This window comes from Flavobacterium notoginsengisoli, from assembly GCF_014207905.1.
Classification (GTDB): Bacteria; Bacteroidota; Bacteroidia; order Flavobacteriales; family Flavobacteriaceae; genus Flavobacterium; species Flavobacterium notoginsengisoli_A.
The window spans coordinates 1-57,671 of the sequence record NZ_JACHLB010000012.1 but is presented as its reverse complement, the minus strand read 5'-3'; the positions used below and the strand labels follow the sequence as shown (position 1 = coordinate 57,671).

Genomic DNA, 57,671 nt, shown 5'->3' with positions numbered 1-57,671 from the left:
GCTGATTGTTATTGCTTCAAATTTAAATATTTGGGAATCGCTTCGTGCTTCTTTAGCATCTCTTTTAAGCCATCCCAACACAATTGGAAGTATTACATTTACGCTGGGCAATATCGTTTTATTCTTTATTATCATTTGGGCAGCCCATTTATTACAGAAATATGTGGCGTATTTCTTTGGTGAAATTGACGATGAAAACGAAGAAAACATCAACAAAAGACAGCATTCTAAATTACTTATTACGCGATTAGTTGTTTTAATTAGCGGTTATTTATTGGCTGTTGCGGCTTCTGGAATGCCTTTAGATAAATTAAGCATTCTTTTAGGAGCTTTAGGTGTCGGTGTCGGACTTGGACTTCAAAATGTGGTTAACAATTTTGTATCTGGAATTATTTTAATTTTTGATAAACCTATACAGATTGGTGATGTTGTCGAGATTAGTTCAGAATCTGGTCGTGTAAAATCGATGGGACTTCGAACTACCAAAATCAATGCGCCAAATGGTGCCGAAATTATTATCCCGAATGGTAATTTATTATCTCAAAATATCACCAACTGGACGTACACTGATAATTTTAAATTGGTCGAAATTACTTTTGAAATCAATGGAGAAACCATTCCGCAAGAAATAAATACTATTGTAAACGAAACACTGGCTAATCTTCCTTTGGTAAACAATGCAAAACCATCTCAGATTTATTACAGCTCTATTTCTGACGGAAAATATAAATTGCTTATTAAGTTCTGGTGTAGCATTTATAGAACCGAAGAAACAATAAGTTCAGCAAGACAAGAACTTTATGTAAGTTTTAAAAATAAAGGATTGAATTTCTCTAGTTAAGAAAATAAAAATCATTCAGATCGATAAAAGGCTTTAACTCTAAAAGAGTTAAAGCCTTTTTTTATTTCGCACACTTCTCAAATACTTTCTTCATCGCATAAAATATAAAAAAAAATATGTAACAGCATGATTTGAATCATGTTTTGAAAGAAATGATGATAATACATTTACCGTATTAAAATTACAAATACCATCAACTTTCAAAATGGACAATAACTTTTTAAGACAGGAAATCACTCGATTGAAAGCAGAAAAGAATGCTGTAATCCTAGCTCATTATTATCAAAATGAAGAGATTCAGGAAATAGCAGATTTTATTGGAGATAGTCTAGAATTGTCTAAAAAAGCGCAAAATACAAATGCTGATGTTATTGTTTTTGCTGGAGTGCATTTTATGGCAGAAACGGCTAAAATTTTAAATCCAAACAAAAAAGTATTGCTTCCAGATTGGGATGCGGGTTGTTCTCTTGCAGATGGTTGCGATCCGAAATATTTTAAATTGTTTAAAAAACAATATCCCAATCATATTGTGGTAACATACATTAATTGCTCTGCCGAAATAAAAGCCATGAGCGATTTGGTTTGTACTTCGGCGAATGCCAAAAAAATAATCGGGTCTATTCCCGAAACACAAAAAATCATATTTGCTCCGGATGAGAATTTAGGTAATTATCTCAAAAAAGAAACCAAACGTGACCTCGTCTTATGGAAAGGCTCTTGTGTTGTGCATGAAGCCTTTTCATTAGACAAACTAATTGAGATTTATAATAAGAATCCGAAAGCTAAAATAGCAGCGCATCCTGAATCTGAAAGCCATATTTTGAAAGTGGCGCATTATATCGGTTCTACTTCAGGCATTATTAATTTTATTAAAACGGATCCTGCTGCCGTTTTCATTGTGGCTACAGAAGCCGGTATCCTGCATGAGCTTTCTAAAGCGGTACCCGATAAAACGCTGATTCCGGCTCCTTCCACAGAAGACAACAGCTGTGCCTGTAGCGAATGTGCTTTTATGAAAATGAATACACTAGAAAAATTGTATTTGTGCCTTAAAAATGAAAGTCCAGAAATGAAGATTTCAGAAGAGCTTAGAATTGAAGCTTTAAAACCAATTGAAAGAATGCTTGAGTTATCATAAAAATGCAATAACGCTAAAATCAAAATAACATGCTTAAAACAGATATATTAATCATCGGTTCTGGTATTTCGGGATTATTTTTTGCAATGAAAACAGCAAAAAAACGTCCAGATTTATCTATTGTTATAATGACTAAAGAAACTGCAAAAAACACTAATACGCAGCTTGCACAAGGCGGCATTGCAGTTGTAACAGATCATTTAAAAGACAGTTTTAATAAGCATATACATGATACGCTTCGCTCTGGAGGCGGCCTTTGCGATAAAGAAATCGTTAATATGGTTATTAAGCAAGCTCCCGAAAGAATTCAGGAATTAATTGAAATTGGAACTTCTTTTGACAAAAATGAAAAAGGCCAATGGGATTTAGGACTGGAAGGCGGACATTCTCAAAACAGAATATTACATCATAAAGATAGCTCCGGATTGGAGATTGAGCAAAAACTGCTCAAGATCATCAAGAAAATGCCAAACATTGAACTTTTAGAAAACCATCTGGTCATTGACTTGAATACAGAAGTGAAGCGGAATAGAACGATCTGTACCGGAGCCTTTTTTTATGAAAAGAAATACAATCGAATAAAATACATTAGAACACGAACTGTTGTTTTAAGTACTGGAGGATGTGGTCAGCTATTTGAAAACACAACCAATCCGAAAATTGCAACTGGAGACGGAATTGCAATGGCTGCTCGCGCAGGAGCAGAAATTGTAGACATGCAATATATGCAGTTTCATCCGACAGCTTTGTTTACAGGAAAAGAAAATCCGTTGTTTTTAATTTCCGAAGCCGTTCGCGGTTTTGGCGCTCATATTGTAAACGACGATGGGAAAAGATTTTTGTTTAAATATGATATTCGAGGCGAATTGGCTACACGAGATATGGTTTCTGATGCTATTACTAAACAACTTCGTTTAAGCGGAAAAAATCATGTTTATTTAGACTGCAGACATTTGAACAAAGCTGAATTTTATGCTCATTTTCCAGTAATTGCAGCGCATTGCAATGAATTAGGTATAAAACCAGAAAAAGATTTAATTCCGGTTGTTCCGGCTGCCCATTATCAGTGTGGCGGAATTAAAGTTGATCAAAATGGTGCAACCGCAATAAAAAATCTTTACGCCGTTGGCGAATGCGCAAGAACTGGACTGCACGGAAAAAACCGTCTGGCTTCAAATTCGCTTTTAGAGGCTTTGGTTTTTGCGCATCAAGCTTCTGAAAATGTAGACAAAACTATTGCTGAATTTATTTTTTCATCCAAAATACTAATTCCAAAATTTCCAAAAGCACATAGAGTTGACGATTATATGGCTTTTGAAATATTAAAAAAAGAATTGCAAAAACTGGTCACTTCTTTTTACACCAGTGAAGAACGCGACGCCGAACAAGTTTTTATCAAAATAAAAGAGCTTCATAATTATGCTGTTTCACTTACAGAATCGCATGAAATTACAATTCCTTTTATAGAATTTTCAAATATGATTGCAACTGCGCTACTGATAATTAAGCAATGTAAAGAAGCGCCAAACAAACAAATGTGCTGAACCAAAAATTAATCTATACCTCCCATTATGAAACTAACAAATAAAAGTACCATTGGCGAAATCGTAGCAGATGATTTCAGAACGGCAGCCGTTTTTACAAAATACCATATTGATTTTTGCTGTAAAGGATATAGAACCATCGAAGAAGTTTGTAAAAAACGAGATATTGATGAAACCATTTTAATTGAATACATTCGAGATGCAAAAAGAAGTACCGTTAATCAATCATTCGATTATAAAACATGGCCAGTTGATATAATTGCAGATTATCTCACTAAGACACATCATCGATACATTAATGAAAAAGCGCCTATAATTCTTCAATATCTAAATAAATTATCTGGAGTTCATGGCCCTATTCATCCTGAATTACATGAAATACACACCATATTTTCTAAATCTTATCTAGATCTAAAGGCTCATATGAAAAGAGAAGAAATGGTTGTTTTTCCTTTCATTATAAAAATGAAAAATGCTCAGACTAAAGGAGACTACTTAGGCACGCCTCCATTTTTAAGTATTGAAAATCCGATTACGACTTTGAAAGAAGATCATGAAATAGAAAGCGGAAGATTTAAACGAATTGCAGCTTTAACCAACAACTACACGCCTCCAACAGAATCTTGCAATACGTACAAAGTTGCCTTTGCCATGTTGGAAGAATTTGAAAAAGATTTAAGAAAACATATTCATTTAGAAAATAATATCCTGTTTCCAAAAGTAATTGAACTCGAAAAAACTTTTGAAAAAGTACTGTAAATAAATATTAGGATGGAAAAATATGTAATAAAACGCAATGGAGATTATAAGCCTTTTGAAGCTTATAAAATTCTGGACGCTATTCAAAAAGCTTTTCAAAGTGTCAATAAACCTTTCGACAAAAAGATATACAAAATTGTTCTTTCTGGTCTGGAAGTCAAATATTCGTGGCCTGTCGAAGAGATTCAGGATATTATTGAAAGAGTTCTTTTTGAAAACGGCTATTTTCAAACCATGCGTTCGTTTATTATTTACCGTCATACCCGAAAATTACAGCGCGAACATATTAATGGTTTAAATGATGATACTACCTATATAGACAGCACGCAAACTGTCGAAGAATATATTAACCAGTCAGATTGGCGAATCAATGCCAATGCGAATATTTCGTATTCGAATGCGGGACTTGTCAGTAATACCGCAGGAAAAGTGATCGCCAATTATTGGCTGGATAAAATATACAATAAAGAAGAAGGTGCTGCTCATAGGAATGGCGACATACACATTCATGATTTGGATTGTCTTACCGGATACTGCGCTGGTTGGAGCCTCCGAGTGCTATTAAATGAAGGTTTTAATGGCGTTCGAGGACGTGTCGAGAGCAGACCTCCTTCTCATTTTAGAGAAGCATTGGGGCAAATGGCTAATTTTCTTGGAATTTTGCAAAGCGAATGGGCTGGCGCTCAGGCTTTCAGTTCTTTTGATACGTATTTGGCACCTTATGTTTTTAAAGATCAGCTTTCTTATGAAGAAGTTTTAAAAGCAATTAGAAGTTTTGTTTATAATTTGAATGTTCCAGCGCGTTGGGGACAATCGCCTTTTACGAATATTACATTGGATTGGAATGTTCCAGAAGATTTAAAAGAACAAATTCCGACACAAAATAACGAACATTTATTCGCTAAAATAAAAGATAAGATTTTAATTGATGAAGCTCAAAAAAGAGGCGTTGAAAAACTAATCCATTTAAAATATGCTGATTTTCAACAGGAAATGAACCTCATCAATAAAGCGTATTACACTGTTATGACTGAAGGCGACGCTAACGGACAACCGTTTACTTTTCCGATTCCGACCGTAAATATTACAGAAGATTTTGATTGGCAAGGAGAAAATGTTGATTTATTGTTTGAAAACACAGCTAAAATTGGTTCTTCTTATTTTCAGAATTTTATTGGAAGCCAATATATTTTGGATGAAAAAGGAAATCGAATTGAAAACCCAGAGGCTTACAAACCTAATGCTGTTCGAAGTATGTGCTGCAGATTACAACTCGATTTGAGAGAATTGCTAAAACGAGGAAATGGGCTTTTTGGAAGCGCAGAAATGACAGGAAGTATTGGTGTTGTAACCATCAATATGGCGCGTTTGGGCTATTTGCACAGAGGAAATATCATCAACTTATTTACTCATTTGGATGAATTATTACAGATTGCAAAATCGACTTTGGAGAAAAAAAGAACTTTTATCCAGAAAATGTACGACCGCGGACTTTATCCTTACACCAAACGTTATTTGGAACATTTTAGAAATCATTTCTCTACAATTGGCGTAAACGGAATGAACGAAATGGTGATTAATTTTTCTGAAGGAAAACAAAATATTACGTGCAGTTCTGGAATTCATTTTGCGACCGAAATTCTAGATCATATTCGGTTAAGAATGAAAGAATTTCAGGAAGAAACTGGAAATCTGTACAATCTGGAAGCGACTCCAGCAGAAGGAACAACGTATCGTTTTGCGAAAGAAGATAAAAAACGTTTTCCTGAAATTTTGCAAGCAGGGCAAAATGAAAATATCTATTATACAAACAGTTCGCAGATTCCGGTAGATTTTACAGACGATCCTTTTGAGGCTTTAATGCTTCAAGACGAATTACAATGCAAATATACTGGCGGTACAGTTTTACATCTTTATATGAGAGAAAAAATAAGCAGTCCAGAAGCTTGTAAAAACTTCGTAAAGAAAGTTTTAACCAACTTCAAATTGCCTTACATAACAGTAACACCAATTTTCAGCATTTGTCCAATTCATGGTTATCTAAACGGAGAACATGAATATTGTCCGAAATGCGATGAAATTTTACTTCAAAAAAACAATCAAAAACACTTGGCTTATGAAAACAAAAACGCATAAAGTTTTAGCAGAAAATAAAAAAGAAAGAAGCAAATGTTTGGTTTACACCCGCGTAATGGGATATCACAGACCTATAGAAAGTTTTAATATTGGAAAAAAAGGTGAACACCAACAACGTAAACATTTCGAAGAAACCATTATCTATTAAAGGAATATTTAGCCTCACGCCTTTTACTTTATTAGATTATCCGCATAAAACGGCCTGCATAGTGTGGTTTGCAGGCTGTAACATGCGGTGTTTATACTGCTACAATCCTGATATTGTTTTAGGAAAGGGAAAAATAGATTTTCAAACTGTTTTGAATTTTCTAAAAACCCGAATAGGATTATTGGACGGGGTAGTTTTAAGCGGCGGCGAATGTACTTTACACAAAAAAATAATTGATTTTATAAAAGAAATCAAAGCAATGGGATTTGAAGTCAAAATTGACACCAACGGCTCAAACCCAAAAATATTGAATAGCCTGATTCATGATCGATTAATTGATTATGTTGCGTTAGATTATAAAAGTCTTCCTCATACCTTTAAAAAACTAACGCAATCAGGCTTATTTTTTGAATTTGAAGAAAGTTTAAAGCTTTTAATTCAGTCAAATATTCCGTTTGAAGTTCGCACGACTTTTCATTCTGATTTAATTTCAGAATCTGATTTTACAAAAATGGTTGAATATTTAGAGAACCAAAATTTTGAAGGAAATTATTATGTCCAGCATTTTATGAATAACGTGTCAACGCTTTCAAAATTAGACAATTCGAATAAATCAATAAGTCTTAAAAACTTTTCAACTTCAAAAATCAAAGTTATTTTTAGAGAGTAATAATTTTTTCAGCAATTCTTCATCAACTTTCGCAAGAGTTTCAATATGCTTAACTTTTATTTAAATCGAAAAAAACTTGCGAAACAAAGAATATGGAAAAACAGAAATTATCGAAAGAGAAAGAAATAATATTCCAAGTCTTAGAGATCTTTTTATTGACCAAACTGAAAAAATTGAATTACTTTTTTTAGATAGATACAATTTAGGAAATTTTCCTTCCTCAATTAAATAGTATTCTGTACTGGTAATGGATATTGAATGTTTTTGTCTGTTATAAAAGAAGATCATATCATAACTTTCTCCTCTGCCTCCTTTATTTATTTTTTTTTCGATAAAAGAATATGATATCAATTTGTTATTTACGATTTCAGATTTAAAGTCAAAATAGTCTCTAAAGAAATAAATAGATAAGGATATAAATAGTAATCCAAATATAGTTTTTAAAATTGTTTCCTTAGTCATTAAAAAATTTAGTCTTAGTTTTCGACATATTTTCAAGAAAGCAAAAATCTCATTTTTACTAACTTATAATCAACACGCACAGCTGGCGCGAGCGTCTCGCTCGTGTTTTCTGTTGTGTTCACAAGCGAGACGCTCGCGCTAGCTGAAGGACTTTTGCTTATCTAAACAAATATAAACCAAAAAATCAACCAAAAGTCTTTCTATATTTATCCATTACCGTTTTAAATAAATCTTTGTTAGAAGGTGGCGACAGCACAATTGCTCTTGAACCAGAGTTTATAGATTCTTGAATACTTTCTAGACTTTTTCCGCCTGTTGCCATAACTGGAAAATTTGGAAATTTATCTGATATCTCTTTTACAATTTTACTGGTATTCGCACCGCCTGAAACGTGAAATACAGTTACACCTGCATCGATTTTTCCTTTTAGAAAATTATAATAGGAAGATGTAACGGTTGCTATAATCGGTAAGGAAATTTTTTCTCTTATTTTTTTAATGTCTTTATTTTCAAACGGAATATTGACAATAATTCCTGCGGCTCCAGCTTCTTCGGCATAGATTGCCATTTCTACTGATTTTTTGCCTTTTGTTTGTCCGCCACCAACGCCACAGACGATTGGTTTTCCCGCAAAATCAATCAGGGTTTTTATGATTTTTGGCGAAGGTGGAAAAGGATAAACGGCTAGAATCGCATCGGCATCATTATTTTCGATAAGCGCCATGTCTGTAGAAAACAGAAACGATTTTAAGTTTTGATTTTGCAATACTAAACCTTGACATTTTTTACCAATTATTTCTGGTGTAGTCAACGCTTTATTGATGGTTTTGTTTCTTCTAAATAATCGTTCCCAAAGCGAAACTTTCTTTTTACTTTCCCAAAATGAGTCTAAATTTAAATTGATTTGCATGGCCGTATTTTTTACAATTCGACCAAATTTAGAACATTGAAATTTGTTTTTTTTACAAAATAAAAAGAGAAAATTATATTTTGTAATGAGTTGGAAAAAATTTGTAGTGAAACTTAAAAAAGCAATTTTGAAAAGCTCTAGAATAAAAAAATCGCAAAGCCAAAGACATTTGCGATTAGTATATTCTTCTAAAAGTTTTTCACTCTTTCTTCTTTACTCTTTCTTCCTTACTTTTCCCTTTAGACTTCTTTCCTTTCTTCCACCAAATTATAAATCCAGTTATTGGTAGAGAAGCTCCAATCAAACTTACCAAACTCCAGATTATTTTTCCAATTAAACCAAAGAAAACGCCCGTATGCAAATCGTGATTACTGGCTTCATAAACATCCGCCGCGTTATTGTCTTTGTATAATTTTGTTCGGAGCATTTGTCCCGTTTTTCCATCAAAGAAAATAGTGTTTTGATTTCTTGCCCAATCGTTCGGATACGTCATTCTTAATCTAAGTTCGCCTGTTTTTCGAATTGAAAATGAAACTGAAGTTGCACCAGGATATTTTGCATTGGCACTTTCGTAAATATTATTGTAGCGAACAGGAATTGTAGTCGAATCTATTTTAGCATTAGAAACAATTTCATCTCCTTTTCTTAGTTTGCTTCCAGTGACAAAACTTACTCCTTTTTTTACGGCATCATATCTAAAATAAGTTCCAGAAAAAGCAATTAAAAGCAGAAAGATTGCAGCGTAAAATCCTAAAACTTGATGCAAATCAAAATTGACTCTTTTAAAAGAACCGCTCCATTTTATTTTTAGAGATTGTTTGAGTAAACGCCTTTGGTTTGGAAACCATAAAATTAATCCTGTAATCAGCATAATGATAAAAATCACAACCGACCAGCCTTGAATGAATTCGCCAACTTCTCCCAATAATAATGTTCGATGTATTTCTAAAACAGTATTCAACCAATCTGAACCTTGCTGATTGACTAAAGTTCCATCGTACGGATTAAAATAGTAAGTCTTTTTCTTTTTGGTAGAAATTTCGACCGTTGAATTCGGTTCTTCTTTATTTATTTTTAAAGCCGTAATTTTTTGTTTGGGTTCCAGACGTTCATAATTTTCAATAATCGTTTTTAAACCTATAAATGGCTTTTCCTGAACCGGAACATGCAGATATTCTTTCTGCGAAAAATCACGAATTTCTTCTTCGAAAACATAAAGAAATCCCGTGATGCTCACTATAAAAACAATGAGGCCCGATGCTAAACCGAGCCACAAATGTATTTGTCTAATGGTATTCTTAAAACCTTTTGTCATGATTTGCAATAAAATCCAAATGTAGATAATATCATTTAAACGAAAGATTTAAAATCTTAGAATTTAAACGTAATATTTCCAGTAACTCTAGTCGGATTTTGAGCTGCTAAACGATACGACCAGTATTTTTCATTCGTAAGATTATCAATTTTTAATCCTAATCTGAATTTCGGTCTGTCGTAGAATACAGAAGCATCCAGAACGGTGTAAGAAGGAATACTAAATTTAAAAGTTGCCGTGTTAGTTTGGTAATATTCGCTTCCGTAAATTCCTCCAAAACCAAATCCTAAACCTGCAGCTGGACCTTCAAACAAACGATAACTAGCCCAAAGATTGGCTGTTCTTGGAGAACCTGCCGTTGTCGGGCGTAATCCGTTTACACTCGGATTGGCTTTTGTGTATTCACTGTCATTATACGTATAACCCGCTACAATGTTTAATCCACGAATTGGATTTGCAATTAATTCTGCTTCAAAACCTTTGCTCAATTGAGTTCCGTCTTGAATTTGGAAATTTGCGTGATCTGGATCGTCACGAGTAATATTCGTTACTTTAATATCATAATAACTGAAAGTCGCGCTTATTTTATTAAAGTCAAATTTAACACCACCTTCTAACTGGTTTGCTTGATTTGGTTTGAAAGTATTTCCGTTAAAATCAGATCCACCAACATTATTGAATCCGTTCATGTAATTTCCGAATACCGAAACTTTCTCTTTAATAACTTGATAAACAGCTCCAAATCTTGGAGAAAAAGCAGTTTGGTTATAACTTCCTGCAATAGAATCTCGACTCGGGTAATACACTCCTTTATTGATATAACGGTCGGCTCTAATACCTCCCATTACCAATAATCTATCCGTAACATTCAATACATCAGAAACATATGCGCTATAAGTTCTTTCATTATTAGAAACAAAATTATTAAATTTTGCCGTTGCAAATAATGGCGCTATTCTGTCTTCTGTAAAGTTATTATAAGCATCGCCAGGTTTTTTATAGTTTATAGCTGGCATATTTATCGTCGCATCGTTACGTGTTGCTCGAAGACTGTAAAAATCTAGACCCGCTACTACTCTATTACGTAATTTACCGATTTTAAAATCACCATTAAAGTTTTGCTGAATGTCTGTACCGTAATATGGATAATCCTGACTTGTAACTTGCTGTCTTAAAGTTTCGTTGCTCAAAGCTGTTAAGGCCACTGTATATCCTTCAGAAGATGATCTTGTACGAGAAACAACAGTTTGCGATGTCCATTCTTCTGATATTTTATACTTTAACTGTGCAAATATATTATACTGCTGTCCAGTATAATTAATTGTATTATTAGCAAATGAAAGTTTATACGGAATTCCCATTTCTGTAATACTGTGCGCTGTTGCCGTAGCTCCCGTAAAAGGCGCTAATCTTGTTGGCGAAGTTCCTTTTGAAGCGCTAAACTCAGCGTCAATCAACAAAGTCAATCGGTCGTTTACTTGATACGAAAAACTTGGCGCGATAAAGAAACTTTTACTAAATCCAGCATCTTGAAAACTTCTTTCGCTATGTAAGGCTGTATTGATTCTAAAAAGTGCTGTTTTATCATCATTTAACGGCGTATTGATATCGGCTGTAAAACGATTCAAATCCCAATCGCCCGCAGAATAAGAAACTTCTCCTTTAAAGAAATCAAAAGGCTTTTTGGTAACTCTATTGAACAAACCTCCAAAAGAAGAAATTGTACTTCCGAATAAAGTTGCAGATGGTCCTTTAATAACCTCAATACGCTCTAAATTTGACGGATCGATTGAGTTGTAAGTAAAACTTCCCACACCGTTTCTTACTAGTTGAGGTGTTGCAAATCCTCTAGAAATACTTGTCGTTCTTCCTTGATTTCTAACCTCAGCAATACCTGCTCCAGGAACGTTTTTAAAAGCACTATTATAATCTGTAATTACCTGCTCTTTCATTAATTCCTTGCTTACAATGGTGTAAACTTGCGGATTTTCCATGTTTTTCAGTTTCATTTTAGAAACCTCTTCACTTTCTTTTCTCGCAAATCGGTTTCCTCCAGAACTAATAATTACTTCTTCTAATTTTTGAGAAGTATACGTTAATTCGAAATCAATTTTTGCATCCAAATTATTTTGATCGATAGAAATTGTTGCTGGCATCGAATCGTAACCATTTAAATCTATTTCTACCAAATAGGTTCCGAAAGGAATATTTTTTAATTGATAAAAACCTTCAGAATCGGTAATCGTTGTTTTATTTAATTCTGAAATTTTAACTTTGGCACCTTGTAAAGAATTTCCGTCTTTCAGTATTGCTTTACCTGAGATTGTACCTACGGTTGATTGAGAAAAAGCACTTTCTGACCCTAAAAAAATCGTCAGAATTGCAAGAAACACTTTTAATAACACATTGTTAGTAAGTGTCTTAAGATTTGTTTTCATATAAATATTTGTAATTTATTCTTATTTAGACTGATTACAAATATATAAACGAGAAATGAAATCTTAGAGAAAGATTAAAATTTTCTTAAAAAATAATTAAACAAATCTCTTAAGCTTGTTCTTAACAAAATTTAATTTCGAAAATTTCCTTCCCAATCTGTTTTACTTGGAATAAATTTTTCATGCCACCTTTTTACAAAACCATCAATATTTTCCATATCTTTTTGAATTAACTTTCTAAGCTTAAGGATTTCATTTAAATAGCCTTTGCGAGTATAAAATTTTCCTAATTTATGTTCCTGTAAAAATAGTATATACAATAAAGGTGGACCTTTATAATCGCCAATTCTCAGTCGCATTCTAGTTGAAATCTTACTTACAGTTTCAAACTCTAATCCTTCAGAATCTTTTAAAAGCGATAATGAGCTTAAAGAAGGACTAAGCTCATAAACATTCAAATAAATTTGAATCCATTTTGATTTTCCCAAAATATAAACTGAAATTTGCTCTAAATATTTTTCTGAAGATAATCTGCAAAAATTATAGATATAGCCGCGAGTACTTCGATCGTATTCACCATGCCAGGCTGTTTTAAACGGAGAAAGTTCAAATCTGTTTTTTAGTAAAGAAGGAATTCCAACTTCTTTAAAAATGTCATGTCTTACCTTTAAAATTTCTTTATCTGAAACTCTATAAATTAATCCCATATTAATGATTACTTAAATAGTCTGTGCAAAAATAAAATTTAACTTATTTCTATTATATAACTGGAACCGAAAAAGATCTTCTAAAAAAAATATCCTTAGAAGTAACTTCAATTATATTGAAAGAGAATATTCCATAAAAATAAATCTCTTTTTCAAAACTGATTTTAGCATCTGTACTAATAAGTTTAATTGTATTTTTTCCTAAAGAAAAATTTACACCTTGCGAAAACGGAGTCGGAATATTGACATTGAGCGTCTCACTTATTTTTTGATCATTCAATAGTAAAACAAAATCTTCCTTATAATGATTTAAAGGTCCGCCATAAACTGCTAGATAACTATTCGCTTTACAATTGATATAAAAATTGGCTTCATAAATCAAAATGAAGAGAACGAAACAGCTTGAAAAAATTTTAATCCATTTTATCATTTTTTAAAGATATTTCATTTTAAAAAAGATGTTTCCTAACAAATATATAGCGAAATTTCGGATATTTTTAAGTTAATAAATCTTTGTCTTTCTTGTCTTTTGGTTGCACAAACCGCTAATGTTTTTTATTTTTATCGAATTAAGAAAATTTTTATAAGCCCCAAATTTAAATTAAAAAGAAAATTAAATGAGTAAAAAACAACTTAAAGCTGTTGCCTTTGGCGAAGTATTGTATGACATTTTTGGTAACGAAAAACGAATTGGCGGAGCTCCGCTCAATGTAGCCTTACGCATGAAAGCTCTTGGCGCAGAATCTAATATGATTAGCTGTGTGGGAAATGATGAAGATGGCAAAAACATTATAAAAGAAGTAAAAAATTTAGGTTTAGAAACCGATACCATCCTTACATCTAACGATTTTCCGACTGGATTAGTGCATGTTACCTTAGATGAAAGCAAATCTGCGACTTACGAAATTCTTTATCCTTCTGCTTGGGATAAAATTGTTTTAACCGAAGAAGCCAGAGAATTAGTTGTTACTTCTGATGTTTTAATATACGGCAGTTTGGTTTGCCGAGATGAAGTTTCGAGAAAAGCTTTAGAAGAATTACTCAACACGCATACTTACAAAGTTTTTGATGTCAATTTAAGAAAACCGCATTATGACTACGAATTGCTTTTAGAACTAATGCAGTTTGCGAATTTCATTAAATTTAATGATGAAGAATTGGCAGAAATTAGTGCCGCTTTAGATTCTCCTTATACAACTTTAGAAGAAAATATAAACTTCATCTGTTCGCTTACCAATGCAACCGCAATTTGTGTTACAAGAGGAAAAGACGGCGCTGTTTTATTATGGGATAAACATTTATACAGCAATAATGGCTATACGGTAAAAGTCGAAGATACGGTTGGAGCTGGAGATTCTTTTTTAGGTGCTTTAGTTACATCACTTTTAAAGAATAAAGAACCGCAAAAGGCTTTAAATTTTGCTTGTGCAACAGGAGCTTTGGTCGCTGGATCGGCTGGGGCAAATCCTGAAATTTCTAAAATTGATATTGAAAATCTTATCAATAAAAATTAGAGATTAAGATAAAATTTTAATACACGGTATGTATATTTCTAACAAATAAAGTCGCGCTTCGGAGAAGCTAAATATGTATAGAAATCATATTATTGTAAATACAAAGCTCCGGAGGAGCGAAATATAAGACGGTTTATATTTCGCTCCTCCGGAGCTCTTTTTTTATTCCTCTATTTTAATTGCTATAAATATTTTACTCCGCTGGGGCTTTACAAAAAATCATTAATTTGTTTAAATAAACTGCACGAAAATTTCGAAAAACCTATTTATTTTATAGTTAAAACATCTGATTTTGCCCTCAAACATGGGAAATATGTAAATTTAAAATGTAATTATTTCTTCCTAATCAATACAAGCGCTGTAAATTGCATTTTCAAAATATTTACAGAAGAATGATGAAAAAATTACGAATTTCACTTATCAACATACACGGACTTTTGAAAGGTTCTGGTCTAGAAATTGGACGAGATGCCGACAATGGAGGCCAAACCAAATACATTTACGAATTAGCCGAATTTTTATCACAACATGAAGACGTAGAACATGTGCATCTTTTTACGAGATTGATAGACGATCCTGCTCTTTCTCGCGAATATGCTGTTCCTGTCGAGATTATTAATGATAAATTGGACATAAGGCGAATTCCCTTTCTAGGAAAAAGATACAAAGCTAAAGAACAGCTTTGGGAAGGTTTAGACACTTTCGTGAATGGCGCGATGCAGCACATTAAACAACACAACATTTTTCCCGATTGGATTCATTCTCATTACGCAGACGCTGGTTACGCAGCAGCCGAATTATCAGCCGTTTTAAATATTCCTTTTGCTCATACCGGACATTCTTTAGGATTTTATAAAAAGAAAAAATTACTGGAAGGTGGCGAAAACGAAGAAGATCTCGAAAAAAAATTCAAATTTAAAGCTAGAATTGCCGCCGAAGAAAAAACACTCGAACTCGCCGAATTTGTCGTCACGTCTACCGAACAAGAAATTGAAACTTACAAGGCTTATAAAAATTTCGAATTAGGAAAATATCACGCTATTTCTCCCGGAATTGACACCAGAAAATTTGTTCCTTATTATTTTCAAGAAAATGATTCTGATAAAAACAGGGAAGAACAACAACGAAAATATTGGGTTCAAGAAAGCATTTCTAAATTTCTTACCAATCCGCACAAACCTATTATTCTGGCACTTTCTCGGCCAGATCGCCATAAAAACCTCAACACTTTAATCGAAGTTTACGGAAAAGACAAAGAACTTCAGAGTCTTGCAAATCTTGTCATTTTTGCCGGAATTCGTAAAGACATTGCTAAAATGCCAGAATCTGAGAAAAATGTCTTAACCGATTTGCTTCTTTTAATGGACAAATACGATTTATACGGAAAAATGGCTATTCCGAAAAAGCATGATGTAGAAAATGAAGTTTCGATTATTTATCGTTATGCGGCAGAAAAAAGAGGTGTTTTTGTGAATTTAGCTTTGCATGAAAACTTCGGTCTGACGGTTATCGAATCTGCTAGTTCTGGACTTCCGGTTGTGGTAACCAAAAATGGCGGGCCTTCAGAAATTATTCCGGTTTGCCAAAATGGAGAATTGGTTAATCCGCAAGAGGAAAGTCAGATTAAAAAAGCGCTTCGTAATATTTTAACCGATGAAAGTCAATGGAAATATTATTCGAATAACGGCGCCATCAATATTGAAAAACATTATAGTTGGGTCAGTCATGTCAATCAATATGTTGATTTAATAAACGAAAATTTATCGGTTTCTGCTGCGGGAATTAAAAAACAGCATTATCCGAATATCAATGTTGATCGTTTGAAAAGAAAAATCGATCATTTGCTGGTTTCTGATATTGATGGAACGCTCATTGAACCTAAATTGGCAAATCCAGGTTTGAAAGAATTAAAAGCGCATCTTACCAACCGTACCGATAAAATGGCGTTTGCAATGGCTTCTGGACGAAATCTCGAACTCGTTAAAAAAGTAATTGATGAAGAAGAATTTTCGCTTCCAGATTTTATTATCTGTTCTGTCGGAACTGAGATTTATTACACCAACGGAAAAGATTACATTTTAGATAAAGGCTGGGCAAAATTTCTTTCGGGAAGATGGAAAAGAGATGAAATTGTTAATCGGTTAAAAGCCATAAAATGGATAAAACTGCAAGAAGAAGAAGCTCAAAATCCTTATAAAATCTCTTATTATTATGAGAAAGAACATTACGATCATGAGGAATTAATTCGCGTTTTAGGAAATGGCTGGTACAAAGTGAATATTATTCCGAGTCATGGACAGTTTTTGGATTTTATTCCCAAAAGGGCTTCAAAAGGCAATGCGATTAAATTTTTATGCAGAAAATGGTCTATTCCGCTAGGAAATGTAATTGCTGCAGGAGATTCAGGAAATGATGTAGATATGTTTAGAGGTCCCGTAAAAGGTATTATTGTCGGAAATAGAAGTGCAGAATTGGCAGATTATGAAACTACCAAAAGTATTTATGTGGCTAAAAATTCGGCTTCGGAGGGAATTTTAGAGGGATTAAAGCATTATAAAGTCATTAAATAAAAGATTTAAACACATAGAAACATAGGTTTTTCTTTCTTGGAAAAGGTGATTGAAAGAAACTAGTTTCTCACACATAGCTTTATGTAAACTTTGAGATCAACTTTGACAAAGTTTGAGACTCACGAAACTATGTTTGTTAATGCAAGTGAAACGTCTTTTTTAAAGTCAAAAAAATCTATGTTTCTATGTGTAAAAAATTAAAATATACTAACAGTTTAAAATAGATAATAAAATGTATTCAGGTTCAGGATTTAGCAATTGGGAAATTGGAGATGTTGATGTATTTATTGATGAAAAAGGAGTTCATCATTTGTTTCATTTAATCATTCCAAATCACGATTATATTGCACATGCCGTGTCAAAAGATGGTCTTTCGTGGAAAAGGGTTAAAAATGCGCTATTTGTAGGCGATCCAGGGGAATGGGACGATGATATGTTGTGGACGATGCACATTAGCAAAAAATCGGAAGGAGAAGGTTATGAAATGTATTATACAGGACTGAAACGTCAAGACAAAGGAATTGAACAAAAAGTAGGAAGAGCCGTTTCTACCGATTTAATCAATTGGAAAAAAGAAAACTTATACGGACTTCCGTTTAAAAGTGAAGCGCCTCATTATGAAGGAAAAAACAATAACCCAAGAGAATGGATTAGTTTTAGAGATCCGTTTAAGTATCAATATAAAAACGAAGATTATTTATTAATCTGCGCCAGAAGTGCTTCTGGACCAACGTATCGAAGAGGCTGTATTGGTGTTGCAAAAAGAGAACAGGAAAGTTATGTATTGCAAAAACCGCTTCATATTCCGTATGTGTATGACGATGTAGAATGTCCGTGCGTTTTTGAAATTAAAGGATCGCATTATTTATTGGGCTCGATTCGCGAAGATATTAAAGTCCGTTATTGGTCTTCTTCTGAATTTAAAGGAGAATATTCGGCTTTTCATAATAATGTTTTATTACCGCAAGGAAATTATGCCGCAAGAGTGGTAAAAGACGGAAAACATTTTCTGCTTTATAACTTTTATTTTGCCGACGGAAATGTCAATACACATCGCGTTATTCCGCCACCAAAAGAACTGGAAACAGATAAAAGCGGAAGACTGCTTTTAAAAAGTTATTATTATTGGGAAAAACTGTATCAGAAAACAATTCTCCAAAAAGATCTGCCTCTTCCCTTACCTATTCTCGGAAATCCCACTGCTGAATTTGTTCAAGAAAATGAAAATAAATGGCGTTTTGGATGCCGAAGTGGTTACGAAATTTATGGTTTCGAAAAGCCATCGAGCGATTTCGTTTGGGAAGGAACGCTTTCTGTTGAAGGAATGGGAAAAACAGGTTTTGTAATCGAATGCGATAAAGAAGGCACAGGATATTATATTTCTATTGATTTCATGAATGGTTTCGTTCAATTTAGAGCTTGGGGATTTAATGAAAAAGATGTTAAGAATAATTTTATCTTCGAAAATATTCAAACCAATCAGTTTGAAATTGGAGAAGAAAAACAGATTTCTTTTAAGATTATCCGCTACGGAAATTATTACGAACTTTCGATTAACGATATTGTAAAACTGACTTTGTTAGATTTTAAATACAACGAAGGAAAAATTGGAATTTATGTTTGTTCTGCCGTAATTTCGATTAGCGATTCTAAAATTCATGTTATTCCAGAACCAGAAAATGAATATGCGGCTTCTGATCCTGAAAAATATAATAATGAATTACAGCCTAATTCTGTAGTTTAATGTTTTACTAAATGCAAATAAATTAAACACATAGAAACATAGTTTTACTTTGTCTAAAAAGGCGTTTCACTATTTTAAACAAACATAGCTATGTGTTAGAAACTAGTTTCTTTTTGTTCTCTTTATTGATAATAAAAAAACTATGTTTCTATGTGTTTAATATCTTTCACTGTACATTCAATAAGCTAATTACTATTTTAATTTAAAAATCATGAAAATTCAAATCCATAAATTTTTTATTGCGTTCTTGCTGTTGCTGACTTTTAATTTTGCAAATGCACAACAGAACGATAAATGCCGTTATACCAAAACCAATTATGGTTATCTGATGGTTCTTCGCGAAGGCGATAATGTTTTGGCTTTAATTGAAAATCTAGCCAAAGAACAAAATATTCCTTCTGCTAATTTTACAGGAATTGGATTTGCGCAAGATGCTACTTTTGGTTTTTATGATTTTGGAGAAAAGAAATTTCACCCGAAAACTTTCAACAAAGTCGAAATGGGAAGCATTACAGGTTCTATTGCTTGGAGCGGAGATAAACCTTCTATACATATGCACGGTGTAGCAACAGATAATAAATTTGATGCTTACGGCGGACATATTCTGGGACTAAAAGTCGGAACGGGTTCTATGGAAATTTATATTACAGTAAATAGTGAAAAATTAGAAAGAAAAGTTGAACAACCTCTGAATGCTAATGTTTTGCAATTGCCTTGTTTGAAGTAAGTTTTCGTTGAGGTCATATTAAACACATAGAAACATAGTTCTACTTTGTCTAAAAAGGCGTTTCACTTATTTAAAACAAACATAGCTATGTGTTAGAAACTAGTTTCTTTCTAAACTCTTTTTTAAGTTTTTTAAAAAGAAAAAATCTATGTTTCTATGTGTTTAAAAAAAGTGCAACGAGTTAAAACAGTTCTTTTTCATTTGACAGAAAAAACCTAATTTGGCTTTTTTAACCAATACGCCCAAAAAATGCCACAAAGTCCTTCTCCCGAAGATGTAAAAAGAGTTTTCGAAAATTATTTTACTGCCGACATGAATATCTGGAAAGGGTTTTCGGAGAAAATTAAAGTACGTGAATTTGAAAAATCTGAAATTATAAAGGATTACAACGGCGTAGAAAAATACCTCAACATTGTTATAAAAGGATCGGCGGGATTATTTGTTTGGGACGGAAAAAGAGATATCTGCATTAATTTATTATACGAAAACAGTTTTATAAGCGATTATATGTCTTTTTTAAATCAGCAGCCGTCTGTTATTAAGACCGAAGCTTTGGAAGACATTACTTTATGGTCGATTTTTCATCAGGATTTAACGGAATTATATCAAAGATCTGAAACGGGTTTACGAATCGGAAAAGCGATCTCTGAAATGCTTTATGTGCGCAAACAGCAAGAACAAATTAATCTTTTAACGCTTTCTCCTCAAGAACGTTACGTAAGACTTATAGAATCCAGACCAGAAATTTTCCAGAGAACTCCATTAAAAATTATCGCTTCTTACCTCGGACTTACAGCCGAAAGTTTAAGCCGAATTCGAAAAAGAGTGACCGAAAAATGATTTCTTACCCAAAGTCAATTTTGTTTTCATTTTGGCTCGTTAAGTTTGCTATACTAAATCAAACAAAATAACCGATGAAAAATAAAATCAACTTTGGAGCCATTATAGTTTATTATGTAATTGCTGTAATCTGCCGATATGCGGCTACAAAAACTAATTTATTATCTGGAATAGAAAATCCGTATTTGGTTATTCTACTTCGTGGCGTTGGTCCAGCTTTGGGCGCTTTGGCAGCGATAAAAATATTCTCTCTAAACAATCCAATGTCATTGAAAGGAATTTACAAAAACGCAATTATTCCTTTTTGTGTGTATTGGATTCTTCCTGCCGTTTTAATTGCTGGTGTTTATTATGCTACTATTGGTAAATTCCCAATTTTATTAATGTTTACGGTTTTAGTTTACGGACTTTTAGAAGAAATTGGATGGCGTGGCTTTTTACAAGAACAATTAAAATCTCTTCCTAAATTCACCTCTATATTAATAATTGCTATTCTTTGGTTTGCTTGGCATTTAAATTTCGAAACGACTCCAAGCAACATGATTTTCTTCGGAATCATTTTCTTTGGAACTTGGGGAATCGGAAAAGTTTATTCTTCTACTGGATCTTTATTGGCCGTTGCAGGAGTTCATTCACTAAACAATTTCTTTAGAGATGGACTTCATGAAACAGAACTTATTTTAATTCTTGTTTTACTTGCCATATGGATTGGTTTTATCATTATTTACAACAAAAAACAGAGAGCTATTTCAAATCCAGTTTAAGAAATAAGTTTTAAATATTTTATATAAAAAAACTGCACAAATGCTATGAATTTGCGCAGTTTTTATTTTAGTGAAGATTTTAATTTAGCTTTTCGGTAGTTTCCATTCGCAAACAATATTCGCTTCCTAAATAAAGTGGATTTCCATGTTTTTCAGACCAAAATCCGTCTAGGATGTCTTTATTCATGCATCTGTAAACGGCAACTCCCTTGTAGATTTTATGGTCATCTCCTTTATATCTGAAATTAATCACAAGAATATTATCTTTAAAAAAGCCATTTCCTTTTTGTATTTGCGAATTATTAATAATCCATTCGGCTTTAATTCTATTATTTTGGTCTAAAGTTAAAGTCAAAACACCTTTGTAAGTGATCTCGTTACTTTCATCCTGATTGCTTCCCGAAATAGCATAATTTCCAACTAAATCTTGTATTGTCATTTGTTATTAAAATAAAAATGCAAAGATAAAATATCAAAATGCTTCTGAAAAGTAAATGTCTAGAAAACTCGATTTCTACTTTAATGAAAATTTAGCAACTGGAAATGAGAATCGTATAAAATAACCCGAAAGCTAATTTTTAATTTTAAAGAAATAAATTTTCACATTTATTAATTTAAAGAAGCTCGTTATGATAACTGATAGATACACTTATTACGAAGATGAAAATCAAGATTATTCGGAACAATATCAAGATCCTTTTGATGAAAGATTTCTTTTTGAAGAAAATCAATTAAGTGGAAATGATTTTTTGAAGGCAACAGACAAAAATATTGATGATGATTTTGATTTTGAACAAAACACACCTGATGATCTAGATGACGATATCGAAGATTTGGATCCAAACGATATGGATGACGATCTAATTGAACGTTATGATGAAAATGATCGCGACCCAGAAACATTTAGCGATGATGGTTATAAAGTCGACTAATAAAAAATGCTGTCAATGACAGCATTTTTTTTATTCTAGAATTGGTTTTACCACAATATCTTTTAATCTGTATCTGATGAAAATCAAAAATAAAACAGAAACAATTACGAGTAAAGATAAATCTGCAACACCTAATAAAAATTGAGATTTTACTTCAAATAAATTAGCAAATACGTAGCTAAAAACAGAACTAATCATATACATTACGCCACCTGTTAATCCGCTAGCAACTCCTGCATTTTTGGTAAAACGAGTAAGACAGTAACCGTAAATAATGTTAAAAATAAATCCGCCAGCAATATGAATTCCAATTATAAAACCTACTAAAGTATAAAGATTGCTGGTTAAAGAAGCTGTTGAAATCATCAATAAAACTAAAATAATCTGTATTCCAAATGCAGTTCCTACTTTTTGCACCAATGATCTTTTAATCATTGATTTTGCAATTATTCCTCCAGTCATCAAAGAAAATCCTGATAACAGAGAACTATATCCTGTCGTGATTGCCGAATGTCCTAAAACACGTTCTATAATAAACGGACTTGATAAACTGTAGACAATTACGATTCCAAAACAAATTCCGATAATCACTAAACCTAAAGTAAAATCGGCTGTTTTTAGCATTCCGGTATAAGTCTGTGCAATTGTTTTTAATTTAAATGGCTGATAATGTTTTAAAGATTCTCCGCTATAAATCAATTCTAAAATTAGGAATGCTAACGAAAGTCCGCCAAGGAAATAAAAGTTCGATCTCCAGCCAAAACTATTTTGCAGATATCCGCCTAAAAATGGAGCCATAATTGGCGCACAAGCCCAGATAATAGAAAATAAACTGATATATCCTTTGAGTTTTTCTCCCGAAAACAAGTCAACAAAATAAGCCCGTTTTCCAACTACAATTAAAGCAATTGTAATTCCTTGAATAATTCGCATGGCATAAATCACATAAATATTCGGCACCAAAGCAATTACAAAACTTGTAACAGAAAAAATGGCAAGAGAAGCAAGACTAATTTTATAACGTCCAAAACTATCCAAAATACTTCCAATAAAAAATTGGCTGATTCCAACACTAAACATAAATAAAACTAAAGAAAGCTGAACAGCAGCTGGCGAAACATTCAAATCATTTGCCATTGCAGGAAGCGACGGCAAATAAATATCTGTTGCAAAACCAGACAAAGGAATCAATGCAAGGGCTAGTATGGTACTAAAGCCCTTGTGGTTTTCTTGTAAAATTCTCATTTTAATATGAATTATGCTCCATGCGCTTCGTCAGAAACAGATTTCCATTCTGCGAAACTTTCAAGACGTTCTTCGTAAACTTTTTTGACAGCTGGATAAGCAAATGATCCAAATAATAATCGCAACGGCGGATTCTCATTGTCTACCAAATTCAGAACGACATTTGCAGTAGCTTGCGGATTTCCGAAAATACCTGGTGTAGAAACTGCTTCATTAAAACCTGCTTTTACAGCATCATAAACCTGCAAACTTTTGGTTTGAAAAGCCGATTCTCCAGACCAATCTGTAGTGTAGCCATTTGGTTCAATCAATGTAACATTGATTCCAAAATCTTTTACTTCTGATGCCAATGTTTCGCTTAACCCTTCTACTGCAAATTTTGATGCATTATAAAGTCCTAAAACCGGTAACGTAACCAAACCTAAGAAACTTGAAACTTGAATAATGTGACCGCTTTTTTGTTCGCGCATAATTGGCAATACTGCTTGCGATAGCCAAAGAACACCAAAGAAATTGGTTTCCATTTGGTTTCTAGCCTCTTCTTCAGAAGTTTCTTCAACAGCTCCAAATAAACCGTAACCTGCATTGTTTATTAAAACATCAATTCTACCAAAATGCTCTTTTGCTTGGTTTACTGCCTCAAATGCCGCTTTACGATCGTTTACATCTAATTGAATTGGTAAAACCAAATCGCCATATTCTTTTTTAAGATCTTCTAGCGCCACTGTATTTCTTCCTGTTGCTACGACTCTATCGCCACGTTTTAAAAATGCTTCCGCCCAGATTCTTCCAAATCCTTTTGTGGCTCCTGTTATTAAAATTACTTTTGACATTGTTTTTCTATATTTAAATTATTGAACTTTATTTTTAAAAAAGACCGAACGGTCTAAAATTGAGCAAAAAAAATATGTTATATCACATATCTTTTAAAATCGTTTTTAATGCTTTCTAACACCAGATCCATTTGTTGTGTTCCTACTATTTTGCCGCATAAAATTGCTCCTTCAACCAAAGCAAATATTTTTACGCTAAATTCTGCTGCATTCAAATAGGCAGAAAGTTCTTTATTTTTAATTCCCTCTTCCAGAATTGTTAAATATCTTTTTTGAGCAGAAAATGCCGCTTTCTTAACATGTTCTTTCATTAACGGATTGGTATCATCTGCCTCGGTACCAAAATTTAAGATTGGACAGCCTTCCATCATACATTGATCATTTTTGTAAACATCAAGTAAATTAAACAGCTTTTCTTGAGCCGATTTTCCTTGAGCAACAGCCAAATCTAATTTGCTCGCCAATTGAGATCTTAGAAATAAAAAGGCTTCCATACAGATTTCTTCTTTGCTTTCGAAATTTCCGTAAATTCCTCCTTTTGCCAATTTGGTAGCTTCCATAATATCACTCATCGAAGTTCCAGCCATGCCCTTTTTATTGATAATTGGAGCTGCTGCTTCGATAATAAATTGTCGTGTTCTTTCTGCTTTACTCATGGTCTTCTCATTTTGACATTGCAAATATAGACCGAACGGTCTAAAATAAAAAATATTTTAACTTTTATTTTAAACAGAGTCCGTTTTAACGGAAAAAAAAAAGCTGAACAATAATTCAGCTTTTTGATATAAATTCCATATTTATCAGTAGTTACGAAGTATCTAATTCCGATTTTTATAATTTTTTTTTAATGAATTAAATCTGCTTTCGCGAAGGTTATTTTTTCATCTTTAAATTTCAAATCGAAGATTCCTCCTAATTTTCCTTCTGAAAAATCTCCAGTAAATTCGACTTCCAGATGAACGCTTTCTGCATCTTTTATATTCAAATTCACCAATTTTGTATTCGTATTATAGCCAATAAAATAGCTTTCAAAATAATCTCGGATTCCTTTATGACCGACAAATTTTCTTCCAACTGAAGGATCATCTAAAATGGCTTCGGATTCGTAAAACTCAAGATATTTTTCGGTATCAAAGTTATTGCTGGCAATAAGCCAATCGTTAATAAAATTATGTATGTTCATTGTAAGTTTCTTTAAATAATAAACCTAATTCAATAGGCTTTTTTTATAATCTGAAGGAGACAAGTTGGTTTTGCTTTTAAAAAGTTTATTAAAAGACTGCGGATGTTCAAAACCTAAATGATACGCAATTTGGGCCGTTGTCATTTCATCTTTCGCTAAATATTCTTTTGCCTTTTCGATTACTTTTTCGTGAATAAACTGCTGCGTATTTAAGCCAATCAAATTTCGAAGCAAATCGCTGAGGTAACGAGCTGTTACATTTAGACTTTCTGCCAAAACATTTACCGAAGGCAAACCTTCTGTCGCAGATTTATCTTCTCTGAAATAAGTTTCTAGTTGATTTTCAAGCTTAGAAAGCAAATCATTATTCACCGCTTTTCGAGTTATAAACTGGCGATCGTAAAAACGATTGGCATAATTAAGCAGTAATTCTATTTGAGAAATAATAACATCTTGGCTGAATTTATCAATTCGCTCATTAAGCTCATCTTGAATAAATTGATAAATACTTAAGATTGTTGTTTTCTCTTTTTCAGAAAGATAAAGTGCTTCTGCTGCAGAATAACTGAAAAAACCATATTGCTTAATTTGTGAATCTAAAGGATAAGAACGCAATAAATCGGGATGAATGTGTAACGACATTCCGTCGTAATTAGCCTCTTCTTCCTGCATGCGCAATAATTGTCCTGGCGCTACGAAAGACATTCCGCCTTCTTCGAAATCGTAAAATCCCTGACCGTATTTCAGCTTTCCAGAAAATGTAGTTTTAAAAGAAATTTTATAAAAATCGAGTATAATTCCTCCTTCCAAATCACCTGCATCAAACTTTGCTTCGCCATAGTTTATAATACTAATAAGCGGATGAAGCGGTGCCGGAAGTCCCATTGCTTTGTGCAATTGAGATAAAGAGTTGAATATTACAGCTTGTTTTTTCATTGGTAACAAATTTAATTAAATCTAAAAGACATTTTGTTACATTAAAAATTGAGAACGCATTTTCTGAAATTGATTTTCTGGGGTAATCGACAAGCGCTCGTTGTACAATTCGTTAGCATCTTTTCCTGCTACATATCGCAATTGATTTTTCTCGTCTGTTGCAGCATCATAAATAATTTGCGCTACCGTTTCGGCTTTGGTATAATTGGCAATTTGTTCTTCGCTATAACCTTCGCTTACTTTCGCAATCAATTGTTTATAAGCTTCGTGTAAACCGCCTTGCAATGATCTTCCAGCAAAATCGGTTTGCATTCCGCCAGGAGCAACTATTTTTACTTGGATTCCGAATTGCGCTAATTCATAAGCTAAACCTTCTGAAAATCCATCTACAGCAAATTTTGAAGCATTATAAAGCGAACAAGTCGGATAACCCAACAAACCAAATGTTGATGTAATATTGATAAATACCCCCTTTTTTCTTTCTCTAAAAAAAGGCACAAAAGCTTTTGTAACATTTATAACCCCAAAAAGATTGGTCTGAAGCTGATTGTTAATCTGTTCTTCGCTAAAAGATTCTAACGGACCGATTAAGCCATAACCTGCATTGTTTAAAACCACATCAACATCTTGCATTGACAAAACTTGATTGATTGTTTCTGAGATTTGAGAAGAATTTGTAACGTCAAGTTTGATCACTTTTACATTTTCTAATTTCGTCAATTCCGTTTCATTTTCTGGTTTTCGCATGGTTGCAATAACATTCCAACCGTTTGTTTGAAATAATTTGGCTGCTGCTTTTCCTAAACCTGACGAAGCTCCTGTAATAAAAATTGTCTTTTTCATATTTACTGTGTTTAATTGTACACTGCAAAATTGTTCTTATTTACGCTTCACATTGTAGCCGAAAAGGAGAATAGATTAGTCAAAATTACCTCAACCAAAAATGAGTTTCGTTTACCAGCAATTGATGTTTTTCATATAAAATACAACGAGCATTTCATAAAATAACGAAATATCGTAAATCAAAAAACACCTAAAATTCCCGAATTCCTTTAAAACAAAGGCATTAACTATAAAGGCACATTAATTGGCTATAGTTTGGCATTCAAATACAATTTAAAATGCCAAACATGAAAACACACGAAACATTTCCTTTTAAACGCATTCATTTAAACAAAAAAGAAGAACATTTTTTACTTCTTAATCTAGATTAATCGATGCAGGTTTCATTCTCTAATACATTTGCATCATACCAATAACAAAAGAAAACATAAAACAATTTAAAAGTTTAAATTTTAAACTTAAATAACAATTTTAATTAAAAAACAAAAACAATATTAATCTAAAAATCAAAAATCATGAGCACATTTACAGTAAAAGACGGAACAGAAATTTATTACAAAGATTGGGGAAAAGGACAGCCAATTGTTTTTCATCACGGATGGCCATTGTCAAGTGACGATTGGGATTCTCAAATGATGTTTTTTCTTCAAAAAGGTTATAGAGTTATTGCACACGACAGACGCGGACATGGTCGTTCTGGCCAAGCTTCTGAAGGAAATAACATGGAAACTTACGCATCTGATATCGCTGAATTGACTGAAGCATTAGATTTAAAAGATGCAATTCACGTTGGACATTCAACTGGAGGTGGTGAAGTAATTCGTTACGCAGCAAAGTACGGAAAAGGACGTGTTGCAAAAGCAGTAATCATAAGCGCTGTAACTCCAATTATGGTTCAGAATGAAGCCAATCCTGAAGGTGTACCATTGTCAGTTTTTGACGAAATTAGAAAAGGAACCGGATTCAATAGAGCACAATATTTTTATGATTTTCCAATTCCTTTTTATGGATGGAATCGTGAAGGACAAACTGTACAAGAAGGCATCAAACAAAACTGGTGGAGACAGGGAATGATGGGTTCTGTTTTATCTCATTATGAAGGTATTAAAGCGTTCTCTGAATCTGATTTTACAGAAGATTTGAAAAGCTTAGACATTCCTGTTTTGGTTTTACATGGTGAAGACGACCAAATTGTCCCTTACGCTCAAGCACCTAGAGCTGCAAAATTATTGAAAAACAGCAAATTAATCTCTTACCCAGGATTCTCTCACGGAATGCCAACTATAAATGCTGAAACTATCAATAACGATATTCTAGATTTCATCAAATAAATTAATCATAACTGCCTGTTAAGGATTGTTTTCGGGCAGTTTAATCTCTTCAAATTATGAGTTTATTTCAACAACCCTCTTTTGACACCGTTACAGAAGCTTTGCAATGGCTGAGCACACAAGGTTTTACAGAAAATTTTAATCTCGATACTCATTGCATTCGTTACAACAATAACACGCAAAGTATGTCGCCAGAAGAATTCAAAATTGAATATATATTCAGATTTGAAGGCGATACCGACCCTGGAGATGAAGATATTGTGTACGGCATTAAATCTGAAATCTATAATCTAAAAGGTGTTTTAACTAGCGCCTTTGGAATCTACGCCGATAGTGTTTCTACAGAAATGATTAAAAAACTTTCTACACATTAACATAAAAACGGCATAACGGCTTAATAAAATTACGATATATCGTAAGTCTTTTTTAAAGCTTAAAAAGCTAAAACCTTATTCAACAACAAATTAAAAGTTTGGCACCTCATTGGCTTAACTAATTATAAATCTTAAAAATAAATATTATGAAACCATCAGTTAACTTATTATCACCAGATAATCACGCTTTAGTATTAATCGATTTTGAAGGACAAATGGCTTTTGCTACGAGCAATATTCCGTTAAGCGAATTGCGTACAAATGTGGCAATCATTTCTGGAGCATCTAAAATTTTCAACGTCGATACAGTTGTAACAACGGTTGCAGAGGAAAGTTTTTCTGGTCCTGTTTTTCCTGAATTGGAAGAATTTTACCCAATTGCAACTTCTGGATATATTGACAGAACAACAATGAATACTTGGGAAGATGAAAATGCCTATAAAGCTATTATAGCCAAAAACAAGAAAAAAATCGTTCTTGCAGGATTGTGGACAGGCGTTTGCATTGTTGGACCTGCTTTATCTGCAATCGAAGAAGGATACGAAGTTTATGTTATTACAGATGCTTGCGGTGATGTTAGCGAAGAAGCTCACGAAAGAGCAGTTCAGAGAATGATTCAAGTTGGAGTGCAGCCAATTACTTCTATTCAATATTTATTAGAGCTTCAAAGAGATTGGGCTCGAGAAGAAACTTATGTTCCTGTAACAAACCTAATGAAAAAATACGGCGGTTCTTATGGCTTAGGTATTCATTATGCTCACAACATGATAAAACACTAATTAGACTAATTCATTTTATTATAAATCTCTGAAACTTCATTATGTTGGAATCATCAAAATCCATATCAAAAAACGTCAAGTTACTTGTTCTTTTTCTCTTTTTAGGAAATATAGCAATGGCGCAAAACTTCAAACTTTTACGTTATGACGAAAATTACGAATTCTTAAAAGACTCTTCACGAAACTTTTATGAGAATTTAAAATTTGTTCCTTTAAACAAAGAGAAAAATTTTTACCTGTCTTTTGGAGGCGAAGCAAGATATGAATACGTTGATTTCAACAATGAAGATTGGGGCAGATTAAATATTGGACATAATAATTTCTTGTTGCAACGATACGATCTTCATGCCGATATTCATTTAGGAAAAACTTTCAGAGTATTTGCTCAATTAAGAAGCGCCTTAGAAGATGGCCGAGTAAATGGAGCGCGAGGCATTGACGAAGATCAGCTAAATGTTCAAAATTTATTTTTGGATGTGAATATCTGGCAGCAAAAAGATAAAAAAATCACTATTCGTGCGGGAAGACAAGAATTAGATTACGGTTCTGGAAGGCTGATTTCTGTTCGAGAAGGTCCAAATGCAAGATTGTATTTTACAGGAGGAAAAGTAATGTATTCTTCTGCAAGAATATCTGTTGATGCCTTTGCAATGATGGCAGACACAATTTATACTGGTGTTTTTGATAATAAAATGTCTAAACAGCTAAATCTCTGGGGAGCTTATTCTAAAATAATTTTTCCAAAAGCGGGAAATCTCGATGTTTATTATCTCGGAATAAGAAGAGATTTGTCGCTTTTTGAAGAAGGAATTTCACCAGAAAAACGCCATACCGTTGGTACAAGATTATGGAAATACGGCGGAGGTTTTATTTATAATTTGGAAGCCGCGTATCAATTTGGGACTTTCGGATCTGGAAAAATCAACGCTTGGACAGGATCTATTGATATTGGATATTCTTTCGAAAATATAAAATTCAAACCGACGATAAATCTTCGAAATGATTATATCTCTGGAGATAAAAATCAAGGTAATGGAGACCTTCAAACCTTTAATCCGCTATATCCAAAAGGAGGTTATTTTGGTTTCAGTCCGCAAGTTGGCCCAGTAAACCTCATTGATATTCATCCTTATGCAACGATGGACTTACTTTCGAATTTAAAGATGCAAGTCGATGTGGTTTTAAATTGGAGATACTCAACACAAGACGGAGTTTACAGACCAAGCGGAATGCTAAATCTCCGCGGAAGCGATTCTGACGAAAAATACATCGGAACAGCGTATTTAGCCAACTTTACGTATAGCGTAAATAAATATATTTCGGTCGTCAGCGGTATTCAGTACTTTAAAACGGGAGCTTTTATCAATGACATTATTCCGAACTCTAAAGATGGGCTTTTCTTTAATGCCCGATTAGGATTCAAATTTTAAATAACAAATTAATTTAAACACATAGAAACATAGCTTTTTAAAATTGTTAATTATCAATTATCAATTGTTAATTTTTTCATCTGTCTTTACTAAAGCAGATAAAAGCCTATCTCTCTATGTGTTTAAATATTTCTCACCACAAAAACTTAACAATGAAAACAAACAATTCAACATACAGATTTAGATTTTCGTATCTACTTCTTTTAATTATAACATTTGCAGGTGCACTTAGTAATAATGCTTTTGCACAAACAGCTTCAATTGGTTCTAGTGTTACATGGGGGAAAGTAGACGGAATTGCAGTAAACGGATTGGTTCAAGGACCATCTGCAGCAGAAGCTGATTTACAAGTTGCCTGCGTTTTTGAATATACTGAAGGAGATATTTTCAATCCTCCTGCCCTTCCTGCAAACCTCAACGGAATGGTTCATTTAGACGAGGCTTTAAAAGGCATTATTACCGAATTACGAAAAAGCGGAAAATTTACTGGTCATGCTCTTGAAACACTTTTGATTACGCCTACAAAAGGAACTTTAGCATCTAAACAATTACTACTTATCGGATTAGGAGACAGAAATAAATTCACTCCCGATTTAATGATTAGTGTTGGAAGTACTGCTATGCGCGAAGCTTTACGTTTGGGAGTTGCAAATTATTCTTTTGCAAGTGATATTAAAGATGCGGGAATTGATTCTCCAACGGCTTTGGTTGCTGAAAACGTTGTTTTAGGTTCGTTTGAAGCCTACAGAACTCAAACTTATTTAAAGGAAAAAAAATTAGCAAACTATAAACCTCTAAATAAAGTTATTCTTCTTGCCGGCCCTTCATTTTACAACGTTGCAGGAGAAGGAATTAAGGAAGCCATAACAAAATTGAACTCTAAATAATAGAATTATGAAAGCAGATTTAATTTTATTCAACGGAAAAATTCATAGTTTCAATGCTGAAACTCCTAATGTTACTGCGGTTGCTATAAAAGATGGAAAATTTATTGCAGTTGGAAATGACAGCGATATTATGAGTTTTGCTTCTGAGGAAACCAAAATAATTGACCTTCAGAATAAAAGAGTTGTTCCTGGAATCAACGATTCTCATATTCACCTTATTCGCGGTGGTTTAAATTATAATTTGGAATTGCGCTGGGATGGTGTTCCTTCTTTGGCCGATGCACTTAGAATGCTAAAAGAACAAGTAGATCGCACTCCAAATCCGCAATGGGTTCGCGTCGTTGGTGGCTGGTCTGAGTTTCAATTTGCAGAACGCAGAATGCCGACTTTAGAAGAAATCAATGCTATTGCTCCCGATACACCTGTTTTTATTCTGCATTTGTATGATCGAGCTATTATGAACAGAGCGGCGCTTCGAGCTGTTGGTTATAACAAAAATACACCTGCCCCTCCAGGCGGACAAATCGAACGCGATTCAAATGGCGAGCCAACCGGACTTATTATTGCGACTCCAAATGCCATGATTTTGTATTCGACTTTGGCTAAAGGACCAACACTTTCTTACGAGCATCAGCTTAATTCTACTCGTCATTTTATGAAAGAATTAAATCGTTTCGGAATTACAAGTGTGATTGACGCTGGTGGTGGATTTCAGAATTTTCCAGACGATTATAAAGTTGTCAATGAATTGAATGAAAAAAAACAATTGACCGTAAGAATCGCCTACAATCTTTTTACACAAAAACCAAAACACGAATTTGAAGATTTCTCAGATTGGATTGATACTGTGAAATTATATCAGGGAAACGATATGTATCGTCATAACGGAGCTGGAGAAATGCTTGTTTTTTCTGCTGCAGATTTTGAAGATTTCTTACAGCCAAGACCAGATCTTCCTGAAAACATGGAAGCTGAACTGGAAAAAGTAGTTCGTCTTTTGGTAGAAAATCGTTGGCCATTTAGGCTTCATGCAACTTACAACGAAAGCATTACAAGATTTTTGAATGTTTTCGAAAAAATTAATCAAGACGTACCTTTCAATGGACTTCCGTGGATTTTTGATCACGCAGAAACGATTGATGAAAGAAATATCGAACGTGTAAAAGCTTTAGGCGGCGGAATTGCAGTTCAAAGCAGAATGGCATATCAAGGTGAATATTTTACAGATCGCTACGGAGCAAAAGCTGCTGAAAATACACCGCCAATTAAGAAAATGCTTGAAATGGAAGTTCCTGTTGGAGCTGGTTCAGATGCGACAAGAGTAAGCAGTTATAATCCTTGGGTTTCAATGTATTGGATGACGGTTGGAAAAACGGTTGGTGGTTTGCAATTGTATACCGAAACCAGATTGAACAGACAAACTGCTTTGGAATTATACACCAGAGGAAGCGCTTGGTTTTCGCAAGAACAAACTAAAAAAGGAGATATCAAAGTGGGAATGTTCGCTGATTTAGTGGTTTTAGATCGTGATTATTTTACGATTGCTGACGAAGACATTAAAAAAATCGAATCGGACTTAACGATTGTCGACGGAAAAATTGTTTATGCAAATGGAGATTTTTCTTCATTTTCTCCGCCACATATTCCGATTCTACCAGATTGGTCGCCAACGAATATTTACAACGGTTATCCGGTGAGAAGCAGTCTACAGAGTGCGATTGAAAAAAATGCAAAAGCAGGCGTCAAACCAAAACTTACTTCGCAGATTCATAGCTGTAGCGGAAGTTGCGATGTTCATTTACACAATCACGATGCTGCTCGAATGAGTAATGTTCCTGTCAATAATTATAATGCATTCTGGGGCGCTTTAGGCTGTTCTTGTTTTGCTTTCTAAAATTTTAAAAAATGATTGAAATTATAAAACAAATTTTGAATTCCGATTTAGGAAATGCTTTCAATAATGCAGCTCTTTTAGTTTTTAGAATTCTGCTTGCCATTGAACTTTTCAGAGTACACGGAATGAAGAAATTCAGAGTTGAAAACGGACAGAAAGAACACGTTCCAAATCCGCTGCATCTGCCAGAAAAACTGAACGGATTGGTTGCTACGTTTTCAGACACGGTTGTTCCTTTTTTTATTATTCTAGGACTCGGAACACGTCTTGCCGTTCTTCCTACAATTGGTGTCACGGCAGTAGGTTATTTTGTGGTTCATAGAAATGATTCACTAGAAGTGCGCGACGTTCCTTATATGTACACGCTATCACTATCATTACTTCTTGCACTTGGCGCAGGAACTTATTCACTTGATTATTATTTATTAACATTATTAAACAATTAATTTAAATACATAGAAAATAGATTTTTTTTGAGAATAGAAAAGGCGTTTCACTTGCATTAACAAACATAGCTTGGTCAACTTTGTCAAAGTTTAAAACTTTGACAAAGTTCTCGCAAAGAGCTTAAGATACAGCTATGTGTTAGAAACTAGTTTCTTTCTTAACTCTTTTCAAAATCAAAAAAATCTATGTTTCTATGTGTTTAATTTCCTTATCACTAACATAAAACATTATTCATTAAACCAAATTTAAAATGAAAACAAACATTGGAATAAAACAAGATAACATCTCAAAAGTTGTAGATGTTTTAATTAAAGTATTGGCAGACGAATTTGTACTTTATACCAAAACAAAAAGAGCACACTGGAATGTTGAAGGTCCTGATTTTTACAACAAACATCTTTTCTTCGAACAGCAATATGATGCTATTGATGAAATCGTTGACACTGTTGCAGAAAGAATCAGATCTTTAGGTCATTACACTCCTGCAACTTTAAAAGACTTTTTAGCTTTGACACATCTTACAGAAGAATTACAAGAAAAAAACGATGCTAATGGTTTTATTAAAGAATTGCTTCTCGATCACGAAAGCATTATTATTTACTTACGTGAAAATATCAATAGCATCGCTAACGAACTGCAAGATGCTGGAACGAGTGATTTTATCACGGGACTTGTAGAAAATCACGAAAAAATGGCTTGGATGCTTCGCGCACATTTGAAATAAAAAAATATGGAAATACAACAAAAAAACATCTGGTACGTAACCCTGCTCCTTACTATCATTGCGGGGTATTGCGATACCGTAACATTTGTCGCTGCCGATTCGATATTTTCAGCGCACGTTACGGGAAACTTTATTGTCTTTGCTTATCAAATTATTAAAGGTTCAGATTTGCATGCTTGGATAAAACTGCTGACTTTTCCAATTTTCATAATAGCGGTAATTGTTGGAGGAAGAATTGCTTTAAAAGCGACTAATCGTTACACTATTTTATTTTGGGAAGGCGTAATATTGGTTCTGAGTGGAATTGCTTCTTACGTTTTTGGCTATTTAGAAAATTTTTCAGAATGGACTATGTATACTGTTGCTATGACAACCGTTTTTGCAATGGGACTTCAGAATGCTTTTGGAAAGCTTTACGCGAAAGAAACGCACGGCCCGACAACTATGATGACGGGAAATGTAACACAGGCTTCTCTCGATTTAGGAAACTTATTAAAAAACGGATTAAAAGATGCTGAGGTTCTTTTAAGTTTTAAGAAACAATTAGTTACCATAATCGGATTTCTTGTGGGCTGTTTTCTGGGTGCAGTGGCAGGAAAGTTTTTCGGATTAGGAACTTTAATTCTCCCTGGAGCAGCAATGATAATTTGTTATTTATACCATCGAGAAAGCTAGACAAACAAGGATTTTGGATTGCAGATTTCTGATAATATAGTATCTTTAAAAAATGAATTTCATCCCTATTATTTCTGTCAAAAACCACGTACACGCCTTATTTACAGTGATTTTAATTTTACTTGTAAATCTAGGCCTAAAGGCGCAATCCAAAGAAAATCCTGATGTGTTAAAAAATAAAATTGCTAAAGCTGAAAGTAACCCGAAAAAGGTCGAATTACTTTTAGCTTTAAGCGATTATTACTTAACAAAAACTGGCGAAAATAAAGACGATCTGGACAATGCAGACCGTATCAATACGCAGGCAAATTTATTAAGCGACCGATTAAAATATAAACTCGGAAAAGGAAAATCAATTCTTTTAGGCGCGAAGATTTATAGAGAAAAAGGAGATGTCGAAAATGCATTAGAAAAAACAAAAAATGCAATTGTTTATTCTAAAACCAATAATCTGACCGAATTACAAGCCAGCAGTTATGCCGAATTGTCCATTTATGATGCAGAACTTGAACAGAAAGCAAAGTATAAACAAATGGCGATTCAGCTTTTTAAAAAAGCGGGAGCCAAAGAACAACAAGCTACTGTTTTAAAAGAACTTGGAGAATTATACAGCATCAACGAACAGCCTGATAAAGCAGAAAATTATTTAAAGGAATCTCTCGAAATTTATAAAACAATAAAATTCAAAAGTTTACAAGGAGTTTATAATCTGCTTTCTGAGGTTAATACACAAAAAGGGAATTATCCTGAATCTTTAAAATATGCACTTTTAGCAGAAAAAACAGCTCTTGCAGTACGTGATAATTCATTACAGCTAAGCTCGATTTACAATCATGTTGGTCTAGTTTATTATTATTTGCGCCAAAATGATGATGCCGAGCAATATTGGTTTAAAGCATTCGAAATTGCCAAAAAATTTGATGATACTGAATATGTTAGAACAATTGGAGAAAATCTTTGTTCGTTGCTTATTCGTCAGAAAAAAGAAAAAAAGGCATTGGAACTTATCAAAGAAATGCAACAGAAATTTCCAAGTTCTAATATCGAACGCATCATGAAAGAGAACTATCTTTTGTTCAATATTTACAGGATTTTAAACAATAATGCAACTGCCTCAATTTACTATAAAAAGCTGGCAGATTATTATGGCGAAAATGCCGATAGAAACGGAAATAGTATTGCTGTTTTAAGAAGTTTTGCTTCATATCATTATCAAATAAAAAAATACGACGAATTCTATAAAAATGTAAAACGCTTGGACTCTCTTGCGGCGGGCGCGGGAAATAACTTAATCCGATCTGAAAGTTATCTGATTTGGTTTAAAGCAGATTCCTCAAGAGGCGATTACATCAATGCAATAAAACATTACCAACTCTATAAAAGTCTTTCTGATTCGGTTTTTAAAGGAGAAAAAAGCAAGCAAATTAATAGTCTTCAAATTGAATTTGAAAGCGAGAAGAAAGATAAAAATATCAATTTGCTGCAAGAACAAGCAAAAGTACAGCAAATTCAGATCCAGAAAGATACGGTGGTAAAATATGTATTTATTGGAAGTGTTATCTTTTTGATCCTTTTTCTTGCACTTCTATATAACAGTTTTAGATTAAAAAAGAAAAAGAACGAGGAATTAGAAATTCAGCGTCAGCAGATAAATGAACAAAATGAATTGAACAAAAAAATGCTGATTGAAAAAGAATGGCTTCTGAAAGAAATTCACCATCGTGTGAAGAATAATCTTCAGATTGTCATTAGTTTACTAAATACTCAATCGGCTTATTTGGATAATGAAGACGCTTTGATGGCAATTCAAAACAGCCAGCATAGAATGCACGCTATGTCGTTGATTCATCAGAAATTATATCAATCTGATAATCTGGCCAATATTGATATGTCTTGGTATGTTTATGAATTGATCAATTACATGAAAGAATGTTTTGATACCGATCGAAATATCAATTTTGTTTTAGAAGTAGAAAAAACGTATCTTGATGTTGCACAAGCAGTTCCGCTTGGATTAATTATAAATGAAGCAGTTAACAATGCTATTAAATATGCTTTTCCCGAAAACCAAAAAGGAAAAGTAATTATCGTTCTTAAAAATATTGGCGAAAATAATTACGAACTGCAAATTGCAGACAACGGAGTTGGACTTCCAGAAGATTTTGAAAATACCGAAAGAGATTCTTTAGGTATGAATTTAATGATGGGATTAAGCGACCAGATTGACGGAACATTTGAAATGAAAAATGATAACGGATTGAAAATCAAAATTACATTTACAAGAAATACAGAATTTGAAGTTACTGCTGAAAATTCTTAAAGGTCATAAATTAGATAATGAAGGAGAAAATTTTAATTGTTGAAGATGAATTTATAGTAGCAAATGATTTAAAAATCATGCTACAAAAAGCAGGATATCAAGTTGTCGGCATTGCTTCTTCTGTGGTTCAAGCTCGAAAATTAATAGAGGATAAAAAACCCGAATGGATCTTGCTGGATATTATGCTAAAAGGTGATTTAACCGGAATTGACCTTGCATGGGAATTACGAGAAATGCATCTTCCTTTTTTATACATTTCGGCAAATACGAACCAGAGTACGCTTGAAGCTGTAAAAGCAACGCATCCGTACGGTTTTATGGTTAAGCCTTTTAGAGAAAAAGATCTTATTGTAATGCTCGACATTGCCAAATATCGATTTAATGAAGAAAAGGGAAGTTTAGGAGAAGTTAAAATCGATACTCAAATTCAGGAAATTGATGGAATTGTTGGTAATAGTCCGCTCTTAAAAGAAGTTGTCGAGAAAATAAAAATTGTTGCTCCGGCAGAAACTTCAGTTTTGATTTTGGGTGAAAGCGGAACAGGAAAAGAAAGAGTTGCGCACGCGATACATGATCTTTCGCAAAATAATTCAAATCCGATTGTGATTGTAAATTGTGCAGCTTTACCGCAATCTTTAATCGAATCGGAACTTTTCGGTCATGAAAAAGGGGCTTTTACAGGAGCAAATGCGTTACGAATTGGGAAGTTTGAACAGGCTCACAACGGAACTATTTTCTTAGACGAAATTGGAGAATTGCCGTTAGATTCTCAAGTAAAATTATTGCGCGTTTTGCAAGAAAAAGAAATTCAGAGATTAGGCAGTAATAAAACCACTAAAATCAATGTTCGCATTGTAGCAGCAACCAATAGATCTTTAGAAAAAGAAGTAGCAGAAGGCCGTTTTAGACTTGATTTATATTATCGTTTAAATGTATTTCCGATACAATTGCCAACTTTAAAAGAACGTAAAGAAGACATTGAAGCTTTGGCTAATCATTTTCTAAAAAAATATGCTGCAAGTTCTAGAAGAAATGTCAACAGTATTAGTCCTATTGCATTACAACAATTACAAAACTACGATTGGCCAGGAAATATTCGCGAACTAGAACATTTAATAGAACGAAATGTATTGCTTGCAAAAACAACCGAAATAGAAAAATTTGATCTTCCTTCAAATATTTCAGCGCCTTTTGAAGTTGTGCATACAGGAAAAATGAAGTCGATGGAAGAAATGGAAAAAGAACACATTATGAATGCACTACAACTCTGCGACGGAAAAGTTTCTGGCCCTGGAGGCGCGGCAGAAATGCTCAAAATGCAACCGCAGACTTTGTATTCAAAAATGAAAAAATTAGGTATAAAACAAGGTTATAATTAATCTACATTAAGTAGACTTAACTGTTAGTTTAACGAACTTTGTGGTTCTAAACCAGAAAATAAAAAAATAAATATGGAAACAATAAAACTAGAATTAGACGAAAAACAACATGGCGCTTTTAATCTCTATGTTGATGACAAAAAACTAGGCGAAATGACGGTAAGTCTAAAACCAGATTTACTAACGGTTTACCATACTGGAGTTGAACCAGAAGCCGAAGGAAAAGGTTATGCAAAAAAACTTTTGGAGGAAATGGTTTCGTACGTACGTGCTAATAATCTGAAAGTTTTACCACTTTGTCCTTATGTGCACGCACAATTTAAAAGACATCCAGATGAATATGAAGATATTTGGAAAAAGTAATTAATTCTTGAGAAAGTATATCACCAAAGTTTGTCATTTCGACGAAGGAGACTCGAGCGATAGCGAACAGGCGAAGCAAATCTCCACGAGTAACTCCGCTACGAGAATCTAATCTTTGTCGAGCTACTTGCGAAGATTTCTCCTTCGTCGAAATGACAAGATTGTGCCAAATCTGCGAGAAAAAAACTTTATACAACATTCAAAAAAAATCTATTATGAATACCGAAATAATAACAGACGGCGTTCCTTTAAATGAAGCCAAAAAAGCACTCATCATGATTCACGGTCGTGGCGCTGGAGCACATGATATTCTTTCTATTGCCAAACATCTTAAAGTGCAAGATTTTGCTTTAGTAGCGCCTCAGGCAGAAAACAGAACTTGGTATCCGTACTCTTTTTTAGCTCCTCTTGATCAAAACGAACCTTCATTTTCAAAATCTCTTGAAGCTATTCATCAGGTTGTGGTTGCTATTCAGCAAAATGGAATCGAAAAAGAGAATATTTATTTCTTAGGATTTTCTCAGGGCGCTTGTCTTGCCTTGGAATTCACTACAAGAAATGCTGCAAAATATGGCGGAATCGTTGCTTTTACGGGCGGATTAATTGGCGATAAAGTATATGAAAATCATTATTCTGGAAATTTCGAAAACACGCCGGTTTTTATTGGAACTAGCGATCCTGATTTTCATGTTCCGGTAGAAAGAGTAAATGACACTGAAACGCTTATGGAAAAAATGGGCGCAGATGTTACTAAAAAAATCTACCCAAATATGGGCCATACTATTAGTCAAGACGAAGTTGATTGTGCGAATGCTTTGGTCTTCAATAAAAAATAATGATTACGATAACGCGAGTTTACAGCGATGCAAATGGAGAAAGTCATTTTGAAGACTTTGATGTTCCGTTAAAAAACAATGGCGATATCGGATTTTTATCTGATGATGAACCTGTCAAATCTATCGTTTTTAGAGAAGTTAGCCCTTCTTATGATTACGATTTTCACAATGCACCCGACCGCCAATATATTGTTTTATTGGAAGGCGGAGTCGAAATTGAAACTTCTTTAGGAGAAAAAAGAACATTTCCTACAGGCTCTATTTTATTGGTAGAAGATACTACAGGAAAAGGACACAAAACAAAAAATATTGAGCCTAAACTTCGAAAATCAATATTTATAAAAATATAATTCGAATACTAGGATAGAAAAAATCTAACCGCAAAGTTCGCAAAGCTTTATCTAAAAACTTTGCGCTCTTTGCGTAAATCTTTGCGCTCTTTGCGTTTAAATTAAATCAATTACAAAATTATAAACATGGAAAAAGAAACCGTAAGAATAGAGAATTTCAGCGATGCAGTATTTGCGATTGCGATTACGCTTTTGGTTTTAGATCTTCATGCGCCAGAAATTAATGCCATAAAAAATGGCGCAGAATTATTAGCTTTTTTAAAAAGTGAATGGACAGCTTATCTCGCTTTTACGCTTTCTTTTTTCAGCATTTTTATCATGTGGGTCAATCATCACAAAATTTTTAAACAGATTTATAGCCGAAATACAGCGATTATGTTTTCTAACGGATTGATTCTTTTTCTTGTTACAGCCGTTTCTTATCCAACGGCTTTATTGGCTCGTTTTTTTGAGGGAGAAGCTTCAACAATTGCCGTAGCAATTTATACCGGAATTTTTGTATTGATTAATGTTTCATACAATTTGCTGTGGTTTATAGCTAGTCACAACAAGAAGTTATTGCGTCCCGGAATTACAGATTCTGCGATTAAAAAAATCAGAAATAATTATTTGTACGGATTTCCAACTTACTTGATTGCATTCGCAGTTTCATTTCAATATCCTGCCATCGCTCTGGCAATCAGCATGCTATTATTGATTTATTGGGCTATTTCTTCTGGAAAAATCAATATGAATCAGCACTAAATTAGTCTAAAAAATGTTCTTTTTTAATTCCTAATTTCTGCATTCTAGAAGCTAAAGTTGTAGACGGCAAACCTAATAAAACGGCAGCTCCTTGCGGTCCCGAAATTCTGCCGTTGCATTTTTTTATGACTTTCAAAATATGTTCTTTTTCAACTTCTTGCAAAGTTTTAGTTTGAAATTCTGTCTTAGAAGTTTCCGATTCTGATAGAAAAATCTCTGGAAAAGTCATTTCTTTTATTACATCTTCTTTCGCAAACAAAATACTTCTTTCGACCATATTTTCGAGTTCTCGTACATTTCCTGGCCAAGCATTTGCCGTCATGCTATTGAGTATTTTTTTTGAAAAACCTTTAATCTTCTTCCCTATTCTTTCGGAGTGTTTTTCTAAGAAAAAATTTCCAAGAACTTCAATATCACCTTTGCGTTCGCGTAAAGCTGGAAGCGGAATCGGATAAACATTTAAACGGTAATATAAGTCGCTTCTAAATCGTTCTTCGGCTACTTCTCTTTGAAGTGATTTATTGGTCGCGGCAATTACTCTTACATTAATTTTAATGCTTTTGTTTCCGCCTACTCGCTCTATTTCTTTTTCTTGCAAAACACGAAGCAGTTTCCCTTGCAATTCTAAAGGCAACTCTCCTATTTCATCCAAAAAAATAGTACTATTTTCAGCTTGTTCAAACTTGCCTATTCTTTGTTCTGTAGCTCCTGTAAAAGCGCCTTTTTCGTGTCCGAACAATTCACTTTCAATCAGATTTTCTGGGATAGAAGCACAATTTACTTTTACCATTCTATTCTTCGAAACTTGAGATAAATGATGAATTGCATTTGCTACCAACTCTTTTCCAGTTCCCGTTTCACCAAAAATCAAAACAGTAGAATTGGAAGATGCTACTTGCGAAATCAATTCGTAAACTTCTTGCATTGCATCACTGTTTCCGACAATTCCTTGAAAACCTTCTTTTTCAAATTCGACTAAATGCTGATTATTTTCTGATGAAATATTTTTAAGTATTTTCAACTCTGCAATATTGTTTTCATATTCTTGAGCCAAAATAATATTTCGAACCGTGATAGAAAGCTGCATTGCAATTCCTCTTAAAATACGATTGGATTCTCTGGTAAAAGTTTTGGCATTTTTAAAGAAAAGAAAAAGTACATTTCGGTTTCCTTTTAGATTTGGAAGACAAATTCCGATTCCGTTTTTAAAACCTTTTTTGAGATTGTTTTGAATATAATCGGGATTTTTTTGATCTTGAATTAAATCAAAAATAACGGTGTCGGCAGAATCTAGACAGAGATTGAAAAATCCGTCATTCAGCAAATAATTTTTAGAGTCGATATTTTTATTTGATAATTGATAGAAAATTTGATATTCCGTTTCATCTTTATTTGAAGAAGTTAGAATAAAATCATCAAACTGAAAATTGTCTTTTAATAAACCGTTTACAACGTCATTAAAATCTTCTTTATTTAAAATGGAAGAAAGTGCCGTACAGATAGATAAAATCAACATTTGTTCTTGTTCTCTCTCCTGCAGTCTTTTCATCAGGATTGCAGTTTTATCTGTTGATTCTTCCATAACGGTAACTCTTGCGGTATTTAAATGCGTAATACCGTAAATTTAAGAAATAGCCTTTATTAAATCGCTATTGATTTTCTAAATATAAAATACTTCATTCATAAAATTACGATATATCGTCGAATTCAAAAACAAAACAAACTTCAAAACCACTGATAAACAATAGTTTACTTCAAATGGAATATAATTTGAATATATATTGACACGCAGAAAACAAGCTGCTTTTTATTTCTTAATCTAGGTTAATCGATGCAGAACTATAACGGACGTAAATTTGTAAAAGAAAAATCAAATAACAATTTAATATAAAAACACCATGGAAAATAAAATTTTAGGCTTACACCATATTACTGCGATTGCAGGTGACGCTAAACGTAATTTCAACTTTTACTCTAACATATTAGGATTAAGATTTATCAAGAAAACGGTAAATTTTGATGATCCGGGAACTTACCACTTTTACTTTGGAGACGAAGTTGGAAGCGCAGGAACTATTTTAACTTTTTTCCCTTGGGGAGAAGGAATTCAGCAAGGAAGAAAAGGTTCTGGAATGGCAACCGAAATTGGTTATTCTGTTCCAAAAGGAAGTTTAGATTTCTGGCAAAAACGTTTTGAGAAATACAATGTAATCTACAATAAACCAGCTGAAAAATTCGGAGAAAAATATTTGACTTTCTTAGATCCAGACGGTTTAAAATTAGAGTTAATCGAATCTAAAACAGAAGATAACAGAAAAGCTTGGGAAACTGATGAAGTAAAAGCAGATGTTGCCACAAAAGGTTTTCATAACATCACTTTGACTTTAAACGACATTAAGCCAACAGCTGCTATTTTAACTGAAATATTTGGTTATAAATTAATCGATCAAGATGTAAACCGTTATCGTTATGCAACAGATGCTGTAGAAAATGCTGCAATTGTTGACTTGGTAGAATTGGCTGAAGAAAAACGTGGTTTAAATGCTAACGGAACTGTTCACCACGTAGCTTTCCGTGTCAAAAATGATGAGATTTTAATGCACTTCCGTGAAAAAATTGCAGATTACGGATTGCAGATTACACCACAAATTGATAGACAATATTTCCACTCTTTATACTTTAGAGAACCAGGAGGAGTTTTATTCGAAATTGCAACTGATAATCCTGGATTTACAGTAGATGAAAGTTTAGAAGAATTAGGTAAAAACTTAAAACTTCCAGCTCAATACGAATCACAAAGAAAAGCTATCGAAGAGCATTTGGTTAAAATAAATTAATTCAAATATTAAACTGGGCTAAACCCAAAAACACACAACTATTTTTTGAAAAAAGCTGTCCTGATTTAGGATGGCTTTTTTTTATTTGGTGAATTAAAATTGTAAGAAAAAATAAATATATTTGAGAAAACAAAAGCAAAACAAATCTTCGCTTATTCCCTTCATTTTGAATAAAAAAAACAACCATAATCGTAAAAACAAAGGGGCTTCTTTTATAAGGAAAGAATTTTACAAAAAAATTATAATCATAGGATTATGTATAATTCCGATTGTATTATTTGCTGATAATAAAGGAACTTTTAGACTTCTTCCTTTACCATTCTTTTTATATGGAATGTATCAACTAATGCAAATTGTTGCGATTTCAAAGCTTATTATAGACGACTTTTTTCCTCCAAAGATATCTTATGAAAAAAATACTAAACCAATAGACAAATTAGTTTACTATTTCTCGACTACACTTTTTTTTATTAGCTTGATATCTCTATTGTTTGAAATCAGAAATTTTGATAACACAATACAGGGTACAAAACTTTTTTGGACAGCTGGTGTTTTCGGAATTCTGGTAGCAATCATTACAACAACAATTTTAAAATTAACAAATCCAAGCGTGTATTATGAAAGTAAAAGAAGATATACCGTCCATCTTGGACTATTTATAGGATTCTTTCTAATATCTACAGCTTTAGCAAGTTTTGTAAACCATTATTTTGCTAACCCAACAACTTTTTATAAAAATTATAAAATAGAAAGCAAAAGCATTAGCGGTGGCAGATCTACTGAATATTTTTTCTATTTGAAAATGGAAAATGGTAATGAAGAAAGGTTTTCTGTAGGGAAAACAAGATATAATGATTTTAATGAGGGAGAAGAAATAAAACTATGTCTCTTGAAAGGAAAACTTGGCTTTGATTATGTAACGGGATTTAAAAAAATAAAGCAATAAATATTGTTTAAATGAAGTATCTAAAAACATTCCTATTATTTTATTTATTTGGTTTTTCTCAGTTTTCTTCGGCAAAAACAGAAATAGATACGATTACAAATTGGCAGATATACAAAGATTCGAAAGTGTTATTTCGTAGCAATGAGCGTGAATGTTACAAACTAACTGGAGTACTAAAAAAGAACGATGATTTTAAATCATTAAAAATTGTTTTTTTCCGTGATACAAAATCATATGGAAAACAAAAAATTACTTTATCAAAAGGAGAAAAAGTTTTAATACAATGTGATTATGAAAATAGTGACGAATTAGAAATAAGTAAAAGTAAAATTCAAAACCTATTTGAAAAAACCAAAGTAGATTTAACTATAATGTATTATGACAAAAGAGAACCGAAAGGAATATTATTGGGTTATTTACGGTTAGAGAACTAAACCTTAGTAATCTACACTTAACATAAAAAAAGCAGATATCATTAACAACCAAAAAGATTAAAAAATGAAAAAACTCACTACCATAATTCTCATGATATGCTTTACGACATTATCATTTGGACAAAAGGCAACAAAAACCGACAAATCAAAAATAGAAAAATTAATTATTGAATCTTTTGATGAAATTTGGTCTAAATTAGATTCTAAGAATATTGATAAATACTACACAAAAGATTTTCTTCTTTTAGAAAATGGGGAAGTATGGAATAATGACTCTATAGCAAATTATTTAGACAAGGCTTTACTAGAAAAATCGATTCCAACTCGAGTGAACTCCATTGAAGTTATTGAAATTAAGATCTTAAACAAAATGGCTTGGATTGCATACAAAAACCAAGCTGTATTTTCATTTGACGATAAAAGAACTATAAAAGTTTCTTGGCTAGAAAGTGCGACGGCTATTTTAACAAAAAACGGATGGAAATTAGAAATGCTGCATTCTACCAGAATGAAAGATAAATAAAAACAACTGCCGATAGCGAAGGAATTCAGACAACATTAAACAAATTCAAATGAAAAAAATTGTACTTCTATTTCTTATCGTTTTTTCAATAAGCTGCAGAAAAGAAAATGTTGTAGAAAAACCAAAACCTAAAGAAAGTTCTCCAGAAAGAACTCCTAAAAAAATTGGCAATTATATATCTGATGATCAAGATTTTTTTTGGTCACCCAAACAAAGTGACACAGCCAAATATTTGGTAAGAATAGTTTTTCAGAAAGAATTTGCAGTTTATCAATATCATGGCCAATGCTTATATTATTTTTTCACCAATCATTATCATACTAAAACCGACAAAATAGAACTTCTTTGGACTTATAAAAGTGATTGTTTATTAGATATGAAATACTTAAAACAATCAAACGGTATTAAAGAGTATCCTAAAAACGGAGACAGTTTTTGCGAGTATACTTTAGTGAATGATTCTGTTATAAAAGTGAATTATAAATTTCCGCAATGGGTAAAAAAAATAAACGAAACGGAAAAAGATTCCATTTTTCCGCATTATTTATATCTTCAACCAAAAGATAATTCATATAAATAGACATCATCAGTAAAAATGAGTCAACTCAAAAAGTATAGGAAACGATGCTAATCTTAAAGATAAAATATAAAAAAAGCTGTCTAAAATTAGACAGCTTTTTTTGGTTTAATAATTAACGTTTTCGAATTAAAAAATGCTTTTTAATCTCTTATTAATTAGAAATGACAAATACGGCTTCCTTTCAGAATACCGTATTTATCAAACTAATTCAAATTCTAACTTTTATAAACTTGCTTTTACTTCACCGCAAGTCAGCATATTTTTTGGGTAATATGGATTTTTAATTTCTTTGCTGTCACTTGTCCAAACAGCACCAGTCATAGGGCAAACTTGCAAATAAAGCGTCGCATCAGCAGCTTTAAATTTTGATGCTTGTTCCCAATATTTCACAGAAAGTGTTTCAAAAACTTTTCGTTGTTTATTGATGTTTTTATTCGCAATAAGCTGATCGGCTAATGCTATAATTTCTGTTCTTGATGTTGTTGCTTCGTTCATTTTTTCTAGACTTAGTTTTTTAAATCTGAAATTCTTCAACGAGTTTTTAAATGCTTCTGCATTTTTTGCAACAGCAAGACTATCTGAAACTATAAAACTATTTTTTAAAGCCAAATAATTTTTCGTGATTTCCTTTTTCTGCGCTTCTCTCTTTTCTACCAAGTCAGGAGTTACTTCTTCTTTTGATGTTAATTGAGCTTGCGCAAAAGTGCTTAAGTAAAGAAATGCTAGAACTACTAATTTTTTCATGATGTAGGTTTATCTAATTTTGTAATAATTTTTTCGATGTCGCTCAAAATGCTTTCGTAATGATCTTTGCTTAATCCTGTTGCTCCATTCATAAGCTTTTTAATATCTTCTTTTAATTTTAAAAGATGTTGTTTTCCGTATAAATTCACATCACTACGTTGTGCTGTATTTGCTGCTTTTCCAGGCTCTAATTCTTTTGGCAATAAAAGCATTCCTAATTTTTCAATGTAAGAACGCTCAAGGCTTCTTCTGTAAAAATCTTGTTTTTCATCTCCGCTGAATTTTACCCAAACCGTCTGCTGTAAATCATTTAAAAATTCTGGAACTGTATAAGCTCCTTCAAACTGTATCGCTTTTAAGCTAATATTATAAAGCATTCCAGAGCTTAAAAGCATATTTAAAACCTGATTCTGCTGATCTGATATTTGGTCTGCTGTTTTTAACGGAATAAGCTGTTCAATTTCTGTTGGATACATCCACAAAGGAGCTACAAACAATTGTCTTCCAACGTAATCAATCGCTGCTTTTACTTTTGCTTTTGGAATTGGTTGATATACTATGCCTTTTTCATCAACAGTTCTTTTGGTTACATAATTATTACCAATATTTTTCAATACATGATACAAATAGCGGCCATATTGCAATACAACTGCTTTATGCATATCCGCTAAATTGTCATAAGCATCATTTGGCTGATACGTCCACTGAATCAAATTTGGAACTACTCGTTTTAGGTTTTTAATTCCGTAATCGCTCGCCTTTACTGAATCGTCTCCCAAATCTTCTGATTGACTACGAGGATCTTCGTCTTTTCCTTCTCCACCAAACCATAATTTCGGGTTTGCAGTTAAACTATCTGTTGTTAATTTAGCAAGCGTTTTTTCTTCTTCAAATTCATCTTTTGCATTTGGAAAGTACGTATAACCCCATTTTACAGCCCATTTGTCATACATCCCGATTCGTGGATAAATTCCTTTTGAACTAATATTATCTTCTGGTTGTGCTACATAATTAAAACGAGCATAATCCATAATAGAAACCGTATGGCCATTTGCTTCTACCCATTTTTTATCACGAAGTTTTTCTACAGGAGTAGCGCTGCTCGCTCCCATATTGTGACGCAGACCAATTGTATGTCCAATTTCATGCGAAGAAACAAAACGAATTAATTGCCCCATTAATTCATCTTCTAAATGCATTTTTCTAGCTTTTGGATCTAATGGTCCAGCTTGAATCATGTACCATCTTTGTACTAATTTCATCACATTATGATACCAACCAACGTGGCTTTCCATAATTTCTCCACTTCGCGGATCGCTTATTCTTGGTCCGTAAGCATTTGGTGTTTCAGAAGCTAAATATCTAACTACAGAATATCTTGCATCTTCTAAACTCATAGTTTTATCATCTTCTGGCCATTCTTTACCTACAATCGCATTTTTGAAACCAGCAGCTTCAAAAGCTTTTTGCCAATCGTTGATACCTGCAATTAAATAAGGTCTCCATTTTTTAGGAGTTGCAGGATCGATATAATAAACAATTTGTTTCTTTGGCTCAACTAATTCGCCTCTCAGGTATTTTTTAACATCCTGATCTTTAGGCTCTAAACGATAACGCTGAACAATAAATTTTTTCTGTGCGCTTTGTTCATCATCATCAAACAGAACATATTTGTTAGCAAAATACCCTACTCTTTCATCAAAAAAGCGCTTGCGCATTGGAGTTTTTGGAAGAAGTACAATTGAGGTATTCAATCTCAAAGTGATACTTCCGCTACTTGCTGTAGAACTTGTATACGTTTTTGTTGTTTTTACTTCAATGTTTATTGGATATGTATCTATTGTTTCAATAAACGATTTATCGTCAGCAAGAGAACTTAACTTTTTTTCTGTTTTCTCTGTGCTTCCGATAGAAAACATTGCATTATCTTTTTTGAAAGCATCGGTTACATCAACCACAACACTTCCTGTATCTGGATTTGTTGTTTTAATTGGAAAAGCAGCTACAATTGGATTTTCGTTACTTCCTGCCAATGCTTTTGCCAGCATTGAATCGGCAGAACGAACATCTTGCTTGTATTGCAATGATCTTAAATAAACGGTGTTGTTAGATCCTTTCTCAAAATAAATGGTTTGTTCGTTTGCTTTTTCTCCACCAAAAATTCCCATTCCTTCAGGAGTAGACAAATATCGAGTTACTACCAGCATATATCGATTAAACAAAGTATCTGGAATTTGAAAGTAATATTTAGTATCAACCTGACTAATCGTAAAAAGACCTGACTTATTGATTGCTTTATCTGTGATTACTTTATTGTAAGCCTGCATGCCTTTTGGCTGAGTAGTACTTGTACTGTCGGCTTTTTTTTCTGGAGTTTGAGCAAAACCATGCTGACTTCCAACAGTCAGCATGATCAACATTAATATTATTTTTTTCATTGGAATTAAAACGGAACTTTTTCGTCCGTATTTAGGGTAAGTTTTGGATTCTTCGTTAATGCGTTCAAAGGAAACGGAATAATGTACAATCTTGAATTAGGCTGTAATGTGTACGTCTTTTGCGGAACGGTTTTATTAACGATTGGAAATACTCTCGTAATTGTTTTTGCGTACTCAGTTTCAGTGTTTAATCTCTTCAAATCAAAGAAACGATTAAATCCTAAAAGCAATTCTTTTCTACGCTCATTTATAACAAGTTCCATTGTTTCTTTTCTTGTTGCAGGAACAGTTAAATTTACAGTACCAGATAAAATACGTTTTGCTCTTAACTTATTTAAAATATCAACTGCTTCGGCAAATTTATTATCTCTCGCATAACATTCTGCTAAGATTAAATATACTTCAGGCGTTTTCATTCCAACTGTTGGATAAAAGAATCTGGTGTATTGCGTTCCCCAATAAGCCGTGCCTGAGCCTATGTCTAAATTGGTTGTACTTGTTGAATTAAAAAACAAATTAAAACGTGCGTCGTTAGTTCCGAAAAGAGTTCTCAATTCTGGACTTATGATGTAGCTTTGAGCGAAGTTCATTTCATTATAACCAGTCATATACATATAACTCAAAACTTCTACATTATCAGCTGCTGGAACAGCAAGTGCTGTTGGTCCGCCTTTTGCATTATAAGCAACCAAATCAAATATCTGATTATTATAAGTTAAAGATTTTTCTGCAGCAGCTTGTGCTTGAGCAATTTCGCGTTTAAACAAATGCACTTTAGCTTTAAAAGCATAAGCAAACGCTAATGATGGATGGTAAACATCTAGTGGTTTTTCTTTAAGATACGGCAATGCATCTTCAATATCTTTTTGAATAAAATTATAAACCTGAGCAACAGTAGATTTTGCTGGTTGTGCTTCTAAATCAAATTTATCCATAATGCAAATACCTCCATCGGTAGCTGCAGTCTGCGGATCGTAGCCTTTAGCGTATGTATTTATCAATAAAAAGTGATCATATGCTCTATAAATTTTAGCTTCAGCTTTCGCTAATTGTTTGATGCTTTCATCTCCTTTACTATTGTCAACTAAAGAAATAATTGTATTCCATCTGTTGATATAGGTGTAAGCTTGATTGTAAAAACTTGAACCAGTAAGTAAAGAAACGCGATCTACACTTTCATCAAAAGTAAAATTGATAATATCGATGTTAGGAGTTCTTCCAATTACATTGGCTTCTCTCATCCATTGATCATCAGATAAATATTGAAAATTATTGATTGGATATCCTCTACCTGGTAAAGACACCAATTCAAGAAATTGTTGAGGAGTTTCAATTACCAGAGCTCCTTTTGGCGTCACATCTGTATAATCTTCACATGATGTTACAGACAACATCATAAGAGAAATTAGTTTTATATATATCTTTTTCATTTTTTAAAGAGTAAGGTTAAAGCCAAACAAATAAGTTCTTGGCGATGGTAAATTACGTGTTCCTGAATTTGCAGTATAAACTTCTGGATCAATATGATTTCCAGCAGCACTCCAGTACCAAAGATTATTTACCTGAAAAGTAAATTTGGCAGAAACCATTTTAATTTTGGTTGCAAAAGCTTTTGGTAAATTATAACCTAATGAAATATTTCTAAGTTTAATGTAATCGCCGTCTACAACATTGGCGCTTGAATTTCTCCATTGACTGCTAATGGTTGCAGCATAGTTTCTAATGCTTTCGTCAAAATCTACGTATAAACGAGTGTTTTCATTTCTATTTGTATCTGTGTATCGATCTGCAATACCGGAAAGGTTAACTAAATCAGACCCTAAATCCATAGTTTCTTTACGCATTACATTTCCTCCTGAGAAAACAAATAAGAAATTTAAATCGAATTGTTTATATGAAAATCGTTGTGAAAATGAACCTGTATAAGTTGGAATTAAACTTCCCATATTTACCAAAGCATCAGGATTTGTAACTGTTTTGATTGAAGTCGAAACTGGATTTCCGTTAGCATCAAAAGTGATTGATGGATTTCCATTCTCATCTAAAACATATGGATATCCGTTCTCCATTCCTCCATATTTGTAAGCATACAAACTATTATATGCTTCATTTTCTCTGAAATAATCTGCAGGTGAAGCCACATAAACAGAAGCAGAAGATTGAGCTCTTGTAACTTTTTTAACTGTAGTTTTATTAAACGCAAAAACTAAATTAGAAGCCACACGAAAATCGCCGTTATTGTACCATTCAGAACCGGCGCTAAGTTCGATTCCTTTATTTAATAATGCTCCTGCATTAATTCTTCTAGTTAATGCCCCAACTGTAGGATCCAAATCTGTTGTAGCAAGCAAATCGCTACTGTATTTACGATAGACATCTATACTACCATTTAACTTCGCACGAAACAAACTATAATCTAGACCTAAATTGGTACTTTGAGTTTTTTCCCATCTTAACATCGGATTTGGTTGTGCCGTAATATTGGTATATTGAAGAGATTGATACAAGTTATCATTTCTTCTTGTAGCTGTAATATATGGCGTTGTAGATTGATCAATATTTCCGTTAATACCATAAGTAGCTCTTAACTTAAGCATACTTACCCATTTTACTTCTTTCATGAAATCTTCGTTGCTAACATTCCAACCTAAACCTGTAGACCATAAAGGACGATTTTTATACTTTGGATCTACTCCAAACAAGTCAGCTCTATCAACACGGTAACTTCCTGTAATGTTATACTTAGATAAATAAGTGTAGCTCGCAGTACTAAAAACTGAAAAATAGCGGTGTAAAATCTCCTGCTGTGTTCTTGACAATGCAGACAACGTACGGTTGTTTCCATAAATATAGCTAGAAACTCCAGTTTGGCTTAAAGCAAGATTGTTAAGTACAGCAGAACTCAAAGTAACTGGATCATAACCGTATCTTAATTGCTCAATAGATCTTGGTACGAATGTTTCACGCATTTCAAAACCAGCCAAAGCATTAATAGAATGTTTTCCATCAGCAAAATCTTGATTAAAATCTAATTGATTTCTAAAAGAGTAGTTACTCGCCTGACTGCTATATTGTTTGTATCTTCCTCCAGTTGAAAATCCATCTACATAAGTATAAGCGTTTGTAGTTGGATTATATCCTGTTAAAGAATTTATAGCCATACGCATTTTGTAAGAATCGATAGCATAATATTGCTCATTATCGTTTTTCCTTACTTCGTATTGAAATTGCGTATTGAAACTTAAACCTTGCCAAAGTTTAGCTTTCACATTGGCAAAAGTTCTCAAGCTTAATGAATTTTGCTGTTCAATACCTTCTTTAAGTGCATCTAAAACATTAAATTGAGTTGATTTAAATCCACTTAAAGTAGAAATTTTTCTTGCTACATAAGGGTTTATGATACTTCCAGAAGTAAAACCATCACTAATACCAACAAATGGAGAAATCACTAAATTTCCATTGTCATCAGTAATACGTTCGTATCTTTTTTGAATATCATAATTGCTATAGCTTGAATCTGTTACATCATCATTACTGTAAGTTCCGTTTACTCCAAATGTAGCATTTAACCAGTTATTCAACTGAAAACTGCTTTTTGCATACAGATTGAAAGCACGGCTATTATTATATTTAATACGATTTTTAGATTCATCGTAATTCAGCGACACATACGTATTTTGTCTGCTTGTACTTCCAGAAAATGCAATGTTGTAACGCTGTCTAAATTCATTCTGCCACACATTATCGCGATAATCTTTATTGTAGTCATTCTTTCTCCATTGAGCAATTGTAGAATTGTAATCAGCATTATTAATTACTCCTTCTTCCAAATCTCTATTAAGCTGATAAAGTGGACTGTAATATTTCATACTACTATTTCCAATATCACCATAGCTGCTGAACATTGTAGCCGTATTAGCGAATCTAGCTCTTTCACGATTATAAACTGCTTGTTCAAAATCGATTAAATCACTTGTCGAGGCATAATTCATATCCCTTAAATTGGGTTTCTCTGCGATAAAGAAATCAGAATTAATGCTTACTTTCATTTTACCATTTCCTTTTTTAGTAGTCAAAACGATAATTCCGTTTGCAGCTCTTGAACCGTAGATCGAAGCAGCAGCTGCATCTTTCAATACATCTACACTTTCAATATCGTAAGGATTAATATCGTCTAAAGTCAATTCTGTTGGCAAACCATCTATTACTAAAAGAGGACTATAGCCTACTTGGCTAGAAAAAGTTCCCATACCACGTAATATTGGTTTATCAGCCGCTGCACCACTAGGATTCTTTTGAAACATCAAACCAGCTACACGCCCCTCAAGAGCACTAGATAAATTAGTATTGATATTTTCGTTTAATGTTTTTTCATCTACTTTTGTAATTGCACCGGTAAAATTACTTCTTGAAATAGTTTGAAAACCTGTTACAACAACTTCTTTCATTGCTGCTATTTTATCTTCAACCACAAGCGTCAAATCAGTACGCCCGTTAATGGCAATTGATTTTTTTTCGATAGTCAATCCAGAACAATCAAGAATTCCATTTGAAGGCGCTTTTTCGAAAGAAAAACCACCGTCAAAATCAGTTACAGCAGTTCTGTTTGTACCCCAAATAGTTACCGATACACCAGGAAAAGGCTCATTTTTACTATTTACTACTTTTCCTCGTATATCGATTAATACGTTTCCCCGTTCCTCTTCTTTTGAAACGGTTACTACAATAGTTTGATTGGTAAGAGTGTATTTTAAATTTTGATTCTTAAAGACCTGATTTAAAGTTTCATTCAGACTAGAATTCTTAACGCTAATCGTTACAGGTTTAGAATCTTTTAGTAGTTTTTGAGTGTAAAAAACTTCATAATTAGCTTGCTTAGCTACTTCTTTTAAAACTCGTTCAAGAGGAGCATCTTTGAAATTAATCGAAATATTCTGTGCTTGCCCCGTGTAACTGCAAATAAGCATAAACAAAGCGCAAAACATCCATTGATAATTCGAAAAATTAATTCTTGGAATCTTTTTCTTAAGTTTTTTGTAAGGTTTTTTTGGTTGTAAATTTAATTTCATACATTTACATTGGTTATAGTTAAACAATAGTGGACAACTTATATTGGCTATAAACTTTTTAAACAACCAGAAGCATCGCAACTGCCTCTGGTTTTTTAGTTTATAGAATCAATATAATCGGGCAAATCTAAAATTTAAGGATACACAATAACTGTTTTCCCCTCAGTCTTAAATTTTATATTATTAAGCTCAAGTACTTTTAATACTTCAGATAAATTTTTATTTCTAAACGTTCCTCCGTTAAATCTAACATCCGAAACATCACCATGGTATTCTACTTTAATTCCATACCAACGTTCCAATTGTTTCATAACAGATTTTAAATCAGCGTTATCAAACTTAAAACGGCCATTTTTCCAAGCAATAGCTTCTTCAGTATCAACTTCTTTAACCGAGATCTTAGTAAAGTTCTCAGATACATTTGACTGTTGGCCAGGTTTTAAAATTACTTTTTGGTTTTTAGAAGTAATCGCAACACTTCCTTCTAACAAAGTAGTTTTAATAATAGACTCGTTATCATACGCATGCACATTAAAATGTGTCCCTAAAACTTCGATAGACTGATTTACAGATTTTACTATAAAAGGTTTATTTTTATTCTTAGCTACTTCAAAATACGCCTCACCATCTAATTCAACAATTCTTTGATCTCCATTAAATTGAGTTGGATATTTTATTGACGAAACAGCATTTAAGAAGACTTTTGTTCCGTCTGCCAAAACTATATTATATTGTCCTCCTGTAGGAGTTGAAAGTGTATTGAATAAATTAGCATTTTCTTTTGAAACATCAGCATTTGCATTTATTATATAAGTAATAACTCCATTTGCATCCATTTTAATCGTTACTTCATCTTCTTCACCTTCTTTAGCAATAATATCTTTTGAAGATATATCTGAAAGCACAATTTGTTTTCCATTCGAAAGGGTTAAAATTCCCTTATTTCCTCCAGGAGCAATATCTATTGTTTTTTCAACAACTTGAACAGGTATTTCTTTTGGTTGTGAAAAATAGAATATTCCTGCCCCTAAAAGCATTACTATTGATGCAGCAACAGCTATACGAGGCCATAAAGCAACTACTTTCGCATCCTTTTTTAAAGGAAGTCTTGTTTTCAGATATTCATAACTATCTTCCAGCTCATATTCATTTAGCGATCTACTATTTGTAGATACTCTGTATGAATACCATGCATCAAGTTTATCCTTATCGTCATCAGATAAAGTATCATTTTGATGTTTTTTAAGCAATTCTAGGAATTCAGTTTCATTCATAATTACAATACGAAATTTTGTCTTGTTTTTAAGTAAGACAGTTAGAAATGTTTTTTGTCATAGATGAAAAGCAAAAAAAAATAAAAAAATATTAATTTATAATTAATATTTCCTTCAAAACATTAGCTTCTCATTAATAATGAGACAATTACAAATAATTATTACAAGAAAAATTAACAAAAAGGATAAGAAAAATTTACCAGACAAAAACATTCATCATTGATTTTAATTTTTCTCTAAGAATTTTTAATGAATTATAAACCTGTTGTTTAGCTGTTTTATCTGTAATATTTAATTGCTGTGCAATTTCATCATACGAAAGCTCTTCAACTTTTCTTAAAAGAAAAACTTCACGCATTTTTTCAGGCAGTTGAGAAATTTCTTTTTCGATAATAGCTTCCAATTCCTTTTCTCTCAGTTTAGAATCTGCAAAAACGTAATCAGATTCAATAAAGTTTGAAAAAGATTCTGCATATCTTGAAACTACTTTTTCATGAGCTATATGGTTAAGTATTTTGTTTTTTGTAGCCTTGTACAAGTATGAAGAAAGAGATCCTGTTATAACCAAGTCATGTCGCTTATTCCAAATAGATAAAAGCACTTCCTGAACCACATCATTAGCTTCATCTTGATCACCTAATATTTTATAAGCATGGTTAACAAGAATTCTGGAGTATCTTTCAAAAATTTCCGTATAAGCCAACTGATTATCTTCCTTAAGGAGATTTAGTAAAACATAATCAGCATATTTGCTATAAACAGACATTAATTAATCAGATGAGTATGAAAAACGCAATATTAAACATTTTTTATGTTAAATACTAAAAGATTATTATGTAAAAAACACCATTTAAGTAAAATAGATTAATTCTTAAATATCAAAATATTAAACGTATTTATGGATATTCTTTTTATTAAGATTTATAGCATATTAAAATCTTATTAACGTAGAAAAACCAAGTATTCTTTAAATTAAATACAAGGCAACAAAATTGATATAAAACAAAAAATCCCCATCAAATAAATGATGAGGATTCCAAAAAGAAAGGCGACGACATACTCTCCCACATAACTGCAGTACCATCTGCGCAGGC

General features: G+C 33.0%; 54 protein-coding genes (1 of these 54 running past the window's edge). 35 read left to right on the top strand and 19 right to left on the bottom strand.

Annotation, left to right across the window (positions count from 1 at the left end; all coding sequences use genetic code 11):
• The 8 genes from HNP35_RS23235 to HNP35_RS23200 form a co-directional block, all read left to right on the top strand.
• On the top strand, positions 1-841 hold the end of the coding sequence (locus HNP35_RS23235; RefSeq protein ID WP_184168038.1) for a mechanosensitive ion channel family protein. Its footprint begins 1,514 nt before the window's first position; 841 of the gene's 2,355 nt are visible here — the last part of the coding sequence; its start codon lies beyond the left edge, outside the window; its stop codon occupies positions 839-841.
• Positions 842-1,046: 205 nt separating this feature from the next.
• Positions 1,047-1,979, top strand: a complete 933-nt coding sequence (nadA, locus tag HNP35_RS23230) for a quinolinate synthase NadA (protein WP_184168036.1) — start codon at positions 1,047-1,049, stop codon at positions 1,977-1,979.
• 29 nt (positions 1,980-2,008) lie between these two features.
• On the top strand, positions 2,009-3,523 hold the full coding sequence (gene nadB / locus HNP35_RS23225; RefSeq protein ID WP_184168034.1) for an L-aspartate oxidase: 1,515 nt from the start codon (positions 2,009-2,011) through the stop codon (positions 3,521-3,523).
• Between the two features lie 27 nt (positions 3,524-3,550).
• Positions 3,551-4,282 carry an iron-sulfur cluster repair di-iron protein gene (gene ric, locus HNP35_RS23220; protein WP_184168032.1) on the top strand — a complete coding sequence of 244 codons (732 nt, stop codon included), beginning with the start codon at positions 3,551-3,553 and terminating at the stop codon, positions 4,280-4,282.
• A 12-nt stretch (positions 4,283-4,294) separates the two neighbouring features.
• A complete protein-coding gene (locus HNP35_RS23215) occupies positions 4,295-6,418 on the top strand; it encodes a ribonucleoside triphosphate reductase (RefSeq protein WP_184168030.1) in 2,124 nt (707 codons plus the stop codon).
• A complete protein-coding gene (nrdD, locus tag HNP35_RS23950; RefSeq protein ID WP_184168028.1) occupies positions 6,399-6,566 on the top strand; it encodes an anaerobic ribonucleoside-triphosphate reductase in 168 nt (55 codons plus the stop codon). Before HNP35_RS23215 ends, nrdD begins: the two co-directional genes overlap by 20 nt.
• Positions 6,520-7,236, top strand: coding sequence for an anaerobic ribonucleoside-triphosphate reductase activating protein (locus HNP35_RS23205; RefSeq protein ID WP_317618030.1), 717 nt, complete (start codon positions 6,520-6,522; stop codon positions 7,234-7,236). The genes nrdD and HNP35_RS23205 overlap by 47 nt, the downstream gene beginning before the upstream one ends.
• A 76-nt stretch (positions 7,237-7,312) precedes the next feature.
• Positions 7,313-7,468, top strand: a complete 156-nt coding sequence (locus tag HNP35_RS23200; RefSeq protein ID WP_184168026.1) for a hypothetical protein — start codon at positions 7,313-7,315, stop codon at positions 7,466-7,468.
• 414 nt (positions 7,469-7,882) lie between these two features.
• Here HNP35_RS23200 and HNP35_RS23195 read toward each other — a convergent pair whose 3' ends face one another.
• The 5 genes from HNP35_RS23195 to HNP35_RS23175 all read right to left on the bottom strand — a co-directional run bounded on the left by HNP35_RS23195 (position 7,883) and on the right by HNP35_RS23175 (position 13,498).
• A complete protein-coding gene (locus tag HNP35_RS23195; RefSeq protein ID WP_184168024.1) occupies positions 7,883-8,608 on the bottom strand; it encodes a hypothetical protein in 726 nt (241 codons plus the stop codon).
• A gap of 199 nt (positions 8,609-8,807) precedes the next feature.
• A complete protein-coding gene (locus HNP35_RS23190) occupies positions 8,808-9,923 on the bottom strand; it encodes a PepSY-associated TM helix domain-containing protein (RefSeq protein WP_246453671.1) in 1,116 nt (371 codons plus the stop codon).
• 56 nt (positions 9,924-9,979) lie between these two features.
• Positions 9,980-12,361 (bottom strand): TonB-dependent siderophore receptor, encoded by a 2,382-nt coding sequence (locus tag HNP35_RS23185; protein ID WP_184168022.1) that lies wholly within the window; start codon positions 12,359-12,361, stop codon positions 9,980-9,982.
• A 131-nt stretch (positions 12,362-12,492) separates the two neighbouring features.
• Positions 12,493-13,068, bottom strand: a complete 576-nt coding sequence (locus HNP35_RS23180) for a hypothetical protein (RefSeq protein WP_184168020.1) — start codon at positions 13,066-13,068, stop codon at positions 12,493-12,495.
• Between the two features lie 52 nt (positions 13,069-13,120).
• Complete coding sequence (locus HNP35_RS23175) at positions 13,121-13,498, bottom strand: hypothetical protein (RefSeq protein ID WP_184168018.1); 378 nt, start codon at positions 13,496-13,498, stop codon at positions 13,121-13,123.
• Between the two features lie 187 nt (positions 13,499-13,685).
• Between HNP35_RS23175 and HNP35_RS23170 the strand changes: the two genes are divergently transcribed.
• From HNP35_RS23170 to HNP35_RS23145, 6 genes are all read left to right on the top strand, one after another.
• A complete protein-coding gene (locus HNP35_RS23170) occupies positions 13,686-14,582 on the top strand; it encodes a carbohydrate kinase family protein (RefSeq protein ID WP_184168016.1) in 897 nt (298 codons plus the stop codon).
• Between the two features lie 392 nt (positions 14,583-14,974).
• Positions 14,975-17,152 carry an HAD-IIB family hydrolase gene (locus tag HNP35_RS23165; protein WP_184168014.1) on the top strand — a complete coding sequence of 726 codons (2,178 nt, stop codon included), beginning with the start codon at positions 14,975-14,977 and terminating at the stop codon, positions 17,150-17,152.
• Positions 17,153-17,384: 232 nt separating this feature from the next.
• Positions 17,385-18,896 carry a glycosyl hydrolase family 32 gene (locus HNP35_RS23160; protein WP_184168012.1) on the top strand — a complete coding sequence of 504 codons (1,512 nt, stop codon included), beginning with the start codon at positions 17,385-17,387 and terminating at the stop codon, positions 18,894-18,896.
• A gap of 211 nt (positions 18,897-19,107) precedes the next feature.
• Positions 19,108-19,623, top strand: a complete 516-nt coding sequence (locus HNP35_RS23155; protein WP_184168010.1) for a PPC domain-containing DNA-binding protein — start codon at positions 19,108-19,110, stop codon at positions 19,621-19,623.
• Positions 19,624-19,872: 249 nt separating this feature from the next.
• Positions 19,873-20,463, top strand: coding sequence for a Crp/Fnr family transcriptional regulator (locus tag HNP35_RS23150; protein WP_184168008.1), 591 nt, complete (start codon positions 19,873-19,875; stop codon positions 20,461-20,463).
• A gap of 74 nt (positions 20,464-20,537) precedes the next feature.
• Positions 20,538-21,227 carry a CPBP family intramembrane glutamic endopeptidase gene (locus HNP35_RS23145; protein ID WP_184168006.1) on the top strand — a complete coding sequence of 230 codons (690 nt, stop codon included), beginning with the start codon at positions 20,538-20,540 and terminating at the stop codon, positions 21,225-21,227.
• Between the two features lie 79 nt (positions 21,228-21,306).
• Here the strand turns inward: HNP35_RS23145 and HNP35_RS23140 are convergent, their stop codons facing one another.
• Positions 21,307-21,666, bottom strand: a complete 360-nt coding sequence (locus HNP35_RS23140) for a hypothetical protein (RefSeq protein WP_184168004.1) — start codon at positions 21,664-21,666, stop codon at positions 21,307-21,309.
• Between the two features lie 190 nt (positions 21,667-21,856).
• Between HNP35_RS23140 and HNP35_RS23135 the strand changes: the two genes are divergently transcribed.
• The gene (locus tag HNP35_RS23135) at positions 21,857-22,159 is read left to right on the top strand and encodes a hypothetical protein (RefSeq protein ID WP_184168002.1); all 303 of its coding nucleotides are present in this window, start codon (positions 21,857-21,859) and stop codon (positions 22,157-22,159) included.
• 30 nt (positions 22,160-22,189) lie between these two features.
• On the opposite strand, the gene HNP35_RS23130 is transcribed toward HNP35_RS23135, so the two are convergent.
• From HNP35_RS23130 to HNP35_RS23105, 6 genes are all read right to left on the bottom strand, one after another.
• Complete coding sequence (locus HNP35_RS23130; RefSeq protein WP_184168000.1) at positions 22,190-23,404, bottom strand: MFS transporter; 1,215 nt, start codon at positions 23,402-23,404, stop codon at positions 22,190-22,192.
• Between the two features lie 11 nt (positions 23,405-23,415).
• Entirely contained in the window at positions 23,416-24,237 is an 822-nt protein-coding gene (locus HNP35_RS23125; RefSeq protein WP_184167998.1) for an SDR family NAD(P)-dependent oxidoreductase, read from the bottom strand.
• A 77-nt stretch (positions 24,238-24,314) separates the two neighbouring features.
• Positions 24,315-24,893, bottom strand: a complete 579-nt coding sequence (locus HNP35_RS23120; RefSeq protein ID WP_184167996.1) for a TetR/AcrR family transcriptional regulator — start codon at positions 24,891-24,893, stop codon at positions 24,315-24,317.
• Between the two features lie 188 nt (positions 24,894-25,081).
• Positions 25,082-25,420 (bottom strand): nuclear transport factor 2 family protein, encoded by a 339-nt coding sequence (locus tag HNP35_RS23115; RefSeq protein ID WP_184167994.1) that lies wholly within the window; start codon positions 25,418-25,420, stop codon positions 25,082-25,084.
• A 24-nt stretch (positions 25,421-25,444) separates the two neighbouring features.
• A complete protein-coding gene (locus HNP35_RS23110) occupies positions 25,445-26,356 on the bottom strand; it encodes a helix-turn-helix domain-containing protein (protein WP_184167992.1) in 912 nt (303 codons plus the stop codon).
• Positions 26,357-26,392: 36 nt separating this feature from the next.
• Positions 26,393-27,199: an SDR family oxidoreductase gene (locus tag HNP35_RS23105; protein ID WP_184167991.1), complete on the bottom strand. Its 807-nt coding sequence runs from the start codon at positions 27,197-27,199 to the stop codon at positions 26,393-26,395.
• Positions 27,200-27,714: 515 nt separating this feature from the next.
• Here HNP35_RS23105 and HNP35_RS23100 point away from each other — a divergent pair.
• The 15 genes from HNP35_RS23100 (at position 27,715) to HNP35_RS23030 (ending at position 41,732) form a co-directional block, all read left to right on the top strand.
• Positions 27,715-28,530, top strand: coding sequence for an alpha/beta fold hydrolase (locus HNP35_RS23100; RefSeq protein ID WP_184167989.1), 816 nt, complete (start codon positions 27,715-27,717; stop codon positions 28,528-28,530).
• A 56-nt stretch (positions 28,531-28,586) separates the two neighbouring features.
• Entirely contained in the window at positions 28,587-28,904 is a 318-nt protein-coding gene (locus HNP35_RS23095; protein ID WP_184167987.1) for a phosphoribosylpyrophosphate synthetase, read from the top strand.
• Positions 28,905-29,050: 146 nt separating this feature from the next.
• Positions 29,051-29,683: an isochorismatase family protein gene (locus tag HNP35_RS23090; protein ID WP_184167985.1), complete on the top strand. Its 633-nt coding sequence runs from the start codon at positions 29,051-29,053 to the stop codon at positions 29,681-29,683.
• 116 nt (positions 29,684-29,799) lie between these two features.
• Positions 29,800-31,113: an alginate export family protein gene (locus HNP35_RS23085; protein ID WP_246453668.1), complete on the top strand. Its 1,314-nt coding sequence runs from the start codon at positions 29,800-29,802 to the stop codon at positions 31,111-31,113.
• Between the two features lie 152 nt (positions 31,114-31,265).
• Entirely contained in the window at positions 31,266-32,000 is a 735-nt protein-coding gene (locus tag HNP35_RS23080) for a M17 family peptidase N-terminal domain-containing protein (protein WP_184167981.1), read from the top strand.
• 7 nt (positions 32,001-32,007) lie between these two features.
• Positions 32,008-33,894, top strand: a complete 1,887-nt coding sequence (locus HNP35_RS23075; protein WP_184167979.1) for an amidohydrolase — start codon at positions 32,008-32,010, stop codon at positions 33,892-33,894.
• 11 nt (positions 33,895-33,905) lie between these two features.
• Positions 33,906-34,340, top strand: a complete 435-nt coding sequence (locus tag HNP35_RS23070; RefSeq protein ID WP_184167977.1) for a DoxX family protein — start codon at positions 33,906-33,908, stop codon at positions 34,338-34,340.
• A 251-nt stretch (positions 34,341-34,591) separates the two neighbouring features.
• The gene (locus HNP35_RS23065) at positions 34,592-35,065 is read left to right on the top strand and encodes a Dps family protein (protein WP_184167975.1); all 474 of its coding nucleotides are present in this window, start codon (positions 34,592-34,594) and stop codon (positions 35,063-35,065) included.
• 6 nt (positions 35,066-35,071) lie between these two features.
• Positions 35,072-35,740: a YoaK family protein gene (locus tag HNP35_RS23060; protein ID WP_184167973.1), complete on the top strand. Its 669-nt coding sequence runs from the start codon at positions 35,072-35,074 to the stop codon at positions 35,738-35,740.
• 52 nt (positions 35,741-35,792) lie between these two features.
• Complete coding sequence (locus HNP35_RS23055; RefSeq protein ID WP_184167971.1) at positions 35,793-38,060, top strand: tetratricopeptide repeat-containing sensor histidine kinase; 2,268 nt, start codon at positions 35,793-35,795, stop codon at positions 38,058-38,060.
• A 17-nt stretch (positions 38,061-38,077) separates the two neighbouring features.
• Entirely contained in the window at positions 38,078-39,439 is a 1,362-nt protein-coding gene (locus HNP35_RS23050) for a sigma-54-dependent transcriptional regulator (protein WP_184167969.1), read from the top strand.
• Positions 39,440-39,511: 72 nt separating this feature from the next.
• Positions 39,512-39,802 carry a GNAT family N-acetyltransferase gene (locus HNP35_RS23045; protein WP_184167967.1) on the top strand — a complete coding sequence of 97 codons (291 nt, stop codon included), beginning with the start codon at positions 39,512-39,514 and terminating at the stop codon, positions 39,800-39,802.
• Positions 39,803-40,017: 215 nt separating this feature from the next.
• On the top strand, positions 40,018-40,638 hold the full coding sequence (locus HNP35_RS23040; RefSeq protein ID WP_184167965.1) for an alpha/beta hydrolase: 621 nt from the start codon (positions 40,018-40,020) through the stop codon (positions 40,636-40,638).
• Entirely contained in the window at positions 40,638-40,988 is a 351-nt protein-coding gene (locus HNP35_RS23035; RefSeq protein WP_184167963.1) for a hypothetical protein, read from the top strand. The genes HNP35_RS23040 and HNP35_RS23035 overlap by 1 nt, the downstream gene beginning before the upstream one ends.
• A 126-nt stretch (positions 40,989-41,114) precedes the next feature.
• Positions 41,115-41,732 carry a TMEM175 family protein gene (locus HNP35_RS23030; RefSeq protein WP_184167961.1) on the top strand — a complete coding sequence of 206 codons (618 nt, stop codon included), beginning with the start codon at positions 41,115-41,117 and terminating at the stop codon, positions 41,730-41,732.
• Position 41,733: 1 nt separating this feature from the next.
• On the opposite strand, the gene HNP35_RS23025 is transcribed toward HNP35_RS23030, so the two are convergent.
• Positions 41,734-43,314, bottom strand: a complete 1,581-nt coding sequence (locus HNP35_RS23025) for a sigma-54 interaction domain-containing protein (RefSeq protein WP_184167959.1) — start codon at positions 43,312-43,314, stop codon at positions 41,734-41,736.
• Between the two features lie 316 nt (positions 43,315-43,630).
• Here HNP35_RS23025 and HNP35_RS23020 point away from each other — a divergent pair, with 316 nt between their 5' ends.
• From HNP35_RS23020 to HNP35_RS23000, 5 genes are all read left to right on the top strand, one after another.
• On the top strand, positions 43,631-44,569 hold the full coding sequence (locus HNP35_RS23020) for a ring-cleaving dioxygenase (protein ID WP_184167957.1): 939 nt from the start codon (positions 43,631-43,633) through the stop codon (positions 44,567-44,569).
• A 166-nt stretch (positions 44,570-44,735) separates the two neighbouring features.
• Entirely contained in the window at positions 44,736-45,515 is a 780-nt protein-coding gene (locus tag HNP35_RS23015) for a hypothetical protein (RefSeq protein WP_184710835.1), read from the top strand.
• Positions 45,516-45,526: 11 nt separating this feature from the next.
• Positions 45,527-45,949, top strand: coding sequence for a hypothetical protein (locus HNP35_RS23010; RefSeq protein WP_184167953.1), 423 nt, complete (start codon positions 45,527-45,529; stop codon positions 45,947-45,949).
• A 64-nt stretch (positions 45,950-46,013) separates the two neighbouring features.
• Positions 46,014-46,472, top strand: a complete 459-nt coding sequence (locus HNP35_RS23005; RefSeq protein ID WP_246453666.1) for a DUF4440 domain-containing protein — start codon at positions 46,014-46,016, stop codon at positions 46,470-46,472.
• A gap of 49 nt (positions 46,473-46,521) precedes the next feature.
• On the top strand, positions 46,522-47,052 hold the full coding sequence (locus HNP35_RS23000; protein ID WP_184167951.1) for a hypothetical protein: 531 nt from the start codon (positions 46,522-46,524) through the stop codon (positions 47,050-47,052).
• 222 nt (positions 47,053-47,274) lie between these two features.
• Here the strand turns inward: HNP35_RS23000 and HNP35_RS22995 are convergent, their stop codons facing one another.
• From HNP35_RS22995 to HNP35_RS22970, 6 genes are all read right to left on the bottom strand, one after another.
• On the bottom strand, positions 47,275-47,796 hold the full coding sequence (locus tag HNP35_RS22995) for a DUF3347 domain-containing protein (protein WP_184167949.1): 522 nt from the start codon (positions 47,794-47,796) through the stop codon (positions 47,275-47,277).
• Positions 47,793-50,234: a zinc-dependent metalloprotease gene (locus HNP35_RS22990; RefSeq protein WP_184167947.1), complete on the bottom strand. Its 2,442-nt coding sequence runs from the start codon at positions 50,232-50,234 to the stop codon at positions 47,793-47,795. The genes HNP35_RS22995 and HNP35_RS22990 overlap by 4 nt, the downstream gene beginning before the upstream one ends.
• Positions 50,235-50,239: 5 nt before the next feature.
• Positions 50,240-51,664, bottom strand: a complete 1,425-nt coding sequence (locus HNP35_RS22985; protein WP_184167945.1) for a RagB/SusD family nutrient uptake outer membrane protein — start codon at positions 51,662-51,664, stop codon at positions 50,240-50,242.
• Between the two features lie 3 nt (positions 51,665-51,667).
• Complete coding sequence (locus HNP35_RS22980; protein ID WP_184167943.1) at positions 51,668-55,303, bottom strand: SusC/RagA family TonB-linked outer membrane protein; 3,636 nt, start codon at positions 55,301-55,303, stop codon at positions 51,668-51,670.
• Positions 55,304-55,437: 134 nt separating this feature from the next.
• On the bottom strand, positions 55,438-56,577 hold the full coding sequence (locus tag HNP35_RS22975; RefSeq protein ID WP_184167941.1) for a FecR family protein: 1,140 nt from the start codon (positions 56,575-56,577) through the stop codon (positions 55,438-55,440).
• A 196-nt stretch (positions 56,578-56,773) separates the two neighbouring features.
• Complete coding sequence (locus HNP35_RS22970) at positions 56,774-57,343, bottom strand: RNA polymerase sigma factor (protein ID WP_184167939.1); 570 nt, start codon at positions 57,341-57,343, stop codon at positions 56,774-56,776.
• Positions 57,344-57,671: the final 328 nt, after the last annotated feature.

Bases quoted from the DNA above. Each gene is read 5' to 3' on its own strand.
- HNP35_RS23050 (WP_184167969.1), top strand. From the start codon at position 38,078: ATGAAGGAGAAAATTTTAATTGTTGAAGATGAATTTATAGTAGCAAAT.
- HNP35_RS23000 (WP_184167951.1), top strand. From the start codon at position 46,522: ATGAAAAAAATTGTACTTCTATTTCTTATCGTTTTTTCAATAAGCTGC.
- HNP35_RS23060 (WP_184167973.1), top strand. From the start codon at position 35,072: ATGGAAATACAACAAAAAAACATCTGGTACGTAACCCTGCTCCTTACT.
- HNP35_RS23020 (WP_184167957.1), top strand. From the start codon at position 43,631: ATGGAAAATAAAATTTTAGGCTTACACCATATTACTGCGATTGCAGGT.
- HNP35_RS23095 (WP_184167987.1), top strand. From the start codon at position 28,587: ATGAGTTTATTTCAACAACCCTCTTTTGACACCGTTACAGAAGCTTTG.
- HNP35_RS23055 (WP_184167971.1), top strand. From the start codon at position 35,793: ATGAATTTCATCCCTATTATTTCTGTCAAAAACCACGTACACGCCTTA.
- HNP35_RS22975 (WP_184167941.1), bottom strand. From the start codon at position 56,577: ATGAATGAAACTGAATTCCTAGAATTGCTTAAAAAACATCAAAATGAT.
- HNP35_RS23125 (WP_184167998.1), bottom strand. From the start codon at position 24,237: ATGTCAAAAGTAATTTTAATAACAGGAGCCACAAAAGGATTTGGAAGA.
- HNP35_RS23215 (WP_184168030.1), top strand. From the start codon at position 4,295: ATGGAAAAATATGTAATAAAACGCAATGGAGATTATAAGCCTTTTGAA.
- HNP35_RS23170 (WP_184168016.1), top strand. From the start codon at position 13,686: ATGAGTAAAAAACAACTTAAAGCTGTTGCCTTTGGCGAAGTATTGTAT.
- HNP35_RS23195 (WP_184168024.1), bottom strand. From the start codon at position 8,608: ATGCAAATCAATTTAAATTTAGACTCATTTTGGGAAAGTAAAAAGAAA.
- HNP35_RS23065 (WP_184167975.1), top strand. From the start codon at position 34,592: ATGAAAACAAACATTGGAATAAAACAAGATAACATCTCAAAAGTTGTA.
- HNP35_RS23120 (WP_184167996.1), bottom strand. From the start codon at position 24,893: ATGAGTAAAGCAGAAAGAACACGACAATTTATTATCGAAGCAGCAGCT.
- HNP35_RS23145 (WP_184168006.1), top strand. From the start codon at position 20,538: ATGAAAAATAAAATCAACTTTGGAGCCATTATAGTTTATTATGTAATT.
- HNP35_RS22980 (WP_184167943.1), bottom strand. From the start codon at position 55,303: ATGAAATTAAATTTACAACCAAAAAAACCTTACAAAAAACTTAAGAAA.
- HNP35_RS23185 (WP_184168022.1), bottom strand. From the start codon at position 12,361: ATGAAAACAAATCTTAAGACACTTACTAACAATGTGTTATTAAAAGTG.
- HNP35_RS23010 (WP_184167953.1), top strand. From the start codon at position 45,527: ATGAAGTATCTAAAAACATTCCTATTATTTTATTTATTTGGTTTTTCT.
- HNP35_RS23140 (WP_184168004.1), bottom strand. From the start codon at position 21,666: ATGACAATACAAGATTTAGTTGGAAATTATGCTATTTCGGGAAGCAAT.
- HNP35_RS23100 (WP_184167989.1), top strand. From the start codon at position 27,715: ATGAGCACATTTACAGTAAAAGACGGAACAGAAATTTATTACAAAGAT.
- HNP35_RS23160 (WP_184168012.1), top strand. From the start codon at position 17,385: ATGTATTCAGGTTCAGGATTTAGCAATTGGGAAATTGGAGATGTTGAT.
- HNP35_RS23110 (WP_184167992.1), bottom strand. From the start codon at position 26,356: ATGAAAAAACAAGCTGTAATATTCAACTCTTTATCTCAATTGCACAAA.
- HNP35_RS23135 (WP_184168002.1), top strand. From the start codon at position 21,857: ATGATAACTGATAGATACACTTATTACGAAGATGAAAATCAAGATTAT.
- HNP35_RS23150 (WP_184168008.1), top strand. From the start codon at position 19,873: ATGCCACAAAGTCCTTCTCCCGAAGATGTAAAAAGAGTTTTCGAAAAT.
- HNP35_RS23190 (WP_246453671.1), bottom strand. From the start codon at position 9,923: ATGACAAAAGGTTTTAAGAATACCATTAGACAAATACATTTGTGGCTC.
- nrdD (WP_184168028.1), top strand. From the start codon at position 6,399: ATGAAAACAAAAACGCATAAAGTTTTAGCAGAAAATAAAAAAGAAAGA.
- HNP35_RS23040 (WP_184167965.1), top strand. From the start codon at position 40,018: ATGAATACCGAAATAATAACAGACGGCGTTCCTTTAAATGAAGCCAAA.
- HNP35_RS23155 (WP_184168010.1), top strand. From the start codon at position 19,108: ATGAAAATTCAAATCCATAAATTTTTTATTGCGTTCTTGCTGTTGCTG.
- HNP35_RS23130 (WP_184168000.1), bottom strand. From the start codon at position 23,404: ATGAGAATTTTACAAGAAAACCACAAGGGCTTTAGTACCATACTAGCC.
- HNP35_RS23070 (WP_184167977.1), top strand. From the start codon at position 33,906: ATGATTGAAATTATAAAACAAATTTTGAATTCCGATTTAGGAAATGCT.
- HNP35_RS22985 (WP_184167945.1), bottom strand. From the start codon at position 51,664: ATGAAAAAGATATATATAAAACTAATTTCTCTTATGATGTTGTCTGTA.
- HNP35_RS23175 (WP_184168018.1), bottom strand. From the start codon at position 13,498: ATGATAAAATGGATTAAAATTTTTTCAAGCTGTTTCGTTCTCTTCATT.
- HNP35_RS23080 (WP_184167981.1), top strand. From the start codon at position 31,266: ATGAAAACAAACAATTCAACATACAGATTTAGATTTTCGTATCTACTT.
- nadA (WP_184168036.1), top strand. From the start codon at position 1,047: ATGGACAATAACTTTTTAAGACAGGAAATCACTCGATTGAAAGCAGAA.
- HNP35_RS23005 (WP_246453666.1), top strand. From the start codon at position 46,014: ATGAAAAAACTCACTACCATAATTCTCATGATATGCTTTACGACATTA.
- HNP35_RS23025 (WP_184167959.1), bottom strand. From the start codon at position 43,314: ATGGAAGAATCAACAGATAAAACTGCAATCCTGATGAAAAGACTGCAG.
- ric (WP_184168032.1), top strand. From the start codon at position 3,551: ATGAAACTAACAAATAAAAGTACCATTGGCGAAATCGTAGCAGATGAT.
- HNP35_RS23085 (WP_246453668.1), top strand. From the start codon at position 29,800: ATGGCGCAAAACTTCAAACTTTTACGTTATGACGAAAATTACGAATTC.
- HNP35_RS22970 (WP_184167939.1), bottom strand. From the start codon at position 57,343: ATGTCTGTTTATAGCAAATATGCTGATTATGTTTTACTAAATCTCCTT.
- HNP35_RS23180 (WP_184168020.1), bottom strand. From the start codon at position 13,068: ATGGGATTAATTTATAGAGTTTCAGATAAAGAAATTTTAAAGGTAAGA.
- HNP35_RS23090 (WP_184167985.1), top strand. From the start codon at position 29,051: ATGAAACCATCAGTTAACTTATTATCACCAGATAATCACGCTTTAGTA.
- nadB (WP_184168034.1), top strand. From the start codon at position 2,009: ATGCTTAAAACAGATATATTAATCATCGGTTCTGGTATTTCGGGATTA.
- HNP35_RS23165 (WP_184168014.1), top strand. From the start codon at position 14,975: ATGATGAAAAAATTACGAATTTCACTTATCAACATACACGGACTTTTG.
- HNP35_RS22995 (WP_184167949.1), bottom strand. From the start codon at position 47,796: ATGAAAAAATTAGTAGTTCTAGCATTTCTTTACTTAAGCACTTTTGCG.
- HNP35_RS23075 (WP_184167979.1), top strand. From the start codon at position 32,008: ATGAAAGCAGATTTAATTTTATTCAACGGAAAAATTCATAGTTTCAAT.
- HNP35_RS23030 (WP_184167961.1), top strand. From the start codon at position 41,115: ATGGAAAAAGAAACCGTAAGAATAGAGAATTTCAGCGATGCAGTATTT.
- HNP35_RS23115 (WP_184167994.1), bottom strand. From the start codon at position 25,420: ATGAACATACATAATTTTATTAACGATTGGCTTATTGCCAGCAATAAC.
- HNP35_RS23045 (WP_184167967.1), top strand. From the start codon at position 39,512: ATGGAAACAATAAAACTAGAATTAGACGAAAAACAACATGGCGCTTTT.
- HNP35_RS23035 (WP_184167963.1), top strand. From the start codon at position 40,638: ATGATTACGATAACGCGAGTTTACAGCGATGCAAATGGAGAAAGTCAT.
- HNP35_RS23105 (WP_184167991.1), bottom strand. From the start codon at position 27,199: ATGAAAAAGACAATTTTTATTACAGGAGCTTCGTCAGGTTTAGGAAAA.
- HNP35_RS22990 (WP_184167947.1), bottom strand. From the start codon at position 50,234: ATGAAAAAAATAATATTAATGTTGATCATGCTGACTGTTGGAAGTCAG.